General features: G+C 55.3%; 60 protein-coding genes (1 of these 60 only partly in view). 32 read left to right on the forward strand and 28 right to left on the reverse strand.

From position 1 onward, the window contains the following. Window positions 1-81: 81 nt before the first annotated feature. Window positions 82-858, reverse strand: a complete 777-nt coding sequence (locus C8N36_RS09685; protein WP_097803714.1) for a helix-turn-helix domain-containing protein — start codon at window positions 856-858, stop codon at window positions 82-84. Then, entirely contained in the window at window positions 855-1,235 is a 381-nt protein-coding gene (locus C8N36_RS24140) for a hypothetical protein (RefSeq protein WP_097803713.1), read from the reverse strand. Before C8N36_RS24140 ends, C8N36_RS09685 begins: the two co-directional genes overlap by 4 nt. Before the next feature lie 484 nt (window positions 1,236-1,719). Here C8N36_RS24140 and C8N36_RS09700 point away from each other — a divergent pair, with 484 nt between their 5' ends. Together C8N36_RS09700 and C8N36_RS09705 are read left to right on the forward strand one after the other, a co-directional pair. Further along, the gene (locus tag C8N36_RS09700) at window positions 1,720-2,568 is read left to right on the forward strand and encodes a YrbL family protein (RefSeq protein ID WP_097803711.1); all 849 of its coding nucleotides are present in this window, start codon (window positions 1,720-1,722) and stop codon (window positions 2,566-2,568) included. Window positions 2,569-2,754: 186 nt separating this feature from the next. Continuing rightward, window positions 2,755-3,279: an acyloxyacyl hydrolase gene (locus C8N36_RS09705; protein WP_097803710.1), complete on the forward strand. Its 525-nt coding sequence runs from the start codon at window positions 2,755-2,757 to the stop codon at window positions 3,277-3,279. Window positions 3,280-3,289: 10 nt separating this feature from the next. On the opposite strand, the gene rnc is transcribed toward C8N36_RS09705, so the two are convergent. The 9 genes from rnc to folK all read right to left on the reverse strand — a co-directional run bounded on the left by rnc (window position 3,290) and on the right by folK (window position 10,598). Beyond that, window positions 3,290-3,967: a ribonuclease III gene (gene rnc / locus C8N36_RS09710; RefSeq protein WP_097803709.1), complete on the reverse strand. Its 678-nt coding sequence runs from the start codon at window positions 3,965-3,967 to the stop codon at window positions 3,290-3,292. Next, window positions 3,964-4,800, reverse strand: coding sequence for a signal peptidase I (lepB, locus tag C8N36_RS09715; protein ID WP_097803829.1), 837 nt, complete (start codon window positions 4,798-4,800; stop codon window positions 3,964-3,966). The genes rnc and lepB overlap by 4 nt, the downstream gene beginning before the upstream one ends. 111 nt (window positions 4,801-4,911) lie before the next feature. Beyond that, window positions 4,912-5,328: a holo-ACP synthase gene (acpS, locus tag C8N36_RS09720; RefSeq protein WP_097803708.1), complete on the reverse strand. Its 417-nt coding sequence runs from the start codon at window positions 5,326-5,328 to the stop codon at window positions 4,912-4,914. 19 nt (window positions 5,329-5,347) lie between these two features. Beyond that, window positions 5,348-5,794 (reverse strand): hypothetical protein, encoded by a 447-nt coding sequence (locus tag C8N36_RS09725; protein ID WP_141467973.1) that lies wholly within the window; start codon window positions 5,792-5,794, stop codon window positions 5,348-5,350. 149 nt (window positions 5,795-5,943) lie between these two features. Further along, complete coding sequence (locus tag C8N36_RS09730) at window positions 5,944-6,696, reverse strand: pyridoxine 5'-phosphate synthase (RefSeq protein ID WP_097803706.1); 753 nt, start codon at window positions 6,694-6,696, stop codon at window positions 5,944-5,946. Window positions 6,697-6,770: 74 nt separating this feature from the next. After that, complete coding sequence (locus C8N36_RS09735; protein ID WP_097803705.1) at window positions 6,771-7,367, reverse strand: DUF2062 domain-containing protein; 597 nt, start codon at window positions 7,365-7,367, stop codon at window positions 6,771-6,773. A 57-nt stretch (window positions 7,368-7,424) separates the two neighbouring features. Continuing rightward, window positions 7,425-9,563, reverse strand: a complete 2,139-nt coding sequence (locus tag C8N36_RS09740; RefSeq protein ID WP_097803704.1) for a RelA/SpoT family protein — start codon at window positions 9,561-9,563, stop codon at window positions 7,425-7,427. A gap of 42 nt (window positions 9,564-9,605) precedes the next feature. Continuing rightward, on the reverse strand, window positions 9,606-9,959 hold the full coding sequence (rpoZ, locus tag C8N36_RS09745) for a DNA-directed RNA polymerase subunit omega (RefSeq protein WP_097803703.1): 354 nt from the start codon (window positions 9,957-9,959) through the stop codon (window positions 9,606-9,608). A 78-nt stretch (window positions 9,960-10,037) separates the two neighbouring features. Then, window positions 10,038-10,598 (reverse strand): 2-amino-4-hydroxy-6-hydroxymethyldihydropteridine diphosphokinase, encoded by a 561-nt coding sequence (gene folK, locus C8N36_RS09750; protein WP_097803702.1) that lies wholly within the window; start codon window positions 10,596-10,598, stop codon window positions 10,038-10,040. Window positions 10,599-10,736: 138 nt separating this feature from the next. Here folK and C8N36_RS09755 point away from each other — a divergent pair, with 138 nt between their 5' ends. The 6 genes from C8N36_RS09755 to C8N36_RS09780 all read left to right on the forward strand — a co-directional run bounded on the left by C8N36_RS09755 (window position 10,737) and on the right by C8N36_RS09780 (window position 14,987). Next, window positions 10,737-11,309 (forward strand): LabA-like NYN domain-containing protein, encoded by a 573-nt coding sequence (locus C8N36_RS09755; protein ID WP_097803701.1) that lies wholly within the window; start codon window positions 10,737-10,739, stop codon window positions 11,307-11,309. A 240-nt stretch (window positions 11,310-11,549) separates the two neighbouring features. Next, the gene (ispH, locus tag C8N36_RS09760; RefSeq protein ID WP_097803700.1) at window positions 11,550-12,521 is read left to right on the forward strand and encodes a 4-hydroxy-3-methylbut-2-enyl diphosphate reductase; all 972 of its coding nucleotides are present in this window, start codon (window positions 11,550-11,552) and stop codon (window positions 12,519-12,521) included. A gap of 163 nt (window positions 12,522-12,684) precedes the next feature. After that, on the forward strand, window positions 12,685-13,299 hold the full coding sequence (locus C8N36_RS09765) for a LysE family translocator (protein ID WP_097803699.1): 615 nt from the start codon (window positions 12,685-12,687) through the stop codon (window positions 13,297-13,299). Further along, window positions 13,296-13,886 carry a class I SAM-dependent methyltransferase gene (locus C8N36_RS09770; protein WP_097803698.1) on the forward strand — a complete coding sequence of 197 codons (591 nt, stop codon included), beginning with the start codon at window positions 13,296-13,298 and terminating at the stop codon, window positions 13,884-13,886. The genes C8N36_RS09765 and C8N36_RS09770 overlap by 4 nt, the downstream gene beginning before the upstream one ends. Next, on the forward strand, window positions 13,879-14,340 hold the full coding sequence (gene rnhA / locus C8N36_RS09775) for a ribonuclease HI (protein WP_097803697.1): 462 nt from the start codon (window positions 13,879-13,881) through the stop codon (window positions 14,338-14,340). Before C8N36_RS09770 ends, rnhA begins: the two co-directional genes overlap by 8 nt. Before the next feature lie 32 nt (window positions 14,341-14,372). Then, window positions 14,373-14,987, forward strand: coding sequence for a trimeric intracellular cation channel family protein (locus C8N36_RS09780; RefSeq protein WP_097803696.1), 615 nt, complete (start codon window positions 14,373-14,375; stop codon window positions 14,985-14,987). Window positions 14,988-15,030: 43 nt separating this feature from the next. Here the strand turns inward: C8N36_RS09780 and C8N36_RS09785 are convergent, their stop codons facing one another. Next, the gene (locus C8N36_RS09785) at window positions 15,031-16,206 is read right to left on the reverse strand and encodes a MalY/PatB family protein (RefSeq protein WP_097803695.1); all 1,176 of its coding nucleotides are present in this window, start codon (window positions 16,204-16,206) and stop codon (window positions 15,031-15,033) included. A gap of 166 nt (window positions 16,207-16,372) precedes the next feature. Between C8N36_RS09785 and def (C8N36_RS09790) the strand changes: the two genes are divergently transcribed. The 7 genes from def (C8N36_RS09790) to C8N36_RS09820 all read left to right on the forward strand — a co-directional run bounded on the left by def (C8N36_RS09790) (window position 16,373) and on the right by C8N36_RS09820 (window position 20,556). Then, on the forward strand, window positions 16,373-16,891 hold the full coding sequence (gene def, locus C8N36_RS09790; protein WP_097803694.1) for a peptide deformylase: 519 nt from the start codon (window positions 16,373-16,375) through the stop codon (window positions 16,889-16,891). Next, a complete protein-coding gene (gene def / locus C8N36_RS09795; RefSeq protein ID WP_097803693.1) occupies window positions 16,888-17,379 on the forward strand; it encodes a peptide deformylase in 492 nt (163 codons plus the stop codon). Before def (C8N36_RS09790) ends, def (C8N36_RS09795) begins: the two co-directional genes overlap by 4 nt. Then, a complete protein-coding gene (def, locus tag C8N36_RS09800) occupies window positions 17,376-17,873 on the forward strand; it encodes a peptide deformylase (RefSeq protein WP_097803692.1) in 498 nt (165 codons plus the stop codon). Before def (C8N36_RS09795) ends, def (C8N36_RS09800) begins: the two co-directional genes overlap by 4 nt. Before the next feature lie 69 nt (window positions 17,874-17,942). After that, window positions 17,943-18,854 carry a methionyl-tRNA formyltransferase gene (gene fmt / locus C8N36_RS09805; RefSeq protein ID WP_097803691.1) on the forward strand — a complete coding sequence of 304 codons (912 nt, stop codon included), beginning with the start codon at window positions 17,943-17,945 and terminating at the stop codon, window positions 18,852-18,854. A 93-nt stretch (window positions 18,855-18,947) separates the two neighbouring features. Next, window positions 18,948-19,187 carry a hypothetical protein gene (locus tag C8N36_RS09810; RefSeq protein ID WP_097803690.1) on the forward strand — a complete coding sequence of 80 codons (240 nt, stop codon included), beginning with the start codon at window positions 18,948-18,950 and terminating at the stop codon, window positions 19,185-19,187. Between the two features lie 3 nt (window positions 19,188-19,190). Beyond that, complete coding sequence (locus tag C8N36_RS09815; protein WP_097803689.1) at window positions 19,191-19,427, forward strand: GlsB/YeaQ/YmgE family stress response membrane protein; 237 nt, start codon at window positions 19,191-19,193, stop codon at window positions 19,425-19,427. A gap of 136 nt (window positions 19,428-19,563) precedes the next feature. After that, window positions 19,564-20,556 (forward strand): glutathione S-transferase family protein, encoded by a 993-nt coding sequence (locus tag C8N36_RS09820; RefSeq protein ID WP_097803688.1) that lies wholly within the window; start codon window positions 19,564-19,566, stop codon window positions 20,554-20,556. A 5-nt stretch (window positions 20,557-20,561) separates the two neighbouring features. On the opposite strand, the gene C8N36_RS09825 is transcribed toward C8N36_RS09820, so the two are convergent. Then, entirely contained in the window at window positions 20,562-20,924 is a 363-nt protein-coding gene (locus C8N36_RS09825; RefSeq protein WP_097803687.1) for a response regulator transcription factor, read from the reverse strand. A 182-nt stretch (window positions 20,925-21,106) separates the two neighbouring features. Here C8N36_RS09825 and C8N36_RS09830 point away from each other — a divergent pair, with 182 nt between their 5' ends. Next, entirely contained in the window at window positions 21,107-22,282 is a 1,176-nt protein-coding gene (locus C8N36_RS09830) for a lytic murein transglycosylase (RefSeq protein ID WP_097803828.1), read from the forward strand. Window positions 22,283-22,288: 6 nt separating this feature from the next. Here the strand turns inward: C8N36_RS09830 and ade are convergent, their stop codons facing one another. After that, complete coding sequence (ade, locus tag C8N36_RS09835; protein WP_097803686.1) at window positions 22,289-23,983, reverse strand: adenine deaminase; 1,695 nt, start codon at window positions 23,981-23,983, stop codon at window positions 22,289-22,291. Window positions 23,984-24,129: 146 nt separating this feature from the next. On the opposite strand from ade, the gene choX reads away from it, so the two are divergent. From choX to choV, 4 genes are all read left to right on the forward strand, one after another. Then, window positions 24,130-25,053, forward strand: a complete 924-nt coding sequence (choX, locus tag C8N36_RS09840) for a choline ABC transporter substrate-binding protein (protein ID WP_097803685.1) — start codon at window positions 24,130-24,132, stop codon at window positions 25,051-25,053. Window positions 25,054-25,123: 70 nt separating this feature from the next. Next, window positions 25,124-25,735, forward strand: a complete 612-nt coding sequence (locus tag C8N36_RS09845; RefSeq protein WP_211318235.1) for a LysE family translocator — start codon at window positions 25,124-25,126, stop codon at window positions 25,733-25,735. A 3-nt stretch (window positions 25,736-25,738) separates the two neighbouring features. Continuing rightward, window positions 25,739-26,575, forward strand: coding sequence for a choline ABC transporter permease subunit (gene choW, locus C8N36_RS09850; RefSeq protein WP_097803684.1), 837 nt, complete (start codon window positions 25,739-25,741; stop codon window positions 26,573-26,575). Next, complete coding sequence (choV, locus tag C8N36_RS09855; protein ID WP_097803683.1) at window positions 26,572-27,573, forward strand: choline ABC transporter ATP-binding protein; 1,002 nt, start codon at window positions 26,572-26,574, stop codon at window positions 27,571-27,573. Before choW ends, choV begins: the two co-directional genes overlap by 4 nt. Window positions 27,574-27,636: 63 nt before the next feature. Here choV and C8N36_RS09860 read toward each other — a convergent pair whose 3' ends face one another. Both C8N36_RS09860 and C8N36_RS09865 read right to left on the reverse strand, forming a co-directional pair. Continuing rightward, the gene (locus C8N36_RS09860) at window positions 27,637-28,242 is read right to left on the reverse strand and encodes an enoyl-CoA hydratase/isomerase family protein (protein WP_097803682.1); all 606 of its coding nucleotides are present in this window, start codon (window positions 28,240-28,242) and stop codon (window positions 27,637-27,639) included. Further along, a complete protein-coding gene (locus C8N36_RS09865; protein WP_097803681.1) occupies window positions 28,239-28,988 on the reverse strand; it encodes an SDR family oxidoreductase in 750 nt (249 codons plus the stop codon). Before C8N36_RS09865 ends, C8N36_RS09860 begins: the two co-directional genes overlap by 4 nt. 127 nt (window positions 28,989-29,115) lie before the next feature. Here C8N36_RS09865 and C8N36_RS09870 point away from each other — a divergent pair, with 127 nt between their 5' ends. Then, complete coding sequence (locus C8N36_RS09870) at window positions 29,116-30,633, forward strand: DUF2125 domain-containing protein (RefSeq protein WP_097803680.1); 1,518 nt, start codon at window positions 29,116-29,118, stop codon at window positions 30,631-30,633. Window positions 30,634-30,723: 90 nt separating this feature from the next. Here the strand turns inward: C8N36_RS09870 and C8N36_RS09875 are convergent, their stop codons facing one another. Continuing rightward, entirely contained in the window at window positions 30,724-31,476 is a 753-nt protein-coding gene (locus C8N36_RS09875) for an SDR family NAD(P)-dependent oxidoreductase (protein ID WP_097803679.1), read from the reverse strand. Between the two features lie 42 nt (window positions 31,477-31,518). Then, on the reverse strand, window positions 31,519-32,766 hold the full coding sequence (locus C8N36_RS09880; protein WP_097803678.1) for a UbiH/UbiF/VisC/COQ6 family ubiquinone biosynthesis hydroxylase: 1,248 nt from the start codon (window positions 32,764-32,766) through the stop codon (window positions 31,519-31,521). Window positions 32,767-32,812: 46 nt separating this feature from the next. Between C8N36_RS09880 and C8N36_RS09885 the strand changes: the two genes are divergently transcribed. From C8N36_RS09885 to C8N36_RS09900, 4 genes are all read left to right on the forward strand, one after another. Next, window positions 32,813-34,144: an amidase gene (locus tag C8N36_RS09885; RefSeq protein WP_097803826.1), complete on the forward strand. Its 1,332-nt coding sequence runs from the start codon at window positions 32,813-32,815 to the stop codon at window positions 34,142-34,144. Between the two features lie 158 nt (window positions 34,145-34,302). Next, on the forward strand, window positions 34,303-35,472 hold the full coding sequence (locus tag C8N36_RS09890) for an aminotransferase class I/II-fold pyridoxal phosphate-dependent enzyme (RefSeq protein ID WP_097803825.1): 1,170 nt from the start codon (window positions 34,303-34,305) through the stop codon (window positions 35,470-35,472). A 19-nt stretch (window positions 35,473-35,491) separates the two neighbouring features. Continuing rightward, a complete protein-coding gene (locus tag C8N36_RS09895; RefSeq protein ID WP_097803677.1) occupies window positions 35,492-38,524 on the forward strand; it encodes a DNA translocase FtsK in 3,033 nt (1,010 codons plus the stop codon). Window positions 38,525-38,715: 191 nt separating this feature from the next. After that, window positions 38,716-39,312, forward strand: a complete 597-nt coding sequence (locus C8N36_RS09900) for a LolA family protein (protein ID WP_097803824.1) — start codon at window positions 38,716-38,718, stop codon at window positions 39,310-39,312. A gap of 3 nt (window positions 39,313-39,315) precedes the next feature. Here C8N36_RS09900 and C8N36_RS09905 read toward each other — a convergent pair whose 3' ends face one another. Beyond that, on the reverse strand, window positions 39,316-39,906 hold the full coding sequence (locus C8N36_RS09905) for a transglycosylase SLT domain-containing protein (RefSeq protein ID WP_097803676.1): 591 nt from the start codon (window positions 39,904-39,906) through the stop codon (window positions 39,316-39,318). A gap of 217 nt (window positions 39,907-40,123) precedes the next feature. On the opposite strand from C8N36_RS09905, the gene hspQ reads away from it, so the two are divergent. Further along, window positions 40,124-40,450: a heat shock protein HspQ gene (gene hspQ / locus C8N36_RS09910; RefSeq protein WP_097803675.1), complete on the forward strand. Its 327-nt coding sequence runs from the start codon at window positions 40,124-40,126 to the stop codon at window positions 40,448-40,450. A gap of 20 nt (window positions 40,451-40,470) precedes the next feature. On the opposite strand, the gene C8N36_RS09915 is transcribed toward hspQ, so the two are convergent. From C8N36_RS09915 to C8N36_RS09940, 6 genes are all read right to left on the reverse strand, one after another. Beyond that, on the reverse strand, window positions 40,471-41,514 hold the full coding sequence (locus tag C8N36_RS09915; RefSeq protein ID WP_097803674.1) for a threonine aldolase family protein: 1,044 nt from the start codon (window positions 41,512-41,514) through the stop codon (window positions 40,471-40,473). Beyond that, window positions 41,514-41,984 (reverse strand): YcgN family cysteine cluster protein, encoded by a 471-nt coding sequence (locus C8N36_RS09920; protein WP_097803673.1) that lies wholly within the window; start codon window positions 41,982-41,984, stop codon window positions 41,514-41,516. Before C8N36_RS09920 ends, C8N36_RS09915 begins: the two co-directional genes overlap by 1 nt. Beyond that, complete coding sequence (locus tag C8N36_RS09925; protein WP_097803672.1) at window positions 41,981-42,913, reverse strand: bifunctional riboflavin kinase/FAD synthetase; 933 nt, start codon at window positions 42,911-42,913, stop codon at window positions 41,981-41,983. Before C8N36_RS09925 ends, C8N36_RS09920 begins: the two co-directional genes overlap by 4 nt. A gap of 9 nt (window positions 42,914-42,922) precedes the next feature. Then, complete coding sequence (gene pdxR, locus C8N36_RS09930) at window positions 42,923-44,401, reverse strand: MocR-like pyridoxine biosynthesis transcription factor PdxR (RefSeq protein WP_097803671.1); 1,479 nt, start codon at window positions 44,399-44,401, stop codon at window positions 42,923-42,925. 50 nt (window positions 44,402-44,451) lie between these two features. Continuing rightward, complete coding sequence (locus C8N36_RS09935) at window positions 44,452-45,111, reverse strand: YggS family pyridoxal phosphate-dependent enzyme (protein ID WP_097803670.1); 660 nt, start codon at window positions 45,109-45,111, stop codon at window positions 44,452-44,454. Between the two features lie 122 nt (window positions 45,112-45,233). Continuing rightward, on the reverse strand, window positions 45,234-46,316 hold the full coding sequence (locus C8N36_RS09940) for a porin (RefSeq protein WP_097803669.1): 1,083 nt from the start codon (window positions 46,314-46,316) through the stop codon (window positions 45,234-45,236). A gap of 317 nt (window positions 46,317-46,633) precedes the next feature. On the opposite strand from C8N36_RS09940, the gene C8N36_RS09945 reads away from it, so the two are divergent. Continuing rightward, a complete protein-coding gene (locus C8N36_RS09945; RefSeq protein WP_097803668.1) occupies window positions 46,634-47,137 on the forward strand; it encodes a DUF3576 domain-containing protein in 504 nt (167 codons plus the stop codon). 78 nt (window positions 47,138-47,215) lie between these two features. On the opposite strand, the gene C8N36_RS09950 is transcribed toward C8N36_RS09945, so the two are convergent. Next, the gene (locus tag C8N36_RS09950) at window positions 47,216-48,475 is read right to left on the reverse strand and encodes a glycosyltransferase family 4 protein (protein WP_097803667.1); all 1,260 of its coding nucleotides are present in this window, start codon (window positions 48,473-48,475) and stop codon (window positions 47,216-47,218) included. Between the two features lie 170 nt (window positions 48,476-48,645). On the opposite strand from C8N36_RS09950, the gene leuS reads away from it, so the two are divergent. The 4 genes from leuS to C8N36_RS09970 are packed head-to-tail and all read left to right on the forward strand — an operon-like array spanning window position 48,646 to window position 53,327. Beyond that, window positions 48,646-51,180 carry a leucine--tRNA ligase gene (gene leuS, locus C8N36_RS09955; RefSeq protein ID WP_097803666.1) on the forward strand — a complete coding sequence of 845 codons (2,535 nt, stop codon included), beginning with the start codon at window positions 48,646-48,648 and terminating at the stop codon, window positions 51,178-51,180. Further along, the gene (lptE, locus tag C8N36_RS09960; RefSeq protein WP_097803665.1) at window positions 51,167-51,676 is read left to right on the forward strand and encodes an LPS assembly lipoprotein LptE; all 510 of its coding nucleotides are present in this window, start codon (window positions 51,167-51,169) and stop codon (window positions 51,674-51,676) included. Before leuS ends, lptE begins: the two co-directional genes overlap by 14 nt. Continuing rightward, window positions 51,673-52,698 (forward strand): DNA polymerase III subunit delta, encoded by a 1,026-nt coding sequence (holA, locus tag C8N36_RS09965; RefSeq protein ID WP_097803664.1) that lies wholly within the window; start codon window positions 51,673-51,675, stop codon window positions 52,696-52,698. The genes lptE and holA overlap by 4 nt, the downstream gene beginning before the upstream one ends. Before the next feature lie 38 nt (window positions 52,699-52,736). After that, on the forward strand, window positions 52,737-53,327 hold the full coding sequence (locus tag C8N36_RS09970) for a glutathione S-transferase family protein (protein WP_097803663.1): 591 nt from the start codon (window positions 52,737-52,739) through the stop codon (window positions 53,325-53,327). 31 nt (window positions 53,328-53,358) lie between these two features. Here C8N36_RS09970 and C8N36_RS09975 read toward each other — a convergent pair whose 3' ends face one another. Both C8N36_RS09975 and C8N36_RS09980 read right to left on the reverse strand, forming a co-directional pair. Continuing rightward, window positions 53,359-53,673 carry a DUF1244 domain-containing protein gene (locus C8N36_RS09975; protein WP_097803662.1) on the reverse strand — a complete coding sequence of 105 codons (315 nt, stop codon included), beginning with the start codon at window positions 53,671-53,673 and terminating at the stop codon, window positions 53,359-53,361. A gap of 99 nt (window positions 53,674-53,772) precedes the next feature. Continuing rightward, window positions 53,773-54,510: an N-formylglutamate amidohydrolase gene (locus C8N36_RS09980; RefSeq protein WP_097803661.1), complete on the reverse strand. Its 738-nt coding sequence runs from the start codon at window positions 54,508-54,510 to the stop codon at window positions 53,773-53,775. A gap of 135 nt (window positions 54,511-54,645) precedes the next feature. Here C8N36_RS09980 and pyk point away from each other — a divergent pair, with 135 nt between their 5' ends. After that, a protein-coding gene (gene pyk / locus C8N36_RS09985; RefSeq protein ID WP_097803660.1) for a pyruvate kinase crosses the window boundary here: on the forward strand, window positions 54,646-55,187 show its 5' portion. Its footprint extends 904 nt past the window's final position; only the first 542 of its 1,446 coding nucleotides appear in the window; it begins with the start codon at window positions 54,646-54,648; its stop codon lies off the right edge, out of view.

The raw sequence follows: 55,187 nt of genomic DNA on the forward strand, positions 1-55,187 counted from the left end.
TTGCGATGGTCAGGGCATAGCCGGTGAATGCGGTAGACCAGATCTGCTATCTGTTGACTTGGTTTCTCAGGCTTCAACAACTCATTGCGCCGCATGGCTGGCCCCCTCGAAGTCAATCAGTTGCTCGAAGTACCACCGAGCTTCTGCACAGGCGTCTGGCGTGGTGGGGGGGGTCTTGCTTGGAAGGTGGAAGAATTTCTTGTTCCCCTTCTCCTGCAATTGCTGGATTGAGAAAAAACACAACTTTGGAAATTGGTTTTCATCCAGCCAATCACCCCAAGCGTTTAGAGCGCTGTGTTCTGTGGTTGGTACGACAACCAGCCCCGCGAATGTCCGGCCTGCAAAGTGGTGGTTTCTGAATTGCGACAAGCATTCCGGGCGCTTTGTGGAAACATCTGCCCTCTTATGTTCTTTATACTGTTCTTCCTTATAATGCGGAGGGATGATTTGCCCCCCCTTTTGCTGCAAATCATCCCCCCTTTCTTTACCTTGCGTGGGTGGATTTGCCCCCCCTTTATCGGTCTTGACAGGTGCATTTTGCCCCCCCTTTACAGGGCGGAACGGGATGATTTTTGAGGGTGAAAGAAGGCGTAGCATTGGCGATTTTCCGCGCCCGCCGTCGCCAATCGACAGTATCCACCCGGCGTTTCTGAGTTCCCGCAAGACGCGCTTTACGGTGTCTTTATGGACCTTCAAATAGTTCGCCAAGGTTTCTTGTGAGGGGTTCAGTCGGCCTGTTTCGTCGTTGTAGAATTGCAGTGCCAAGGCGGTGCAAACGTTCTTGGCGGTGGCGGAAAGCCCTTCTACCTGCATCACGGCTTTTAGCCACTCATAGCGGCTAATTGTGGCGCTGGTCATGCTGCACCCCCAAGGCTTGCGTAGGGGGAGTGGGCCATGTTATCAGGAAGTGAAAGCTTAGCCGCTTCGTGAACGTCTTTAGCCTCGGTTGCGCCCGCCAGCGCACCGGGGCTTTCGTTTGCCAGAACTCCTTTTGAAAGTTGGAACTCTGTGGCGTAACCCTTTGAACGGTTTAAGGCGTCAATGTTGGAAGTTTTGCCTGTAACCGATTGTTCTGGTTTGAAATTGTGCGACCCTCCTCGGTCCGCCATTACTTCAAAAAACGCGCGCAAACTCAATGAGTTGCGCGCGTTTTTGCGTGAATGGGTTGAAGGTTTTGATAATTCGTCGGACTCGGCATTGGGATTTGTGTGGGCAGCGATCTTTTTTGCTTCCAAAATAGTGGCCTACTGTGCAGGTGCTCCAACGGTTTTGGCGTGCACCTTGCTCAAGCCTTGGAAATTTCCGTGTTTCCTAGGCATATGCGATAAGCGCTTTTCAATGATCGGCACCACGGACATAGTGCTCAATTTCCTTTCGGCTTTCATGTCCGCTACTAGCCAGAATTTCGTTGTTTCTGGCACGTTTTCAGCGCGTAAAAGCATTCTGCATATTCTATCCTTCAAGATAAGCAGGCAGGCGCGTCGTAATCTGTCTGCCCAAGCGACAGAGGTGAACTGGCTGCTCTTTTCTATGTTCACTATGTCTGGCTGGCCGAACTTGTGAATGGCCTCATTTGGTGCGTGAATGCAGAATGCGCCTTCGAACGTGCTTGCGATCCGCCGCCATAATATTGCGCATGTGTCAGCTCGTCGTCCTCCAGCGCTGCCCACGCCAACTTGGCCTTGAACCCCGGGTGATGTCGCTTCCGATTCGACAATCATGATGAAGATCAGAAGACTACAAATTGCAACTTACATCAGTGTCTGTAAATCGGGGGGAACCCGCCTGTCATTCAGTGCGGGTGGCTTCTCATTTTGCGTTCGTGAAGTTGATTTTCAACTTGTAGCGGGCTATCTGAGGCTGACGACAGCATCGCGATGTTTCTTACGAAATTGCGGAAACCAGCAGGGCAGAGCATTTGACCCAGTTTGCACAACTAAAAACCAAACGGGGTTAACAATCTCACACGTTTTGAAAATTTCCGACCAAAAATGGCTTGGTAAAGGTAAACAACGGTTGGTGTTCGCGCATCCAAACGACCGTAGCAAGGTGTTGAAGGTTAAATATGAGAGGGATGGCAAAGCTTCATCTTATCGTCATTGGCTTCGGGAAAAACACGCTTTCCGGCAGATAAAAAAGCGACTTGAAGACGATTCCAATCCGCCTTTCTCCAAGTTTTACGGCTCGGTTGCCACCGATATGGGACCGGCTGACGTCTTTGAGGCCTTCTATGGACCGAAAGGTGTACGCCTTGCCCCGACGCTTAGACATTTTTTTCGCGTGGGGGAGTTTAACAAAGTGAAGCTCGGACATCTGAACGGGCTGATTCAGAAGATCGACAAATGGGATGTACCGGTGTCGGACATGCATGCCGGGAATGTGGTGTTCAGCGAAAGGCAGGGGCAGCTACAGTTCGTTTTGGTTGACGGTCTTGGAGATTACAGATGGATACCAACTGCGCGGTGGTCATCGCGTGTCAGGCGAGAGCGGCTTGCGGAGGAATGCAAGCGCCTGACAATTGATCGAGACCTGCACTGGGATGACGATGCGCGCCAATTTCGGTTTTGATCGGCCTCTTACCAGTTTGGAGGCATGGGCGAAAACCGATAAATGTTAGGCTGTAGAATCGTGCAGCTAGGGTCTTTTTCGCAACCCTGTCCATTCATATGGCAAAAAGACTGATCAGTTGATTTTGCATTGCTGGACAGGCCCTTAAAACTGCGTCATTCAAGGGCCAAGAAAAAGGGGTAAACTATGGCAGATGGTACATTCGCAGTTTTGATGTTGGTTCTTGGACTAACAGACATGGGTATGAATCATTGTGGAAGCGGCTCGGGTTGCCTTGGCAAAGATGAACAAACCCCGAGATTGGCCTTTTCGGCTGGCCAAGTGTTGGAGCGCCGCGCAGAGGCACAAGGCGAGATATATTTTCGCTATGATATGGCAACTAAATTTGGGCCTTTCGGAAATGCAGTCGGCGTTTCCTATACGGAGCAAGGGGCCTTGTGGCTTGGCCTTGGCCAGACTTACACGCTGACAAATGCCAACACCCCGTTCTACGCAGAGCTGCACGCTATGCCGGGCCTCTATGTGGAAAACGGTGGCTTTGACCTTGGCGGGCCAATCGAGTTTCGATCCGGGATAGAGATCGGATATGAAAACCGATCGGGTGTCAGGTTTGCAGCCAGCTATGACCACAGATCAAATGCCGGAATTTATGATGACAATCCGGGTATTGAAACCGTTCAGTTCAGGGTGTCTGTGCCCGTTGGTTTTTAGGGCAAAAACCTTATCCCAGTTTGTCGAGCAAGGCCTTTGCAGCCGCTTGTTCCGCTTGTCGTTTTGATCCCGCCGTGGCGGTTGATGTTTCGCCCGAAGCAAGGACCGCCTGAATCGTAAACACAGGGGCATGATCGGGGCCGGACCGTTCAGCCAATATGTATCTGGGCGGTTCTTGCGCGCGGGCCTGTGCCCATTCTTGCAAGCTGGTCTTGGCGTCTTTGGCGTCGTCTTCAACGGCCTCGATGCGGGTGCCCCACAGCCGTAGGATGAGCGTGCGGGCAGTTTCAAATCCGCCATCCATATAGACGGCAGCAATCACCGCCTCCATGGCATCGCCGAGCAATGCCAATTTCCGCCGTCCGCCAGACATTTGTTCAGAACGCCCGAGTTTGAGTGCCGCACCGAGATCAATCTGCCGTGCAACATCGGCGCAGGTCTCCTTGCGCACCAAAGCGTTAAAGCGGGGGGCCAACACCCCCTCAGTTGCCTGCTGATCATGCAGTAAAAGCGCTTCGGACATTACAAGGCCCAGCACCCGGTCCCCCAGAAATTCCAACCGTTGGTTATCATTTCTGCCCGGGCTCGACATTGAACTGTGCGTCACAGATTGGCGCAGCAGTTCCGGCTTGGTAAACGTGTATCCAAGCCGGTCTTGTAGGGCGATAAGCTCGGCTGATTGTTTCATTGGACAGCTTTGAAGAAACGGTCGCTGCGCCATGTCCAGAAGTACAGCATGGAAGTGCCGGCAGACGAGAACATGATGCGGTCCGCACGGCCAATCAGATTTTCAAAGGGAACAAAGCCAACGCCGCCAACGATGCTGCGCACCCGGCTATCCGAGGAATTGTCACGGTTGTCACCCATAAAGAAGAAATGCCCAAGCGGCACGGTATAGACGTCGGTGTTGTCAGACGACTGGTTGCCGATGTTCAAAATGCTATGTGACACGCCATTGGGCAGTGTTTCGATGTATTTGGATTTGAGGCAGTCACCGCCACGGCCAACGGCTGCGTTTTCACATCTTGGTGTCAGGCGCTGCGGGCCCTGCGCATCATAGGTTTCAACAAATTGGCCGTCAGGTTCTACGGAAACCGGCGTGCCATTGATGATTACAACGCCGTCGCGCACCTGAACTTTGTCTCCGGGCAAGCCAATCACGCGTTTGATGAAATCCGTACCGGTGCCGGGGTGGCGAAAGACCACAACATCGCCGCGCTCTGGCTCAGACCCGAACAGGCGTGTATTATCGCCATCTGCCCAGCCGCAAATATTCGCGGCATCGATATTGATGCCAAAACGGGGCATGATGACAGACGGGCAGGAAGCATAGGAATAGCCATAGGCCATCTTGTTCACAAAAAGGAAGTCGCCGATTAAAAGCGTGTCTTTCATCGACCCCGAGGGGATCCAAAAGGGCTGAAAGAACAAAGACCTAAAGACGCCCGCGATCACCAGCGCATAGACCACAGTCTTGATCGTTTCAACGATCCCGCCGCTCTTTTGTTCGGTGGCTGCCATGCGATGTAATCCTTGCTTAAAATCCTTGCGCTTCATGCGGGGGACGACGCTTGGAGTCAAGTCAGACCGAGCCAGATTGCCGCTAGACAGGCGGGTCCAATGTCAAAGGTTTCAGGCTTTGGAAGGCGGCGCTATCGGGCGGGCTTCGATCATGACGATGGCTTGGGCCCATGGGTGGTCGTCGGTCAGGGTGACATGGATCACGGCCTCATGTCCGGGCGGTGTCATATCGTCTAAACGCTCCCTTGCCCAGCCTGTCAGATGCATCATGGGTTGTCCGGTTCTTAAATTGGACACCGCCATGTCCTTCCAGGATATGCCCATCCGCAGCCCGGTTCCAAGCGCCTTTGAGCAGGCTTCCTTGGCGGCCCAGCGTTTTGCATAGGTTCCGGCGACATCGCGGCGTCGTTCGGATTTGTGTTGTTCTATCTCGGTGAATACCCGATTGCGAAACCGATCCCCGAACCGGTCAAGCGTGCGCTGGATTCTTTCTATATTGGCCAGATCGGTTCCAATGCCCAATATCATGTCTGCCGCCTGTTCCGGTTCACCGCAAATCCGTTCGAATCTGGCCGGTGGCCTGATTCAGCTGGAACCACAGCTGCCTTGGGACTCCGACGCCACGATTAAAGTCATATACATCGACCGGCACCGTAAAGCTAAGACCGGCAGCTGGGTCATAGGCGCTGCGCAATTGCCTAAAATCCATTCCGGCAAAGCCCGATCCGTTCATTCCGATTACTCTGCACTGTCGGTCCCCGAGTTCGGAATAAGGCGGCGATAAAACAAGCACATAAGCCCACCCGGCGGCCGGTTCGATGGTGTCCAAGGCGGCCACACGGGTCTTACCGTTCGAAAAGCTGCGTGAATTTTCTTCCCATGGCTCAACGATATTGCGGGCTGAAGATTGCCAATCACAGTCCATAATTTGCACACCGTTGGCAAGTGCGGGCGAGGCAATCAAACTGAGCACGGTAATCAACAATCGAAACATCGGCATCTCCTGAAACTGGATTCTCAGGCAGGTTAGCATGACGAAGTTAATTCGCCATGCCGAGAGTGGTCTGAAATTCAGGTCAGCTGTTGGCCATGAACGCGCCGATGGCCGCTACACATTGCCGACAACGAGGCAGTTTTCAGCTCTTAAAGGCGCGCTTGGTCCATCAGGCTGCGCATTTCGTCCATCGCAGGCGTGAGCCCCCGGAAGATGCTTTCGCCAATCAAGAAGTGACCGATATTCAGCTCCATCACTTCCGGGAATGCGGCGACGGGCTGTACTGTGTCGTAGGTCAATCCGTGACCTGCGTGCACCTCTAGTCCAAGCGAATGCGCAAAGGCACACATGTCGCGCAATCTGGCCAATTCAGCGTCCCGCTCTGCGAATTTGCCTTCTGCGTGAAAGTCGCAGTAGGCACCCGTGTGCAGTTCAATCACCTGAGCACCGATACGATTGGCGGCTTCGATTTGGTTCTGGTCGGCGGCAATGAAAATCGACACTCGGCAGCCCGCGTCCCGCAAAGGCGCAATGAAATGCGCCAGCTTGTTCTCCTCGCGGGCGACTTCCAAGCCACCTTCCGTGGTGCGTTCTTCCCGCTTTTCCGGAACGATACAGACCGCGTGCGGCTTGTGGCGCAAAGCAATAGCTTGCATTTCGTCCGTTGCGGCCATTTCAAAGTTCAGCGGAATGGTCAGTGCTTCCATCAATCCGTCAATGTCCGGATCGGTGATATGTCTGCGATCTTCGCGCAGGTGGGCAGTTATGCCATCTGCACCGGCATCTTCGGCCAGTTTGGCGGCACGGATCGGGCAGGGATAGGCCCCGCCACGCGCATTACGCACTGTCGCCACATGGTCAATGTTCACACCCAGACGCAGTTTGCCAATAAATTGGGTCATGATATCTTCCCTACACGATGATTCCGAATTTGATCATATGTCCGAAGATCGAACCATCCAAGGCGTGAGATCGCTTAATCGGCGCTCTTGTCGGCCTTTTTCTTACGCAGTGTCGCCAGCCGCGCCTTCAACGCGCCCTTGCGGCGGTTTTGATAGGCTGTGACCAAAGGCAAGGAAATATAGTAAGCGACCGTGGCGGTTATCAATCCGGGCATGATGCCACCGATCAGATATGGGTAGAACACTTCGTCATAAAAGATGACAAGGTTGGTCCAATCGACATCCGAGCCATTAAACAGCGCTAATAGATTGGTCCATAGGTCCTCGCCAGCGCTGACGAATTTATGGCCCAGGCCGCCGTGTTCGGGATTTCCTTCGATCCCGAGCAGCCAATAGCCGGTTTTCATCGCTGAAACGCCAATCGGAACGTAGGTCAGAGGATTGCCAAAGAAGGTCGACAAAATCGCGGCAATAAGGTTCCCGCGCATGGCCAAGGCGATCAATATCGCAGTGACAAAATGGAACCCGTAGAAGGGGGTGAAAGTGGTGAGAACCCCGGCGAAAATTCCGCGGGCAATACGGTGCGGCGGATCAGGCAGACGGTGTAAACGGTGTTGGACATAACGCGCAGCGCGCCCCCAACCGCCACGCGGCCAGAAGAATTCGAGCATGATTTTCCAAATTGGCCGCCTATCGCGTCGTTTGAAGACCACTGCCTGCCTTTCCAATCACTCCGTTGCCGCAGGTGCGGCGGCCAAAGCAGGGTTGCGGCGCCGGTCAACCGAGGCAACATCACTTTCTGCTTCGAGCGCTGACATCACCGTATGCAGATGTTCTGCGTCTCTCAAATCTACATCCACCAGAAGCCTGTAAAAATCAGGTTTCCGATCCATAAATGTGAGGTCCGAGATATTGGCCTTCCGCTCGCCAATCAATGTGCAAATCCGTCCCAGGACGCCTGCGTCATTGCCGATGGTCAGTTCCAGCGTGACAGTATAAACCGGAGGGTGAGTTCCTTCAGCCCAATGCAAGTCCATCCAGCGCTCAGGTTGGTCTTCAAACGCGGCTAAGGCCCCGCAATCTATGGCATGAACGGAAACGCCGCGTCCACGTTGTGCCAAGCCGATGATGCGTTCATGTGGTAGAGGCTGACAACATGCCGCACGGGCGAAACCTTGCCCATGGTTCAGACCGACCACCGCGCGGGTGGCTTCGATTTCCCCGTCATCGCGAATCGCCAGATCGGGGTAAACAGATTCGACTACCTCGCGGGCTGTGATTTCGGCGCTGCCAAGACGCGCTAGCAGCGTGTCGATGTCTTCATAGCGCAGCGTTTTGGCGGCTTTTTCAAGCACCTTGTCGGTGGATTTCTTGCCGCTGTTTTCGAAAGCGGCGCGCGCCAATTCGGCACCCAGTTTTACATAGCGCTCTTTGTTCGCCTCCCGCAAAGAACGGCGGATCGCGGTTTTGGCTTTGCCGGTGGTGGCGATATCCAGCCAAGTTGCTTGCGGTGTTTGCCCTTCGGCAATGATGATCTCGACCGATTGGCCGTTTTTCAAACGCGTCCAAAGGGGCACACGAATGCCGTCGACCTTGGCCCCGACGCATTTCGACCCGATCCGGGTGTGGATCTGGTAGGCGTAATCCAGCGGTGTCGCCCCCTTGGGAAGCTTGACCACATCCCCTTTGGGGGTAAAGCAGAACACTTTGTCCGAATACATCTCAAGCTTTACGGCTTCGAGGAATTCGTCGTGATCGTCTTCGCCGTCAAACTGTTCTGTCAGCGAAGCAATCCATTTCACCGGATCAACTGCAAAGGGGTTCTCGGCGCGCTGGCCGTCTTTGTAGGACCAATGCGCAGCAACACCTGTTTCGGCCACTTCGTGCATTTGGCGGGTTCTGATCTGGACCTCGACCCGTTTGCCATCGCGGCCAGACACGGTGGTATGGATCGACCGATAGCCGTTGGATTTCGGCTGGCTGATATAGTCTTTGAACCGTCCGGGCACGGCGCGCCACCGTTGGTGAATCGCACCCAAGGCCGCATAGCACTCGGCCTCGTTCATCGTGATAATGCGAAAGCCGTAAATGTCGGACAGTCGTGAAAAGCCGATTTGCTTTTCTTGCATTTTACGCCAGATCGAAAACGGTTTTTTTGCGCGGCCAAAGACTTCTGCTTCTATGTTGATGTCACCCAATTCGTGGCGCATATCGCCGGTGATACGGTGAATCACATCTCCGGTTTCTTTTTGCAGGGTGATAAAGCGGCGAATGATACTGCTGCGGCCTTCGGGATTCAGCACGCGAAAGGCCAGATCCTCCAGCTCTTCGCGCATCCATTGCATACCCATGCGACCGGCGAGCGGAGCATAGATATCCATGGTTTCGCGGGCTTTTTTGATCTGCTTTTCGGATTTCATTGCGCGGATCGTGCGCATGTTGTGCAACCGGTCCGCCAACTTGACCAAAATTACCCGCATGTCTTTGGACATTGCCATGAACAGCTTGCGAAAGTTTTCCGCCTGTTGGGTTTCGGTACTGGAAAGCTGTAGATTGGTCAGCTTGGTCACACCATCGACAAGATCGGCAACCTCGCGGCCAAATTTTTCGGCCACATCGGAATACGTAGAACGGGTGTCTTCGATCGTGTCGTGCAGCAGGGCGGTGATGATGGTGGCATCGTCAAGCTGTTGCTCGGTCAGAATGGCCGCAACGGCGACAGGATGCGTGAAATAGGGTTCCCCGCTTTTGCGAAACTGCCCTTCATGCATCTCGCGGCCATAATCATAGGCCGCGAGGATCAATTTTTCATTGGTCTTGGGGTTGTAGTTACGCACCAGCGCAACAAGGTCTTCCGCCGCGATCATTAGGCGTCTTTATCCCCTCAAAGTCCCCAAGCCGGTCAGAAGTTACCCTTGACCTTGCGCTTCCATCAGGGCGCGCAGCAATTTCTCTTCGGACATGTCGTCGTCTTGCGGCTTGTCCTGTTCGGCACCCATCAGAAGCGCCATGGCGTCTTCTTCTGGTTCGTCGACTTCGATCTGTGTCTGGTTTGATTCGATCAAACGCTCACGCAGGTCATCAATCGACTGGGTCTCTTCAGCGATTTCGCGCAGGGCAACCACAGGGTTTTTATCGTTGTCACGATCTACAGTAATCGCTGCTCCTGCAGACACTTCGCGGGCCCGATGGGCAGCAAGCATCACCAGTTCAAACCGGTTAGGAACTTTGTCGACGCAGTCTTCTACGGTTACGCGGGCCATGGGGCGCTTTACCTCTTTTGGGGGTATTCGAAGTTGCGCTTCTAACGCAGCGGCCGGGGCTTGACAAGTCAATAAAGGTCAAAGCGGTACGACCTGGGCGCACAAATCCGCCGGTAGGGCTTTGGTCATTTCACGTACGGATTTGCCAAGAACGGGATGCACCCATTCCGCAGCGATATCGCACAGGGGAACCAAGACAAAAGCGCGCTCGTGAAGCCGTGGATGCGGCAGGATCAATTCTTGAGGCGCGCGGATCTTTTGATCTTCAAGCGGCAAGCTGTGCCAATGGGAAAATGTTTGATCGGACGGCAACACGGATTGCCCGCAGGCCAGTAGATCCAAATCCAATGTCCGGCTGCCCCAACGTTGCTGCCGTTCGCGGCCAAAGTCTGCCTCGATCCGATGCAAGAGAGACAGCATTTGCGCGGGCGGCCCATCATATGTTACCCTGACGCAGGCATTAATATAGTCGGGGCCTGCACCTGCCGGGAAACAAGGCGTCGAAAATAAACGGCTGACGCGACGTAGAGAGCAAGAGCGATGGGCCAGTTCTTGTGTGGCTAAAGTGATTGTTTCTAATGGGTTATCGCGGCCATTCCCGAGGTTTGACCCTAAGGCGAGCATGTATTCTTGTACCATAGTGCAGTTCCGCCTATCCTTTTGCACAGGTTCGCACGCTTGATCGCCTGTCTATTTACTTTACTGTTACTTATCTGATCCGTCACACACTCACTCACACAATTCTTGGCGGATTGCATTATTAAGAAAGGACTTTTGATGTTCTATAAGGACGAACGTCTGGCGTTGTTCATCGATGGATCAAATCTTTATGCTGCTGCGAAGGCGCTGGGGTTTGACATTGATTACAAGCTTCTTCGTCAGGAATTCGCGCGCCGTGGTAAGATGGTGCGCGCGTTTTATTACACCGCTTTGCTTGAGAATGACGAATACTCTCCGATCCGCCCGCTGGTGGACTGGCTGCATTACAATGGCTTTACCATGGTAACGAAGCCAGCCAAAGAATACACCGACAGCCAGGGGCGCCGCAAAGTCAAAGGCAATATGGATATTGAGCTGGCGGTTGACGCGATGGAGCTTGCTCCGCGTGTTGATCACATTGTGCTGTTCTCTGGCGATGGTGATTTCCGTCCGCTGATCGAATCGCTGCAACGCCAGGGTGTCCGGGTTTCCGTGGTTTCGACCATCCGCAGCCAGCCGCCCATGATTGCTGACGAGTTGCGCCGCCAGTGCGACAACTTTATCGAGCTGGACGAGCTTCGTGATGTGATTGGGCGCCCGCCACGGGAAAACCCGGTCGAGCGTGAATTTGAAGTGGCCACTGGCCTCTGACCCAATTGCGCAGGTCTAAAAGAAAAGCCGTCCCGGTTTGAGGCGGCTTTTTGTTTTAAGGTCCGGATACTGATCCGCGGGCTTTTGGTCCGGTGGAACAGGCCGGTATATCCGTGGTTGGCAGGGGCTGCCCATGCGTGTCATTTTTGGAAAATAGCCGTATTCCAAGCGGCATTTCGGTGCCAATCACTCTGGACGCCAAAGGTCCGAACCCCTACGTCTTCGCGTAAGGAGACCGCAATGACCCAGACAGTGACTGACAGCCCCGCCAAAGCCCTGACCCTTTATCTGGCTGCGCCGCGCGGATTTTGTGCCGGGGTGGACCGCGCGATCAAGATTGTCGAAATGGCGATCGAGAAGTGGGGCGCGCCGGTTTTCGTGCGCCATGAGATCGTGCACAATAAATTTGTCGTGGATGACTTGCGGGCCAAAGGTGCGGTGTTTGTTGAAGAGCTCGAAGAGTGCCCTGATGATCGGCCGGTGATCTTTTCTGCGCATGGTGTTCCAAAATCGGTTCCGGCTGAGGCGTCGCGCCGTGAAATGGTTTTCGTTGATGCGACCTGCCCTTTGGTGTCCAAGGTGCATATCGAGGCACAGCGGCATGCCGAGGCGGGTCTCCAGATGATTATGATTGGGCACGAAGGACATCCCGAAACCGTGGGCACCATGGGGCAATTGCCGGACGGAGAGGTGCTGCTGGTCGAAACCGAAGCTGACGTAGCACAGGTGGTGGTACGGGACCCCGAACGGTTGGCCTTTGTCACCCAAACCACGCTGTCGGTTGATGATACTAAGGGGATCGTGGCGGCGCTGAACAAAAGGTTTCCCGCCATTGTTGGCCCGCATAAAGAAGACATTTGTTACGCCACCACCAATCGGCAAGAAGCGGTGAAGGCGATTGCGCCGGACTGTGATGCTTTGCTGGTGGTAGGCGCGCCCAATTCGTCAAACTCGAAACGGTTGGTTGAGGTCGCGCGTAAGAACGGTTGCAGCTATGCGCAGCTGGTGCAACGCGCCACCGATATTGATTGGCGCGCATTGGGCGAGATTGGATCCGTCGGGATCACTGCCGGGGCCTCGGCCCCAGAGGTGTTGATTGAAGAGGTGATCGCTGCCTTTCGTGCACGGTTTGAGGTGACGGTTGAATTGGTGGAAACCGCGCAAGAAAATGTGGAATTCAAAGTGCCGCGGGTTTTGCGTCAACCTGCATAAGACACTGGCGATGATGGGGTCAGCCCCCGCGCCTTGCCCGAAGCACAGCCCACCCGCCCACCCCTGCGCTTCGATCAACACGCGGGGGCTGGCGTTTCGCCGATAAAGGCTTGGCAATTTCTTTCAGCCCCTTACTTTGGGCCGGAGGATTGAGGAGCGTTTTGTGATTACACTACAGTTTTTGTTGACCGCCTTTGTGGTGGTGTTAGCCCCCGGAACAGGGGTCTTGTATACATTGGCTATCGGGCTGGGACAGGGGCGGGGGCCTGCCGTTGCCGCCGCTTTTGGCTGTACGTTGGGAATTGTCCCGCATTTGATCGCTGCAAGTTTCGGATTGGCCGCTGTTTTGCATGCCTCGGCCCTTGCCTTCAATATCGTCAAGTTTGCCGGCGTGGCCTATTTGCTGTGGCTTGCTTGGCAGTCGTTGAGATCTGGCGGCGCGCTTAGCCTCGGCGAAACGCGAAGCACCGAGCCGATGTGGCGCATTGCCCGCCGAGCCGCGCTGATCAACATCTTAAATCCGAAACTGTCGATCTTTTTTCTGGCGCTATTGCCACCTTTTTTGTCCGGAGATGGCGCAAGCGCGACGCTTGAAATGGCTCAGCTCGGCGGTGTGTTAATGGCGATGACCTTTGGGGTTTTTGTGCTCTATGGGGTTTTCGCAGCCTTTGCCCGCAACTGGGTTTTGGGCAGTGCGCGGGTTATGAAGTGGTTGAACGGGTCGTTTGCGGCCGTTTTCGCGGCACTGGCAGGGCGTTTGGCACTGGAGCAGGCATGAGCGACACAGAAACCATTCGGGTCTATGACGCCCGCGCAAGTGAATACGCGGATGTAACCGCTTCAAGTGGGCCGGATGAAACCCTTCAGACCTTTATGTCGGCTTTACCTGAACAGGCGCGCGTGCTGGATTTGGGCTGCGGACCGGGGACTTCTGCAGGCTATATGGCCGCTGCCGGGTTTGAAGTTGATGCTTGGGATGCATCTGGTGAGATGGTGGCACTTGCTGCAAGAATTCCGGGGGTCACTGCAAAGCAGGCGCTTTTCTCCGATTTGACTTCGGTAGCGCGGTATGACGGAGTTTGGGCCAACTTTAGCCTGCTTCACGCTCCGCATGCCGAGATGCCAGAGCACCTGCGAGCCATCCGCACAGCTTTGCGGCCCGGTGGGCTGTTCCATATCGCTCTCAAAGAGGGGACGGGGGACAAGCGCGATCAGCTTGGACGAAAATACAGCTATTACACGGTTGAAACGCTGACCGCTGTACTGCAAGACGCGGGTCTTAACCCCGGTCCATTCCGCTCAGGCGTTGATATGGGCCTTGATGGAACACTTGCCTCCTGGATATCGACAACAGCCCATGCCTGATCTCTTTGCATATACTGACGGAGCTTGCTCCGGGAATCCCGGCCCCGGCGGTTGGGGTGTCTTGCTGTTCGCCAAAGACGGCGCAACAGTGCTGAAGGAACGCACGCTTTGCGGCGGCGAAGCGGACACCACCAACAACCGTATGGAATTGATGGCGTCGATAATGGCGTTGGAAACCTTGGAAAAGCCGTCATCTCTGACCGTCGTCACCGACAGCGCTTATGTGAAAAACGGTGTGACGGGGTGGATTCACGGCTGGAAGCGCAATGGTTGGAAAACCTCGGCCAAAAAGCCGGTGAAAAATGTCGATCTATGGCAACGACTGGACGAAGCGCAGCTTCGCCATGATGTCACGTGGAAGTGGATCAAGGGCCATGCTGGCCACGCCGAAAACGAACGTGCTGATGAATTGGCGCGCGAAGGCATGGCCCCCTACAAACCCGGTAAATCCTGAGGCAGTGAATTTTTGGAGCGCGGTTGGGTAATATGACGATCATAGCAATGCTCGATTACGCCTCGGTTCTGGTCTTTGCGCTGACGGGGGCGTTGGTGGCCAGTCGGGCCCAGTTGGATCTTGTGGGTTTCGCGTTCTTCGCCTGCTTGACGGGATTGGGGGGCGGAACCTTGCGTGATCTTTTGTTGGACCGCACTCCGATCTGGATCGACAATCCGGCTTTTTTGATGGTTGGGTGCGGGGCGGCAGCATTGGTGTTCTTCACCGCGCATTTGTTTGAAAGCCGCTACCGCGCCATTCTTTGGCTCGACGCGGGCGCGTTGGGCGTTGCTGTTGCGGCGGGGGCTGGACTTGCTGAAAACCTCAGCCAGCCGCCGATCATCGTTCTGGTGATGGGGATCGCCACGGGTTGCGCGGGCGGATTGATGCGTGATGTGGTCGCCAACGAAGTCCCAATGGTACTTAAACAAGGCGAGTTATACGTGACCTGCGCATTGATCGGCTCTGCCGCTTTGCTTTTGTCCCCTCAGATCGGGGTGCCAATGGCCAGTTTGGCCTGCGCGGGTATTACGTTTGCCCTGCGCGCAGGCTCTCTTGTCTTTGGTTGGGCTTTGCCGACCTACAAACCGCGACCGCCGCGCAAATGACCGCCGTGTCGCTTGGGGGCAGCGCCCCCAAAGCAAGGCCGAATTACTGCAAATCCCCAAACGCCTTTTGCAACCGCTCGCCAGCTTCGATCACCCGGCGACGCGGTGTTGCATAGTTGAACCGCAAAAAGCTTTCTCCGCCCGCCCCAAAGGTTGGCCCGAGGTTGGCCGCGATACGGGCGTCTTTTTGGACCCTGCCGGTAAATTCTTCGCGGGTCATGCCGGTGCCTTCGAAATCCACCCATGCCAGATAGGTCGATTGCATATCCATCGATGCCAGACCGGGAATGGAATTTACCGCCGCGTCAAATATTTTGCGGTTGCCATCCAGATAGCCGACCAGTTCATCCACCCATTCCGCACCCGCAGGTGAATAGGCTGCTGTGGCCATGAACAATCCAAACGAGTTGGCGGACATGCCCATAGCGGCCATCTTGGCGGCAAAAGGCGCGCGCAGGCTTTCGTTTGGAATGATGACATTTCCAATATGGCTGCCGGCGATGTTGAACGTCTTTGAGGTGGCGGTCATCATCACCAATCTCTCAAGAACGTTGTCGTCGACCAGCGCCATTGGAATATGTTCATGGCCGGGCATAACCAGATCATGGTGGATTTCGTCAGACACCAAGATCAAATCATGACGGCGGGCGAATTCAGCCACCCCCTTCAATTCCGCACGGGTCCAAACGCGGCCTCCGGGATTGTGCGGTGAACACAAGATGACCATGCGCTCATTACCGGTCATCTGGGCGTCATAGGCGTCAAAATCCATCTCATAGCGGCCGCCATTTTGAACCAAGGGGCATTCCACAACTTCGCGGCCAGCTGCGTGAATCACGCGGGCAAAGGCGTGATAAACTGGGGTAAACAGCACAACGCCTTCGCCGGGGGCTGTGTAGGTATCGACGCAGAGCGCTGTGCCGTTGACCAATCCGTGCGTGGAAAAGATGGATTTGGGATCTACTGTCCAACCGTGCCGGTTCTCCATCCACCAGCAAATTGCGTCCAAATACGCGCTGTTGTCGCCGTAATAGCCATACACACCATGGTCGAGCATACCTTGCAGGGCATCTTGAACGCAGGCGGGGGGACGGAAATCCATATCGGCAACCCACATGGACAAACCGTCTTTGGCCGGAACGCCATAGATTTTCTCCATCATGTCCCACTTTACGGAATGGGTGCCAAAGCGGTCGATTTCTTCGTCAAAGCGGCTCATGTCGCGTCCTTATTGAGCGCAGCCGTGCGTCGGCTCCAAATTCCGGTTTGGAACGCCGGCGGCGGTTGCGGTAGGGTCAATTGTTGCGACGGACGCTAGCGGTATTTACGCGGTGTGCAAGGGGGCTGGCTTGCGTATTGGACTCGTTTTGCCTAAGTGACACGGCATGAAGCGCTCTATTCTTATTCACCCCGACCCACGCTTGAAAAAGCATTGCGAGCCTGTCGCCGATCTTTCTGATGATCTGCGCGTATTGGCCGATGACATGCTTGAAACCATGTATGACGCGCCGGGCATTGGCCTTGCCGCGCCGCAGATTGGTATTCTTCAACGCTTGATTGTTCTTGATTGCGTCAAAGAAGAAGATGGCGCGCCGAAACCCTTGGTTATGTTCAATCCCGAAGTCATTGCTTCCTCAGACGACATCAATGTCTACGAAGAGGGTTGCCTGTCGATTCCGGACCAATACGCCGAAGTCACCCGCCCAAAAATGGTACAGGTGAAGTGGGTGGACCGCGATGGCAATGAGCAACAACAAGAATTTGACGGGTTGTGGGCAACATGCGTCCAGCATGAAATTGACCATCTCGAAGGTAAATTGTTCATCGATTACCTGAAACCTCTCAAGCGTCAGATGATCACCCGGAAGATGCAAAAACTAAAGCGCGAACGGGCGCGGGTGTGAGTGTTCGGCCGGTATTGATCTGGCCGGATGCACGGTTATCGCAAGTCTGCGACAAGGTGCAGACGATCGATGAGCAGTTGATCACTGACATGTTTGAAACGATGTATGATGCCCCGGGACGCGGCCTTGCTGCGCCACAAATCGGGGTGATGCTGCGGGTGTTTGTCATGGATGTGGGGTGGAAAGAGGGGGAGATGCAGCCAATGGTGTGCATCAATCCTGAAATCTTGTCGCGCTCTGCAGATATGCATCAGGGACCCGAGGGATGCTTGTCGATGCCCGAAGTGGCGGTTGATGTGGTGCGCCCTGCGGAAATCGAGCTCGCTTTCACCGATATGACGGGTGAACAGCAGCGACAGCATTTGACCGGTTTCGCGGCAATTTGTGCGCAGCACGAGCTGGATCATCTTGACGGCAAAATGCACTTTGATCGGGTGGATCTAGCTGATCGCGCTCGCATCCTAAAATCCTATGAGGCTATGACATGACCCTGCGCCCCTTTTTGCAATGGCCTGACAAACGCTTGCGCACCGCAGCCGAGCGGGTTGAGGCAATCACTGATGAGGTCCGTCAAATCTGGACTGATATGATCGAGAGCATGGACGCCATGCCCGGCGTTGGCCTTGGCGCTCCGCAAATTGGTGTGATGTTGCGGCTGGCTGTTGTCGATTGTTCGGATGAACGCGGGCAAGCTGTGCGTATGGCCAACCCTGAGGTGCTGCACGCTTCGGTTCAGTTGCGCATGCACGAAGAGGCAAGCCCGAACCTGCCGGGCGTTTCGGCCCCGATTGACCGGCCTCGAGCTGTGACCGTGCGGTTCATGGATGAAACCGGCGAGACGGTTGAACGCGATTTTGTTGGACTTTGGGCAACCTCTGTTCAGCACCAGATCGACCACTTGAACGGCAAAATGTATTTTGACCATCTGTCCAAAGTGAAACGGGACCGGTTGATCAAGCGTGCGCAGAAACTGGCGCGCTAAGATGTGATGTGGGGGGCAAGAGGGAAGCCCCTCTGGAACCCCGGTTCTATCCGAAAGAAAGGCTGACAGATGCGTGTGATCTTTATGGGAAGTCCGGATTTCTCCGTACCCGTGCTTGAGGCCTTGGTGGAGGCCGGACATGAGATTGCAGCGGTTTATTGTCAGCCGCCACGTCCCGCCGGACGCGGCAAGAAAGACAGACCGACAGCCGTTCATGCGCGCGCAGTTAAGATGGGGCTAGAAGTGCGCCATCCCGTTTCACTCAAGGGGGATGCGGAACGGGAAGATTTTGCAGCGCTTGGGGCGGATGTTGCAGTTGTTGTTGCCTATGGGTTGATCTTGCCACAGGCGATTTTGGATGCGCCTGAATTGGGGTGCTTGAATATCCATGCGTCGCTTTTGCCGCGTTGGCGCGGCGCGGCCCCCATTCACCGTGCCATCCTCGAGGGGGACGCAGAAACCGGAGTTTGCATTATGCAAATGGAGGCAGGGTTGGACACCGGACCGGTTTTACTGACGGAATCCCTGCGTATCGGCGACGAAGAAACTACAGGGGCCCTGCACGACCGTTTGTCGGAGATGGGGGCACGAATGATCTGTAAGGCGCTGGGCCAGCTGGGCAATCTGAGCCCGCAGGTCCAACCAGAGGATGGCGTCACCTATGCCGCCAAGATCGACAAATCCGAAGCCGCAGTGGACTGGAGCAAGCCCGCCGAAGTGATTTCCCGGCAAATTCGCGGCTTGTCGCCCTTTCCCGGCGTTTGGACCTTGCAAGACGGTCAGCGAATCAAGCTGCTGGGCGCTCGTTTGACTACGGGACAGGGCAATCCTGGCGAAGCGTTGGATGATGCAATGACAATTGCTTGCGGACAGGGCGCGGTTCAGATCACTCGGGCCCAGCGTGCGGGAAAGGGTGCACAAGACACTGACGTTTTCTTGCGCGGCAATCCGGTCGCCAAAGGCACCGTGCTAGGCAGTTAAACGAATATTGGCATGTGACGGGCTAGGGATTGTGCAAGCCTACCCTTATATAAGTACCACCGGCGAAAAGCCCATCAGCACAAAGGCGTTCCTATGTTCCCAACTCTCATCGGTACGATCGTGATCGCAGGTATTGTGGGCTACGCATCTGAGCGGTCTCAATTTACCCACAATGGATATTTGCAAAGCATCATCATTTGCATCGGCGGGGCCTTTTTGGCCTATTTCGTGCAGCTGATGTTTGGCCTGGGGTTCAGATCGCCGGGGATCAACGCGGTGGCGGCATCAATTGGAGCGCTGATCATTGTGCCAACCCATTGGCGACGGAGGTAACATATGCCTATTGTTTTCTTGATTATTATCGGGGCTGCGGCCGGTTTTTTGGCAACGCGGCTGATGAAAATTGAAACCGGAGTGATTGAAACCATCGGTATCGGCATCGCCGGGGCACTGATTGGTGGGCTGGTTTTGCGGTTTTTGTTGTATATCACCGGTGCGCTGGCCGGAATGGTTGGGGCCGTTTTGGGGGCGATGCTACTGCTTTACATCTGGAAATCCTTCAAAGGTCGCTAGAGGCCTCATTCACTCCTGCCAAGGTAATGGCGTCTTAACCTGTGCGCCTGCGCGCCAAACCTGCGCGCCCTTCGGTGTTTTCGCACGGGCACAGGACCGCTACCTGTTATGCAACGCAACTTAGCAGGAGACGGCAATGGGCCTTTTGATTGACGGTGAATGGCATGATCAGTGGTACGATACCGGCAAAAGCAAAGGCCGGTTTGTGCGGCAGGACGCAGGCTATCGCAATTGGATCACCGCCGATGGTCGTGTAGGCCCGTCCGGTGATGGCGGGTTCAAGGCCGATCCGGGGCGCTATCATCTTTATGTCAGCCTTGCGTGCCCTTGGGCGCACCGCACATTGATCTTTCGCGCCATCAAGGGCCTTGAGGGGCTGATTTCCGTCAGTTCCGTGCATCCCGATATGCTGGACGACGGTTGGAGCTTTCAAAGCGATGACCTGGGCGGCAGTGGGGACACCCTTTATGATCTGCCGTTTGCCCGTGATATTTATATCAAAGCCAACCCAAAGGCATCGGGCCGCGTAACGGTGCCGATTTTGTGGGACAAACAGCAAGAAACAATTGTTTCAAATGAATCGTCCGAAATCATCCGCATGTTCAATTCTGCCTTTGATGGTGTGACCGGCAACACAGATGACTATTGGCCCGATGCGATCCATACAGAAATCGAAGCCGTCAACGCGCGCATTTATGACACGTTGAATAACGGTGTTTACAAAGCCGGATTTGCCACCACACAATCGGCTTATGACGAAGCCGTCGGTCCGCTGTTCGACACGCTTGACTGGCTAGAAGAACGCTTGTCCGCCCACCGCTATTTGATGTGCAACTGCGTGACCGAAGCGGATTGGCGGCTTTTCACAACGCTTGTGCGCTTTGATTTGGTCTATCATGGACATTTCAAATGCAATCGTGCGCGGATCGTCGATTACCCAAACCTCTGGGGTTATGTGCGGGAATTGTTCCAATGGCCGGGCGTGGCGCAGACTGTGGATTTCGGCCAGATCAGCCGCCACTATCACTTTAGCCACCCATCAATAAATCCCCATCGGATTATTCCAATTGGTCCAAAAGTGGACTTTTGGGAACCCCATGGTAGAGATGTAAAATTCTCAGTCGGCTAACAGTGTCAATTTTCCTGCGCGTAATGCTCAACCATGGCTGCCAGATCTCCGGGCGGTGTGGTGCTGGGCAAAAATGCGCAGGCATTTGCACTGTGGCGAAAAATTGACCCATCCGAGAAAAAACTTGTATTGGTAACAAAGACAACGCGGGCGTTGGGCAGGCGATAATTCGCAAAGTCCGACACTGCCAATGCGCTTCCGCTTTGCAATACAAGATCCAGTACAATCACATCAAAGTCGTTGTCGGTGATGAGCTTGCTTGCGTCGTCTTGGTTGGTTGCAATGCTGACATGCGCCCCAAGACGTTCGAGGTGACGACACCACAAATGGGCCAGAGCGGTCTGGCCTTCCACTATCAGAATATTCAAGTGGACCTCCTGGCAAACGCGTCAAAACATTGAGGTTACATTTCTTCCAGATTTCCTAACAAAGAGTTAACCTGAACGTAAAGTTTTCGAACAAATGTGAACAAACTCGTGTCTCGGCAAGAATCTGCCTTGCCGCGTCACGACCTGCTGATACGTTGGTCAAAATAAAAAATGAGGGTGTGATGCTCAAACGGTTAGCAATAGCAGCGATGGTCTTGTCAGGGTCAGTTCAGGCACAAGAGGTGCCATGCGGTGGTAGCTTTGCCCAGTTCAAGGCAGACATGGCAGCCGAAGCCCTGAGCTTGGGGCATGATCCTGACATGACCCGCAGGTTCTTTGATGGCATTTCCCAGACTGATAGTGTGCTAAAGGCGGACCGCCGTCAGGGCATTTTTCAAGACCCGTTTATCACGTTTTCCCGCAAGCTGATCAGCCAGAGCCGGTTGGACAAAGGTCGGCAGATGGGGCAGCAGTATGCCGCTGTCTTTGACCGCATCCAAAGCGAATACGGAATTTCCCCCGGCGTTTTGTTGGCATTCTGGGCCTTCGAAACCGATTATGGGTCCTTTCAGGGGGATTTTAACACCGCCAATGCGCTGGTGACTCTAGCGCATGACTGCCGCCGTCCGGAAATTTTCCGTCCGCAGGTTTTTTCGGCCATCGCGCTTTATGAACAGGGTGATTTTGATCCAGATAGGACCACCGGTGCTTGGGCTGGCGAAATCGGAATGGTTCAAATGCTGCCCCGCGATATCTTGGAAAACGGAGTGGATGGCGATGGCGATGGCCATGTTACTCTGAAAACGTCGCCTGCAGATGCGCTGCTTTCAGGGGCCAAGATGCTGTCGCACTTGGGTTGGCGTCCGGGGGAACCTTGGTTGCAAGAGGTGGTCTTGCCCGATGGATTTGACTGGTCGAAAGCTGGACTGCAAACCACTCATACAGTGGCTGAGTGGGAACAAATGGGGGTTGCTGCCCGGCAAGGGGTTTTGGATGATGGCCGGCTTGCTTCGTCGATCTTGTTGCCACAAGGGCGCGGTGGTCCGGTGTTCATGGCTTACCCGAATTTCAACGTCTATTTTGAGTGGAACCAGAGCTTTACCTATGTCTTGACAGCGGCCTATTTCGGCACGCGCCTTGAAGGGGCAGATGTCTATGATCCGGGGAACCCGGTGAATGGGTTGTCAGGTGATCAGATGAAGGCCCTGCAAACCAAACTGCAAGGCATGGGTTATGATGTCGGCAAAATCGACGGGATCTTGGGCGCGGGTACCCGCTCGGCTGTCCGTGATGTGCAGGGCAAGCTGGGGATGGATGCGGACGCTTGGCCAACCCTGCAATTGCTGAATAAACTATAGCCCAGCTTAGCCGATAATTTCGAAGCGGTGCACATCGACCATACCGCGATCGGTGATCTTGAGTGCAGGGATCACCGGTAGCGCCAAAAACGCCAGCTGCAAAAATGGCTCTTCTAGGGTGACCCCAAGGGTGCGGGCAGCGCTGCGCAAGGAGACAAGAGCGTCACGTACCTCTTCAAAGCTGAGCAGGCTCATCAACCCAGCGACGGGAAGCGCCAGTTCCGCCAAAACCTTGCCGCCGCTGACCACAACAAAGCCACCCTCGATTTCCCCGAGCCGGTTCGCGGCAACTGCCATGTCCGCGTAGTCAACGCCGACGCAAGCAATGTTGTGATGATCGTGGCAGACTGTTGACGCGATAGCGCCCGCCTTTAGACCAAACCCTTTGACAAAGCCGGTGGCAATGTTGCCGTTTTTGCCGTGCCGTTCCACGACAGATATGCGGACCAGATCGCGTGCCACATCAGGGCGCTTGTCGCCGTCTTCGATTGCTATGTCTTCGTGCAGGTGATCGGTCAGGATCTGGCCTTCGCGGATGCCGATTACATCTGTGGTCACGCGGTTGGCGCGGGCCCGGAAATTCGCAGCCGTCACTGTGGGGGCTTTGACGGACCCACGGCCAACCGGCTCAACATGGCCGCGCGCGGCAAAGCTGGTGTCATCAACGACGACTCCGCCTGCCATGACCATCTGCGCGTGGCACCCTTCCAGCGTATCGACCGCCACGATGTCCGCCCGTTTGCCGGGCGCGATCATACCGCGATCCTTGAGGCCAAAGGCTTCGGCCGCGGATAGGCTGGCGGCGCGGTAAGCTGCCAATGGCGGTGTGCCAAGGGCAATCAATGTGCGGATCATATAATCAAGATGGCCATGCTCTCCGATGTCCAGCGGATTGCGATCATCGGTGCATAGGCACATATATGGCGATGTACGTTCGTCCAGCAGGGGCTGCAATGCGTGCAAATCCTTGGAAACGGAGCCTTCGCGGATCAGAACCCGCATACCTTTGCGCAGCTTTTCCAGGGCTTCGTCTGCGGAAGTCGCCTCATGCTCTGTCCGGATTCCGGCTGCAATATAGGCGTTCAGATCGCGGCCTGACAAAAGCGGGCAATGTCCGTCAATATGGCCGTCCTCAAACAGCTCTAGCTTCTCAACGCATCCGGGATCACGGTGGATCACGCCCGGATAATTCATGAATTCGGCCAAGCCCAGACCCGACGGATGCCCCCGCAAAGGAGCCAGATCGCTCGCCGTCAAGGATGCTCCGGCGGTTTCCATATGCGTTGACGGCACGCAGGACGAGAGTTGCACTTTGATGTCCATCAACGTGTGCAAACTGGCCTCTTGAAAATAGCGAATGCCAGCCGCGCCGATCACATTTGCAATCTCATGCGGGTCACAAATGGCGGTGGTTACTCCGCGCGGCGCTACACAGCGATCGAATTCGAACGGTGTGACCAAGGACGATTCGATATGCAAATGGGTGTCGATGAAGCCCGGCACCAAGATGGTTCCGCTAACATCAATGACCTCGCGCCCTTCATATTCATCGAAGACGCCGACGATGCGATCCCCGCAAATCGCCACGTCTCCATCAAGCTGCGCGCCAGTGATCAGATCGAGAATTTTCCCACCCCGCAAGACTTTGTCAGCAATTTCATCGCCGCGGCCCTGCGCAATCCTGTTCACCAAGGTGTTCATGGTCTAAGTGTCCTTTTGTGACGCCATCATCCCCTAGACTGCCGCTTTTGCACGGCAGGTCAAACTTGATGTTGCTTTTTTAGAAGAAACTGCGTTGATTGACTGACCAGTCAAAATAAGACGCTCAGGGAGATATAACAATGACCATGACGAAAATCACCACATCGGCGCTTGCACTGATCGTCGCCGCCGGTTCCGCTTCGGCCAGCTGTGATAGCGTGACCTTCTCGGATGTGGGTTGGACTGACATTACAGCAACCACTGCCGCGACCACGGTTGTGCTGCAGGCGCTGGGCTATGAAACCGACATCAAGGTTCTGTCGGTTCCTGTGACTTACACCTCGATGGCCAAAGGCGATATCGACGTTTTCCTCGGCAACTGGATGCCAACAATGGAAGCCGACATTGCACCATACCGCGAAGCGGGCACCGTCGACACCGTGCGCACCAACCTTGAGGGCGCAAAGTATACACTGGCAACCAATGCCGCCGGTGCCGCTATGGGCATCAAGGATTTCGCAGACATCGCCGCTGCCGGAGATGCCTTGGACCAAACCATTTATGGTATCGAAGCGGGCAACGACGGCAACCGCCTGATCATGGATATGATCGCGGCCGACGCCTTTGGCCTTACCGAATTTGACGTCAAAGAAAGCTCTGAGCAAGGTATGCTGGCCCAGGTTGGCCGTGCCGATAACAAAGGCGAAGCGGTTGTCTTTTTGGCATGGGAACCCCACCCGATGAACGCCAACTATGATCTGACCTACCTGACAGGTGGCGACGACTATTTCGGACCGAACCTTGGCGGCGCAACTGTGGCCACCAACACACGCGCCGGTTACGTCGCTGAATGCCCCAATGTTGGTGCGTTGTTGACCAACCTCGAATTCACGCTCGCGATGGAAAATGAAATCATGGGTGCAATTCTGGACGATGGTCAGGATCCTGACGAAGCGGCAACAGCATGGATCAAGGCCAATCCCGGCGCGCTTGACGGATGGTTGGCAGGTGTCACGACCAAAGATGGCGGTGACGGCATGGCAGCTGTCAAAGGCGCATTGGGCCTGTAAGCCTACGCGAAATACGACCCGCTGCCTTTTTACAGGGTGGCGGGTTTTGTGCACTTAGCCGAAAGCCGCCATGTCTCTGACCTTGCTCGCCATCTTTATCCCGGCCTGTTTTGCCCTCAACCTTTCGCCGGGGCCAAATAACTTGCTGGCGTTTTCCAATGCCTCGCGGCTTGGGTTTTGGCCTGCGCTTGCGGGAGGTTTGGGCCGTCTGCCGGTGTTTGCCGCGATGATTGCACTGGTGGCCGTTGGGCTTAGCACCCTGCTGACCAGCTTTGAGGCTGCTTTGATTGCGGTCAAATACGCAGGGGCAGCCTATTTGATCTATGTCGGCTACAAAATGTGGACTGCGCCTGCCCCGAGCGAAGCGATGTCGGCCCAGACCAATGTTTTGGCCCTGATGCGCCGCGACATGAGTTTTGCCGCCGCCAACCCAAAAGCGATTGCGGTTTTCACGGCGTTTTTCCCGCAGTTCATCGACAATTCCGGCAACCTGCTTGAGCAATTCGCCGTGTTGGGGGCCTTGTTTTTAGCGCTGGAGGTGGCCGCGATTGCCATCTACGCCGCGCTCGGCCGTGCAATGAGCCATGTGCTTACCCCGCTCCGTCTTCACCGCTTGAACAAAGGCGTTGGCGGCTTTTTAATTTTCTCTGGCCTGACGATGGCCCTCAAACCCGAGAGCTGAACAATGGACTGGATGACAGAATACAAGATCCCCGTAGGTGACGCAGCCGAAGCTGTGTTCAACTGGCTGCAAAAACATGGAGCCGTGATTTTCGACGGAATGGCCGAGGCGATGGAATGGCTGATCGATGCCATTTTGTGGGTCCTGCAATCGCCGCATCCGCTGATCGTGGTCGCAGTGATGGCCGCGGCATCATGGTTTGTGCACCGCACTTGGAAGGTGCCAGCGCTTATCGTGGTCGGGTTCTTGTTCATTATGAACCAAGGCTATTGGGAAGAAACCACAGAAAGCCTGACATTGGTGCTGTCTGCTTGTGTGGTCTGTATGGGAGTCGGGGTGCCAATCGGCATCGCTATGGCGCACCGCCCGCGACTATACGCGTGGATGCGTCCGGTTCTTGATCTTATGCAAACCTTGCCAACTTTTGTCTATCTGATCCCCGCGATTGTGTTTTTCGGCATCGGGATGGTGCCAGGTCTGATTGCTACAGTTATCTTTGTGGTTCCCGCACCAATCCGGCTGACTTACCTTGGTATTTCGTCCACTCCGACAGCCCTGATAGAGGCTGCAGACGCCTTTGGCGCGACCCCGCAACAAAAGCTGTGGAAGGTGGAACTGCCTAGCGCGCTGCCGCAGATTATGGCGGGCATGAACCAAACCATCATGTTGTCGCTGTCGATGGTTGTGATCGCAGCCTTGGTTGGTGCTGATGGCCTTGGCGTTCCGGTTGTGCGGGCCTTGAACCGCGTCGACACGGGGCTTGGGTTCGAAGCCGGTTTGATCATTGTTGTGGTCGCCATCATGCTAGATCGCGCCCTGCGCGTGGGAGAAGATAAATGACCGCTGTCAGCTTTGAAAATGTCTCGATTATGTTCGGAGACAACCCGAAATCCGCTTTGCCGCATGCCGACAAAGGCTTGGAGAGGTCGGAAATACAAGAACAAACCGGTCAGGTTCTAGGCGTGCATGATTGCTCGCTCGAGGTCCAGGAGGGCGAGATCGTTGTTCTGATGGGCCTGTCCGGTTCGGGGAAGTCGACTTTGTTGCGCGCGGTGAATGGTTTGAACCCGGTGGTTCGCGGGGCCGTGCATGTGAACAATGGCGGCGACATGGTCGACGTTGTCAGTTGCTCCAAAGCGCGGTTGCGCGACATCCGTCAGCACCGCGTTGCAATGGTGTTTCAACAGTTCGGACTGCTGCCTTGGCGCACGGTTTCCGAAAACGTCGGGTTTGGTTTGGAACTGGCGGGCATGGAAACTGCCAAGCGTGCTGAGACTGTCAAACATCAACTTGAACTTGTCGGTCTCAATGACTGGGCGGACCGCAAAGTCGGTGAGCTTTCTGGCGGAATGCAGCAGCGGGTCGGGCTTGCGCGCGCCTTTGCCACAGATGCTCCGATCTTGCTTATGGACGAACCCTTTTCAGCGCTAGATCCGCTGATCCGCACCCGTTTGCAGGACGAACTGCTTGAGCTGCAGCACGACCTGAAACGTACAATTATTTTTGTCAGCCATGATCTCGACGAAGCGTTCAAGCTCGGGAATCGCATCGCCATTCTCAAAGGCGGGCGGATCGTCCAGTCTGGCACCCCGCGTGAGATTTTCTCGAATCCCGTGGATGACTATGTTCAGGACTTCGTCGCCAATATGAACCCGCTTGGGGTTCTGACTGCCCGCGACGCGATGGAAGCAGGCACTGGCGATACTGCCGTGGATGCAGAAACCCCGATCCGTGAAATCATGCCAAATCTTGCCCAAGGTCCGGTTACAGTCATGGAAAACGGCACGGCCATCGGCCGCGTTTCAGCTCAAAGCGTCGTGGCACGCCTTTCGGAATAAGAGTTCTGATTTCTTCTGTCCAAAAATATCCCGGGGGTGTGGGGGCAGCGCCCCCACGCGGTCCTATCCAATCAGCCGCTTGATCGCTGTGGCGTGCTCCTTGCTGGCTCCGGCTGTGTCCTCGGCCAACAAACGCGCGGCGTCCAAAACATTCCCGTCGACCACGCGATTGACCAACCCCCACTCTAGGGCTTCTTCCACCAAAATCTTCTGCCCGGACATCAAGATCATTTTCGCACGCGATGTGCCGACCAAGGCAGCCAGTCGTTTGGGGTCCGAAGGCTGCGGCAAAAATCCCAGCTTCATCACCGGATAAAACACCTTTGCCCCCGGCACTGCGATCCGCAGATCGCAGGCTAAAAACATTCCCATGGCACCGCCGGCAACTGTGCCATTAGCTGCGCAGATTGTAAGGGCATCCAAACGCGCAATTGCTCCTGACAAACGCTCCCACAAAGGTGACGTTGCCAGCCCTGCCTTTGCTGCCTCTAGATCTGCACCAGCGGAAAACACTTTACCCTTACCTGTCAAAATCAACACCCGTGCATCGCGGGCGTCTTCGGCAATAACGCAAAGCTGTTCCAACATTTCGGCGGTCAGCGAATTGGCTTTGTCTGGCCGGTCGATGGTGGCGACCCATAGATCCCCGTCTTTCGTCAGAGTTATCAAATCAAACCCGCCTGTTTGCGAATACTTTCATCCCGCAAGGAAACTTCATCTCCGAGGTATCGGTCGGCCTCAGAGCTGCACATCCAAAGCAGAGTCTTTGCGACCCATTCCGGCGGGATATGGTCGGACCAATCCAGCTGGCTGATCGGGTTGATGCCAGAGGCTTTGATTTCGCGTTGCATCTGCGTCGCAACCGTACCGGGTGACAGCGAAATCGCGCGCACACCCTTGTCGCCATATTCCTTGTCAGCCATTTTTGTCAGCATCAGCGCGCCCGCTTTGGACGAACAGTAGTGTGACCACGCTTCAACCGGACCATGCGCCGCGCCGGACCCGATGGTCAGAATCGTGCCGCCGCCGTGTTCCAACATCACAGGCAAAGCCGCGCGCATTCCGTGGAACACCCCTTTGAGGTTGATGTCGATGACCTGCCCCCATGCGTCCGGATCTGCGTCAGCCAAATGTGCCACTGGCTCGATGATACCTGCGTTGTTGATCAAGATGTCCAAGCTGCCAAAGGTCTTGACGCAGGCTTGAACCGCTTGGTTCATTTCCCAATAGCGGGCGATGTCACAAGGGATCGCAATCGCCTTGTCACCAATTTCGCCCGCCAGTTCGGCAATCGCCTCGGACGAGCGGGCCACCAAGGCCACATTCGCACCTGCTGCGGCGAAAATCCGCGCAGAATCAGCCCCGATTCCGCGGCTAGCTCCTGTTATCAAAACAGTTTTTCCTGAAAGATCCATGCAATCGTCTCCTCGCATCTCGTAATCTAGTTAGAGCGTACATAGTATGGAATCCAGTCCCTTGACCGTCCCTCGTTGGGGCACGACACTAGGGTGGTAATTTGATCAATCGACAAAGAGGTGGATTATGAAACGGTTTTATGGGGCGTCAGCGCTGGCCCTTTGCGCATTTGGAGCCCCGGCCTATGCGGATGTTACACCGCAACAGGTTTGGGATGATCTCGAAGCTTACATGCAAGGTTTTGGCTATTCCGTCACCGCCACCGAAGCAATGGACGGAAGCAATCTGAACCTGACCGATGTCGTTATGTCGATGCAGGTGGCAGAAGAAGACATCATTGCAGCCTTCAGCATGGACAGCATGACGCTGACAGATCAGGGCGACGGAACTGTTGCTATTGATTTCCCGTCGGTAATGCCCGTGACAATCAAAGGCACCGATGGCGGCGATGATGTTGATGTCACAATCAACCTTGGCCAAGAAGCGATGAAATTGGTCGTTTCGGGCGATCCGGACAATCTGACCTACGACTATTCGGCAGATAAAATGACCATTGCTTTGGGCAAGATGATGGCGGACGGCGAAGAAATCACTCGCGATATGTTGCGTGTTGACGTCGAAGCTGGGCCAATTTCCGGTCAATCGACCGTCTTGCGCGCAGCCGGGTTGCAAAGCATTTCCCAGACGATGGACTATGGCGACATCACCTATGACATCGCCTTTAACGATCCGGATTCTGAAGATTCAGGTCTGTTGAACGGTCTTTTGAATGGCGTGACAGCATCGGGCGAAACCGTCATGCCGATGGATATCGACTATTCCGATCCTGCGGCGATGTTTGCGGCCGGTTTTGGTGTCGATGTCACCATGGGCCACACCGGCGGACGCATGGATTTCTCTGTGACTGAACGGTCGGGGGCCACCAGCGGCAAAACCAGTTCGGGAGGGGGCTCCCTGACTTTTGCCATGTCCAGCGACAACATGGCCTACAAGCTGAGCGGGTCGGATGTGTCGGTTGATGTCACCAGCCCGGAAATCCCAATGCCGATCAGCGCCCAATTGGCCGAAACCGGCTTTTCGCTGAATGTGCCTTTGAAGGCCGCGGATGCGCCACAAGATGCCAATATCGAGGTTGTCCTGGGTGGGTTCGAGATGGCTGAAATGCTGTGGAATATCTTTGATCCAGCGGCGAATTTGCCACGTGATCCGGCCACGATCCGCGTCGCACTGGATGCCGAAGTGACGCCATTTGCCGATCTGTTCGATCCCGAAGCAATGGAAAAAATCGAAATGGAGGATGGTGTACCGGGTGAATTGAATTCGGTTAGTCTGCGTGAGCTGGTGATTGACGCCGTCGGGGCCAAAATCATGGGTTCGGGTGCCTTCACTTTTGACAACACAGATATGGAAAGCTTCGACGGCTTGCCACGCCCCGAAGGAAAACTGGACGTCTCCATTTCCGGTGCCAACGGGTTGCTTGATCAGCTGATTGCGATGGGTCTTTTGGCCGACGAAGATGCAATGGGCGCGCGTATGATGATGGGCATGTTCTCTGTTCCCGGCTCAGAGCCAGACACAGCAACATCCGAGATTGTCATCAACGCCGAAGGTCATATTTTGGCCAATGGCCAGCGCTTGAAATAAGCGGGCTTGCGCAACGACAAAGGGCGGGGAAATTTCCCCGCCCTTTTTTTATTTGTCTCCAGCTTATGCACTGAACAGACTTTTCAGAAATTACTTTCGCAAGGAGGGCAAGCCAACGCCAGTTGCTTCAAACCCGCCATCTGCTGCCAGCACCTGACCGGTAATGAACGAGGCTTTGTCAGAGGCGAGGAAGCAGATTGCTTCGGCTATTTCGCGCTCGCTGCCGTAACGGTTCAGCGGCAAGGCGTCATGATAGGCGTCGATGATGTCTTGGCTATGCACAGCCATCGCCAGTTTGGTGCGCACCGGGCCGGGGGCAACGCAATTCACGCGGATGCCATCTTCGCCCAGTTCGGCTGCATATTGTTTGGACAGTTGGATCACCGCTGCCTTCGAGGTGCCATAGGCCACCCGTAGGGTGGAGGCGCGCAAGCCGCTGATCGAGGCAATATTAACAACGGCACCGCGAGTCGCTTTCAAGGCGTCGGCGCAGGCCTGCGTGCACAAGAATACGCCATCCAAATTGGTGTCCATCACTTTGCGCCATGTGGCAAAATCGGTATCGGCGATGGGGCCGAAATCGGCAACTCCGGCGTTGTTGATCAAGGCATCGATTTGCCCGCCCCACTCTAATACCTGTGCCAGCATGTCATCGACGGCTTCGGGGATCGAAATATCGCGTTCAACTGCCAAAACACCCGTGCGGGTTGCTGCTGCCAAGGCCAGTTCGGGGCCGTCGCGATCGACCATTGCAACGCGCCACCCCATTTCCAAAAACAAATCCGTTGTCGCCAGCCCGATCCCGCGGGCCGCGCCGGTCACAATTGCTATTTTCCCAGCCATGAAATCCTCCCAGATCCAAGTGTCCCCGAAAACATCAGGGTGTTATTTGCGCATTAAATCCGGCAAGTCTCCGGTTAGTCCTGCCGCTTCGCGGATAAAACCGCGCCGCAGGCCCGGCATAGACCCGATGACCGCCATTCCCAAATCACGGCCAAGGCGCAGCAGCGAGCTATCATTCGAAAACAGCCGGTTGAACAAATCTGTTGCTGCTGCAAGCGATGCCGTGTCCCATCGCCGCCAGCTTTGATACCGCTCTAGAACCAAAGGCGAGGCAAAGTCTTCGCCGCGCCGAACGGCATGGGCAATCACATGCGCCAGCGCAGCCACATCGCGCAAACCGGCGTTTAGCCCTTGTCCGGCAATCGGATGCATCCCATGAGCTGCATCGCCGATCAAAGCCATGCGCGGGGCAACAAAACTATTCGCCAGCGTTAGGTTCAAGGGATAGGCGTAGCGTTGGCCAGCCAAGGAAATATCGCCTAGGAAATCGCCAAATCGAGGCCGCAAAACTTGGAGGTATTCTTCTTCTGGTAGCGCATTTACGGCCCGTGCCTGCGCGTCTTTCTCGCTCCAGACAATCGAGCTGCGATTGCCGGTCAAGGGCAAGATCGCCAGAGGTCCGGGGGGGAGGAACAGTTGATGCGCGACGCCGCCGTGAGGTTTCTCATGCGCGATCGCACAGACCAGTGCAGTTTGCCCATAGCTCCAGCCTGTTCGCCGGATTCCGGCGCGGGCGCATGTCCCACTGGATCGGCCATCGGCACCAATCAACAGGCGGGCGCTCAGGGTCTCGCCACTGGCCAAAGAAACTGTCGCTAGGTGGATGTCGCAGTCTTGTGCCACAACGGTTTCGCCTGCGCGGTGGGTCACCCGCGGCTCGGCCTCCATTGCGGCCAATAGTGCGCGGCGCAAATAGCGGTCTTCGAGCATATAGCCCATCGGACCTTCTTCGATCTCGGCACTGTCGAAATGCAACCCCAAGAAAACCGAGGCATCGCCGACGCGCCCGTCCGAAACCTTGATTTCCGTCATTTCCTGCGCGTTTTGGGCCAAATCACCCCAAAGACCGAGCGCTGCCAGCATTCGCTTGGAAGACTGGGCCAAGGCATAAGATCGCCCGTCAAAATCCAAGTCTTCGCGCGTGTCTACAGGCAGGGAATCGATGACGGTGCTGCTCAGCCCGACCTGCGCGGCTGCCAATGCAAGGGCCGGACCGTTAAGCCCGCCGCCCACTATTATCAAATCGCTGTTCATGAAGGGCAATATGCGCCTGAAATCCGGATTGTCCATGCGCTTCGCTGCCGCTACCGTGACTGAAAACAAGATGGGGCGTGTCATGACCAAATGGGCCAAACAATCAGCAGCGGACCTTGGACGCGGAATAGGGGCAGGACAGATTGATCCCGTCGCCCTGACACAACACTTCCTGGATGCAATTCAATCCCACCCGATGGCGGATCGGATCTATGCCCGCGTTACCCCTGACCGCGCATTGGCTGAGGCAAACGCTGCGTCAGAGCGCGCCATTTTAGGCCGCCGGTTGTCGCCTTTGGACGGGGTGCCGGTAAGTTGGAAGGACCTGTTTGATACGGCAGGGGTCGAAACCGAAGCGGGTTCGGCATTGCTTAAGGGGCGGATGCCGGTTTCAGACGCAGCGGTTCTAAAAACGGCATCGGCGATGGGGCTGGTCTGTTTGGGCAAAACCCATATGTCGGAATTGGCGTTTTCCGGTTTGGGATTGAACCCGGTCACCGCCACATCGCCTTGTGTCAACGATCTTGAAGCGGTTGCCGGCGGGTCGTCGTCAGGTGCGGCAACTTCGGTGGCGTTTGGGTTGGCAGCGGCGGCTGTCGGGTCGGACACCGGTGGGTCTGTGCGCATTCCGTCGGCTTGGAATGATTTGGTCGGGTTAAAAACCACCTCAGGGCGATTGTCCTTGCAAGGCGTTGTGCCTTTGGCCGCGAAATTCGACACCGTGGGGCCGCTATGCCGTACGGTTGAAGATGCGGCAATGATGCTTGCCGCCCTTGAGGGGCGTGCCGGGCCGGATTTGCGCGGTGCCTATGGGCTCAAGGGGCGTCGTTTTGGGGCCTTGCAGACCATTGTGATGGAAGACCTAAGCCCCGAAGTCGCTGCGGCCTATGACGAGAGTCTGGCCCGCTTGCGCGCAGCAGGTGCCGAGATCGTGCCGATCGAGGTGCCCGAACTGGCGCGGTCCATAGCGGATGCCGGGGTTTTATACACATCGGAAGCTTGGGCGACTTGGGGCGTAGAAATTGCGGCGCAGCCGGATTTGATGTTCGCCCCGATCCGAGAACGGTTTGAGGCGGGGCAGGCCACAAAGGCCTCAGATTACGTGCGCGCCTGGCAAGACCTTGAAAAACTACGCGCAATTTGGGCTACGGCCACCGCTTCGTTGGATGCGGTACTGTGCCCGACAGCGCCGAACCTTCCGCCCAAAACCGACAAGCTGATGGAGCAAGGGCAGTATTATGTCACGGCCAACCTGCTCACTTTGCGCAACACTCGAGTCGGGAACTTGACGGGCGGATGCGGCATTACTTTGCCGACAGGTGTGCCAAGCTGCGGGCTTTTGCTCACTGCGGGGCCCATGCAAGAAGACCGTTTGTTGCGCCTTGCAAAAGCGGTTGAAACTGCGCTGGCCTAAGGGTTTTGCGGCAGACCCGATTGGGTGTGCCGCAAATTTGCGACATTCGCGCCACATACTTGAGGGAAGACCCGCGAATTCTGGACAGTAGGCCCCTCGATTTTGTACCGTAGGCCAAACGGGACGCCAATGATCCCGATACCTGAGGCAGTATGAATATGTTCCCCGAGCGGTTTTCGAACCTACCGGCCTATGCGTTTCCGCGTTTGCGCGCCCTGTTGGACGTGCATGAACCTGGCGGAACCGTACGGCATATGTCGATTGGCGAACCCAAACATGCTTTCCCTGCATGGGTGACAGAAGTCATCGCTGAACATGCTGCCGAATTCGGGCGCTATCCGCCCAACGAAGGAACACCTGAACTTCGCACCGCAATCAGCGATTGGGTGCAGCGTCGGTATGACGTCGAAGTTGACCCTGATACGCAGGTTCTCGCGCTTAACGGCACCCGTGAGGGATTGTACAACGCTGGCATGGCGCTGTGCCCTGCTGGCGCAACTGTGCTCATGCCCAATCCGTTTTACCAAGTTTACATGATCTCGGCGATTTCCGCCGCAGCCGAGCCGGTTTTTGTCCCCGCGACCAAAGCCACCGGTCATTTGCCGGATTTTGGTGCTTTGGATACCGAAACTCTGGATCGCGCTGCGCTGTGCTACATCTGTTCGCCTGCAAACCCGCAAGGGGTAATGGCCAGCGAGGCCTATTGGCAAGATTTGATTAGCCTCGGCGAGAAACACGATTTCCAGATTCTTGCCGATGAATGCTATTGCGAGATTTACCGCGACACACCGCCTGTTGGCGCATTGCAGGTTGCCCGCGCAATGGGGGCCAGTGCTGAACGGGTGCTGACCTTTCATTCGCTGTCAAAACGCTCGAACCTGCCGGGATTGCGGTCTGGCTTTGTGGCGGGCGGCCCCGAAAGCATTGCACGGATGAAGCAATTGCGCGCCTATTCCGGTGCTCCTGTTCCGCTGCCGCTGCAACGCGCGTCTGAACGTCTTTGGATGGACGAAGCGCATGTTGATGAGAACCGCGCGCTTTATGGCGCAAAATATGATTTGGCTGATCGCATATTTGGTAATGTGCCGGGCTATATGTCACCGCAAGCGGGCATGTTCCTTTGGCTTCCTGTCGAGGATGGCGAAGCCGCGACGTTAAAGCTGTGGCAGCAAACCGGTGTTCGGGTGCTGCCGGGGGCCTATTTGTCGCGCGATACCGCAGCGGGCAATCCCGGGCATGGATATATTCGGGTGGCTCTGGTCGCCCCATACGAAGACACCAAAACAGGCCTGACCCTCATTCGGGACTGTCTGTTTGGACAAGAATAATAAAAACACGAGGCACGGCATGGCATCTTTTCAGGCACAGGGACGCGACCCACTGTTCGACACCGACACGGCGGCAACGCTGGAACGACGGGGCCGCGAGCTGATCGGTATTGCATTGATTGTGCTGGGCTTGATGGCCGCAGCCGCGATAGGGACCTATTCGCCGGATGATCCGTCTTGGTTCAGCGCCACCGATGCGCCGATCCAGAACTGGATGGGCCGGTTCGGGGCCCTGTTTGCCGCGCCGCTCTATACCATTTGCGGCCTTGGCGCATGGGCGATTGTCGCGACCTTGCTGATCTGGGGCGCGCGCTTTGTTTCGCATATCGGCGAGGGGCGTTTCTTTTGCGCTGTGTTCTCTCCGATTTGGATCGCCACTTGTTCTGTCTATGCCGCCGGATTGCCAGAAGCCGCCGAATGGGGGCACAACTTTGGCATGGGCGGTCTGTTTGGCGATATGATTATGGGCTCAATGCTCAATATCTTGCCCTTTTCTGCGGCCGTAGGCCTGAAAATCATGCAACTGGTGCTGGGCGGAGTGATCTTGCTGATGGGGGCCTTTGTGCTGGGCTCAACCCGTGAAGAGCTAAGCCGCATTGGCCGGTTCCTTATTGTAGGTGTGGTCATGACCTATGCCACACTGATGCGCTTTGCCGGACGCGGGGCCGTTGGTGCTGTCGGGGCTGCGCAGCGTATGCAAGCCGCCAATGCCGACCGCCGCGACGCTCGCAAAGCCGAAGCCGCCGAAGCTGCGACTTGGGTCGCGACACAAAGCTCTATGCCATCTGCGCCGCGCGTCCAGCGTGCCGATCTGGCCGCTGTTGAAGCGACCGCTGACCCCGAAGATTTCCTTGTAGATGACGAGGATGATCTGACCGAAGAAGCCCCTGCCAAGGGTGGATTGCTGTCACGGATGCCATCCTTGATCCGCCGAGGTGTAGAGCCGATGCCAGAGCCAGAATTGGTCTCGAACGTCGTGGATCACGATGTAGAAGCGCCCGGAGCGGACCGTATCAAATCCAAAATTGCTGATGCTGTCAAAACCCGCCGCCGTGAAAGCCCGGTTGCCGCACGCGCCCAGCATGACCCTAGCAAGCCTTTGACCAAGGGGCGTGGGCATGGGCCGCAGCCCTTGATTGTGAACAATGCTTCACGGGTTGAGGGGCTTCCGCCCGAACCTCCCTTGACGGCTGCTGGTGCGGTAGGGTTGGTGAACGAGGCACCAATGATCGAAGCGGTTGACGAAGACTTTGATGTCGAAAGCACCCCGCCGCCAGTGCCCGAGATGGCACCTGCCGCCCCTCAGGTCGATCACTATACCGAAATGGGCGATTTTGACGACTATGGGAGCGATGACCCTGTCGCGGCCATTGCCGAAGAACCGGCACCGCAACCGCGCATGGCCAAGCCGCATGTGCCGATCCCCGTCGCCGAGCCGAAAAAAGTGGTTCAACCGCAGATCCGCAAAGCGATTTTACCCTCGAAACGCGCCCAAGCCGAAGCGCAGCCCAGCCTGAAGTTTGATGAAAACAAGCCGGACTACGAACTGCCGCCACTGGGCTTGTTGATGTCCCCCGAAGGCATAGAGCGTCATCACTTGTCGGATGAAGCGCTTGAAGAAAACGCGCGTATGCTTGAGGCAGTTTTGGACGATTATGGCGTCAAAGGTGAAATCGTCAGCGTCCGCCCCGGTCCTGTGGTCACCATGTACGAACTTGAACCCGCGCCGGGTTTGAAAGCTTCGCGCGTTATCGGGTTGGCGGATGATATTGCCCGTTCGATGTCTGCTTTGTCGGCGCGTGTATCCACGGTGCCCGGTCGGAGCGTGATCGGTATCGAACTGCCCAATGATTTCCGCGAAATGGTCTGTTTCCGCGAGATTCTGGCGGGCCGTGAATTTGGGGACGGCAACCACAAACTGCCATTGGCGCTGGGCAAAGACATTGGCGGTGACCCCGTTGTCGCCAATCTTGCCAAGATGCCTCACCTGTTGATTGCGGGGACCACTGGCTCCGGTAAATCGGTTGCGATCAACACGATGATCTTGTCACTGCTGTACAAGCTGACACCGGATGACTGCCGCCTGATTATGATCGACCCCAAAATGCTGGAATTGTCCGTCTATGACGGTATTCCGCACCTGCTGTCACCAGTTGTGACCGATCCAAAAAAGGCTGTGGTGGCCTTGAAGTGGGTCGTTGGTGAAATGGAAGATCGGTATCGCAAGATGTCCAAAATGGGCGTGCGGAATATTGACGGCTACAACGGCCGTGTTGCCGATGCCTTGGCCAAAGGCGAGATGTTCTCGCGCACGGTTCAAACCGGTTTTGATGATGAGACAGGTGAGCCAGTCTTTGAAACTGATGAGTTCGAGCCAAAGAAAATGCCTTATATCGTCGTGATTGTTGACGAAATGGCTGACCTGATGATGGTCGCGGGCAAAGAAATCGAGGCGTGTATCCAGCGTTTGGCGCAGATGGCCCGTGCCTCTGGCATCCACCTGATTATGGCGACGCAGCGTCCGTCGGTTGATGTTATCACCGGTACGATCAAGGCAAACTTCCCGACACGGATCTCGTTCCAAGTCACGTCGAAGATCGACAGCCGGACGATTTTAGGGGAAATGGGTGCCGAACAACTGCTTGGCATGGGCGACATGCTGTACATGGCGGGCGGCGCAAAAATCACCCGCTGCCACGGTCCGTTTGTGTCCGATGAAGAAGTCGAAGAAATCGTCAACCACCTCAAAGCCTTTGGTCCGCCAGAGTATGTGGGCGGTGTTGTCGCTGGTCCGGACGACGAAAAAGCCAGCAACATTGACGCGGTGCTGGGGCTGAATACGGGCGGCAACACCAATGGTGAAGACGCGCTTTATGATCAGGCGGTCGGGATTGTGATCAAAGACCGCAAATGCTCGACCTCTTATATCCAGCGCAAACTGGCGATTGGCTACAATAAAGCTGCGCGCTTGGTTGAACAGATGGAAGACGAAGGCGTGGTGTCTTCGGCCAACCATGTCGGCAAACGCGAAATCTTGGTGCCCGAACAATAACCTTTGGGCCGAGCGCGCCGAGAGATTTCCGGAATTTATGGATGAAGTTTAAGGCGTTCCTTGGAAAAGGAGCACCTTTTTCCCCTTGATCGGCATGCTTTCGCCCCCGATATCGAGTGGGAAGCCGGTGCTATCGCATATCCAAACGGATCATGCGACAAAGCTGGCAATACGAGCAGAAGGACCAAATGATGATCCGTATTCTTGTCGCCTCTTTGACCTTGTTGGTTGCGGCCATGCCTGCACAGGCGCAAAAACTCTCTCTGAACGAAATCTCGAACTATCTCAATACGATCACATCTGCCGAAAGCGGGTTCACCCAGATCAATGCGGACGGCACGATTTCCACGGGGACAATTTATATCAAACGCCCCGGTAAGGTGCGTTTTGACTATAACCCACCAGAAAAAGCCTTGGTCCTAGCCTCGGCTGGGGCGGTCTATATCCTTGACCGCAAGCTGGGTGGGCAGCCTGAAACCTATCCGCTAAGCCGAACGCCTCTATCGATTATTTTGGCGAGAAACGTCAATTTGGCTAAGACGGGAATGGTTACAGGTCACGGTTATGACGGGACTGCTACAGTTGTGACTGCCCGTGACCCGGAGCATCCTGAATACGGCTCGATCCAGCTGAAATTCACCGGTCAGCCCGTGCAGCTACGCCAGTGGGTTATCGATGACGGAAACGGTAGCCAGACGACTGTGGTAATTGGTGGGCTGGCTAAGAAAAGCCTGCCCAACAAGTTGTTTGCTATTGAGCCCGAAGTCAAAAAGCTCAATCGGAACTGAGCCCTATCGGGCGGCGCGGCAATTCGCCAGTTGGCCTTTGTAGGTCACGGCGCGTTGCCCGACTTCGGATGAGACACGCAGCAACCACGATTTTGAATTGTAGGTGCCGCGGCGATAGCCCCCGCGCCCTTCGTGATAGGCAAGGTATTGCTTACGCGCGTCCCACAGCGGAATGCCAAGCTGTTCCTTGGTGTCATTCATGTACCACCCCATGAAGTCTGTCGCGTCTTTGATGTTGTCACGCTTGGCGCTACGGCGGCCTTCATCAGCCAGATATTCTTTCCAAGTGGCATCAAGTGCCTGACTGTACCCAAAGGCTGAACTTTGGCGACCTACGGGAATCACACCCAGCTCATAGCGCAGCGGTGTGCGCGCATCCGAGATGAATTTGCTTTCCTGATAGATGGTTGCCATCTGCACATGCACTGGCACGCCCCATTTACGCTCTGCCGAGCGGAAGGCCCTGTAATAGTTTGGACGCTGCTTTAGAATTTCGCAGGCGTTGTCTAGATTGCGCGGTGCTTTGCCCGAACCGCCCCCCCCACAGGAGGCGACGAGTGTTAAAATCACCATTGCGCGAAGCCACTTGCTCATATGCCTCTAGCTCTTTTTCTTTTGTTATTTTGAGGTCAGTCTACCGTATTCACGCCCCTATGAAAATCACATTTCCACTAGGGTATGGAATCCCGCAGATAGCGGGTGTATCACCGCAACTCGGAGGCACTGCACAGTGTGTTTCCCAGAAATAATCCCCAATCGTTGGACAAGTAACGTTGTTTTTCGGTAACCTAGGGGGGCAAAGAGGCGGATCATGTTACATCAACGCGCGAAATATCACCTTGGCCAGGTTGTTCGGCACCGTAAGCATCCGTTTCGGGGCGTGGTGTTTGACGTCGATCCCGAATTTGCCAACACGGACGAATGGTACGAAGCGATTCCAGAAGAGGCGCGTCCTATCAAAAAGCAACCTTTCTACCACTTGTTGGCTGAAAACGATCAAAGCTTTTACGTGGCTTACGTGTCAGAACAAAACCTTGTGGCTGACTATTCTGGCGAACCTGTCGATCACCCAGATATTCCCGATCTGTTCGGGGCTTTCGAAGATGGTAGCTATGAGCTGCATTTCCAACTGAACTAACGTTTGGGGGCGGTGGGATGCTACAGTGCATCCTCCACCAGCTTCAAAAACGCATCAACATTTTCGTGGGTTTGCGCCCAATCGCAAACCAGTCGTGCTGTGACCAGGTCATCGTCAGCTCCGGTTTCCGGATCCATCAGAATATAAACAGCCCCTTGTGCCAACAACGTGTGATGCACATGGCGGGGCAGGCGGAAAAACAGCAGGTTGGCGGGCACTTCGGTGACAATGTCTATCCCCAGACGCTGCAACCCATCAAATAGACGGCTGCATGTGGCGTTTGAGCGGTTGGCAAGGTCACGCCAAAGATCGTCTTGCAAAAAGGCCTGCATCTGCGCTGCCAGATACCTGTGTTTGGAAAACAGATGCGCGCCGCGCTTGCGTCTGAGTTCAAATTCACGGGCGCGTTTGGGATCAAAGATCACCACGGCCTCGACCCCCATCAAACCGTTTTTGGTCCCACCAAAGACCGCGACATCGACCCCCAACTTCCATGACATTTCTGCGGGTGTGCATTGCAATGCGGCACAGGCTTGGGAAAACCGCGCGCCATCCAAATGAACGGGCAGGTTGTATTCTTTTGCGACGGAGCAGAGGCCCTGCATTTCAGCCAGCGAATAAACATTTCCCAGTTCGGCGACATTGGTAATCGACACCGCGCCGCGTTGTGGGCCATGCACACCGCGATTTTCTTCACCCTCAATAGCCTTGCGTAAAGCCACAGGGGACATACGGTCGCCGCCGGGCACCAAAGTTAGCTTGGCGCCGCCGGTGTAGAATTCCGGGGCGTTGCATTCGTCTTCGTGGATGTGGGCGCGGTCAGAACAGAACACAGTTTCGAAGGGTTGGCACAGCACAGACAGTGCCAGAACATTGGCGGCAGTGCCTGTCGCGACCAAATAGACTGCAGCGTCAGGGGCTTCGAACAAGTCACGAATTTGCGCTGTTACAGAAACCGTCAGATCATCTGCGCCATATGATTTTGCATAGCCGTCGTTGGCCCGCGTCAGAGCGTCCAACACAGTAGGGTGCACAGGGCCGGAATTATCAGAGGCAAAAAACACTAGATAGGCTCCTCGATGATGTGGTCTTCCCAATCCTCATCGGCAATTTCGTATTCGGACACAGTTTGCCCGCGCATACTGATCCCTGCCTGATGAACGCTGTCCGGTGTGCCCGATATTAGCGGATGCCAGTCCGGCAGGGATTTACCATTCCACACCAGTTTGTAAGCACATGTTTCCGGCATCCAATACAGGTTCTTTTTGATGTTGGATGGACGCAGAACGATACATTCTGGGACAAATTGATGACGGATATTATATTGGGAACAAAGACAGGTTGCATCGTCCAACAACCGGCAGGCAACGCGGGTCAGGGCAACTTCGCCCGTGTCTTCGTCCTCGAGCTTGTTCAAGCAGCATTTGCCGCATCCATCGCACAGCGCTTCCCATTCCGGACCGCTGAGTTGGTCCATTGGTTTGCGTTCCCAAAACCGCTTTGCCAATCCGGCCCGATTAATGGGGTCGCTCATACTGCTGCCAATATTGTGCGGGCTTGAACGCAATCCGCATCCATCTGCGTGATCAAGGCATCCAATCCGTCGAATTTGAGTTCAGGTCGTAAATAATCGACCAAGGCGACGGAGAGGGTCGCGCCATATAGGTCGCCGGTGAAATCGAATACGAAAGTCTCGATGTTGGGCATGTTTTCCCCGAACATCGGACGCACGCCAACTGATGCGGCCCCGCGGTAATTGCCCTTGTGAGGGCCGTCCATTACCTCCACCAAAACAGCATAAACGCCAAACTTGGGTGGGTGCAGTCCATCAATCGACATATTGGCGGTTGGATATCCCAACTCGCGGCCCCGCTGTTCACCGCCGATCACCTTGCCTTCAATGCGGTGCCAATGGCCCAACTGTTCAGCAGCATCGCGCGGGCGGCCGTCGCTTAGCGCAGTGCGAATGGCGGTTGAAGACACTTGAATTCCTCCGGTTTCTAACAATTTAGCGATGGTTACACCAAAGCCCATCTCCGCGCCAAATTCCTTGAGGTTCGCCACGGTTCCTGATCGCTTTTGCCCAAAGCAAAAGTCGGCACCGACAACAACATGACGAAGCCCAAGTCCGTCTTGAATAACGTTTTGCGCAAATTCACGCGGTGTTAGCGATGCCAGTGCAGTGTTGAAGTTTAACTGAAACAAGTGGTCAACGCCCAGTTTGGCGAGGCGAGAGGCGCGGGCCTCGGCGCTCATCAGGCGAAACGGCGGGGCGTCGGGGGCAAAGTATTCGCGCGGATGGGGCTCAAAAGTCATGACACCAAGTGGCGCACCCGGCGCGGCTTGCCGTGCTAGTTCGATGACGGCCTGATGGCCGCGGTGCACACCATCAAAATTACCAATGGCGGCGCTGGCCCCGCGATCTTTGGAAGTGGTGAATTGGTAGTCTCGAATAATCCGCATAACGGTGGCTTATCCTTGCTTTTTCTTTTGTGCAAGCGCATCGCCAATGCGCTTGATACCGTCTTCGATGCGCTCAGTCGGGATGGAGCTGTAGCCCAGCCGGTAAAAGTTTTGCGGTCGGTTTGGCCCAGCAAAAAATGCGCCTCCCGGCTCAATCAAAACGCCCTGTTCACGCAAGTTGGCTGCAAACTTGCGTGTGTCGCACTCTGGCGGGGCCTGCATCCAAAGGGAGGACCCGCCATGCGCACCTTTGCCCGCGATCTCTAGTCCATGTTCGGCAATCGCGGCCTCCATCACTTTTCGGCGCTCGGTGAGTGCCAAGCCTATGCGCCGTACAAGGGCATCATAGTGGCCAAGGCTCAGAAAATAGGCTGCAGTCCGTTGAATGTGCCCGGGTGGGTGACGCAAAACGCTGGCTCGCAAGGCCCGTGCTTCGCGGATAAATTCAGCAGACCCGACCAGATACCCGAGGCGCAATCCCGGAAAAAGCGATTTGGAAAAGCTGCCAACATAGACCACACGCCCGTCTTCATCGAGACTTTTGAGAGCAGGGCTGGGAGGGGCCAAAAAGGACATCTCGAATTCATAATCGTCTTCTACGACAATCGCATCCAGTTCCGCCGCGCGTTTCAACAAAGCATCTCTGCGGTCGCGGGGGAGGGTGGATGACGTTGGGCATTGGTGGCTTGGCGTGGTGAAGATGACCTTGGTACCATCAGGAATATTTTCAGGTGGCAGACCTTTTTCGTCAACAGCCACCGGAGTGACCTGAGCCCCTGATTGGGTCAAAAGGCTGCGCAATTCCGGGTAACACGGATCTTCGATTGCCACCTTTCGGCCATCGCTGGCCAATAGCTGTGAGGACAGCCAGAGGGCGTTTTGTGCGCCAAGGGTAATCAGGATCTCATCAGGGCCGGCAATAATACCGCGCCGCGGCAGGCTGTGCCGGGCAATAAATGTGACCAGCTCGGGATCGTCTAAATCGAATTGGTCTTGGGTCAAAGAAGCAAAATCCTTTGCCCCTAAAGCCTGCATTGCGCAAAGCCGCCAGTTCGCGTGATCAAACAGTTTGGAATCGGTCTGCCCGTAAATGAACGGGTATCGGTAGCGGGACCAGTCGGCTGGCCTTGCCATCCCGATAGGGCGATCGATTGTATACCTACGGGACAGGGCCGAGTCCCAATCAACTTTGTCTTCGGTTGTTGAAAGCGGTCCAAAATCCGGCGGTTCAGGGGCGTTTTCACTGACGAAGTAACCGGACCGCCCCTTTGAGCTGAGGTAATCGTTGGCCTGTAGTTCAGTGTAGGCCAAGGTGACGGTAATCCGGCTAACGCCCAGATTTTTCGCCAATTGACGGGTTGAGGGGAGCTTTTCCCCACGCCTGAAACGGCCCGATAAAATGCCCTCCGCAACCATTTGCTGGATGCGCGATTGCAGCGTACCTTGACTGTTTTGATTTAAAAAGAAGGTCTCAACGGGTATAGCCATGGGGTTAGACTAAACTGGCTTTAAGTCAGCTTCAATCTGGATATATCGATTTATCCTGCCGGTTTGACCCGTTCGCCAAATATCGCGGATCCAACGCGAATATGTGTGGCCCCAAATGCGATTGCTTGCTCAAAATCGGCACTCATACCCATAGACAAGCCTTGCAGCCCATTGCGTTCCGCAAGTTTGCGCAGCAATGAAAAATGCAGGCTGGGTGTTTCTTCGGCTGGCGGGATACACATCAAACCCTTGATGGGCAGATCCAAAGCGCGGGCCTGAGCGACAAAGGTGTCTGTTTCCGCCGGCAAAATACCGGCTTTTTGTGGTTCTTCGCCTGTGTTGACCTGAATAAACAGTTCGGGGCAATGGCCGATCTCTTGGGCCAAGCGGGCAATTGCATTGGCCAGTTTGATCCGGTCAAGGGAGTGGATGGTATCGAACAAATCCATTGCCTGTCGCGCTTTGTTGCTTTGAAGCGGACCGAGCAGATGAAGGGAAATCCCGTCATATCGGGATTTGAAGTCTGGCCATTTTCCAGCGGCTTCTTGAACGCGGTTTTCGCCAAAAACCTTGTGGCCTTCTTTCAAGACCGCTTCGACACGGTCCAAAGGCTGTACTTTGCTAACAGCGATCAATTCAACATCAGATGGGGTACGGCCCGCTTTTTTGCAGGCGGCTTGAATGCGGATTTGGATGTCAGTCAGCGGCATGGTTGCTCTTTGATGTGTCGAAAGGTGAGGGGGTTTTTTGTATTCTTAGCTAACGGGCCAGTGCACAAAAGAAAAGAGCGGGCCGAAGCCCGCTCTCTCTTTAGCCAAGGTGGCTGGCGTCCTTAGAAGGACATTGCCAGACCCAAGGACCATGTGTCGTTGGTACGGTTGTCGCCGTTGTCTACTTCAAGACGCGAAGAGCCGTAACCGAACTGAGCTTCAAGACCGCCGCCCATGTCGTAGTCAGCTACAAAACCCCAACCGGAACCTGTCAGGTCTTCCAGACCCAGGAAGTTCTGGTATTCACCGTAGTTGGCGCCGATTGTCAGAGCGTTCATGCTGTAACCCAGAGCGATACCCCAATGAGTTTCATCGTTACCGGTGAAACCGTCGGTGTCGGCAGGGGACTCAGCGTATGTCGCCGCGGAGTAGTTCAAGATCGCTACGAGACCGTTGTTGAAAGTTGTTCCAACGCTGATACCCCAGATGTCTTCACGAGCGTTCGCACCGATCAGGCCAACGATGTCAGACAGCGAGTCATTGTTGGTGATTGTGATGTCTGCACCTGCATAAGCATCTTCTGCTGCATCGCTGTCACCAGCCTGGTAACCCAGACCAAGGTTCAGAGCCAGACCAGCAAGATCGGCAGTGTACTTAACACCAACACCCCAGATTGGGTCATAAACAGCGCCATCATCACCGGTCAGGCGATCGCCGTCGTGGATTTCAGCCGACAGGTAACCGGTGAAACCGCTGAAGGCGTAAGATGCTGTTGCGATCTGGCCGTCATATGCGCCGTCGAGGCCGCCGTTGCCGTTGTAACCCAGGTGCTCGTGATCGTCGTTGATCGAAGAGCCGATGATGGCTTCTTGCATGGCCGAGTCGAACGCGCCGTCAACGTCACCCATGGACAAACGACCTGCGCCGTATGCGATGAAGATGGATTCACCACCTTGGGTACGGTTGTTGAATGCGTTTGCATTCTGCGACTCGTCCAGATCGACAGATGCGCCGAATGTCAGGCCGTTGTCTGCTTCACCGGACATGGAGAAGGTTACGTCAACGTCTGTGTGGAATTCTGCATTGTCGTATGGATCACCACCGATGATACCCATTTCGGCGTAACCGGATACTTCTACGCCAGCAGCGAAAGCTGTCGAGGCGGTTGCGACCAATGCGGTGGTTGCAAGCAGGATGTTTTTCATTTGGTTTCCCTCGTGTGTTCTAAAGGCACTACCAGGCCGAACGTCCGGCCCTGATGTGTGTTCTATGCGCTTTCGGGACCCCAGTTTGCAAGCGATGTGAAAATGAGTGTGGGCAACAAGCGGATCAGTGATGCGCAATTGTCACAAGCATTTGGCCCCGGCGGGTTTTAGGCCGGGATTTGCGCAATATCCTGCCGATCTGGGCAGAATCTAATGGGTACATTGAATTGGGATATTGCCAAAACAATGACTGCTTGCCGCTTTGGGCCGCCTTGAGTATGCAAAGACAAACGAGTCCTAGGTGGGAGAATACAGAAATGGGCATGTCACGAATCTTGATGGGTGTCGGCCTGGCTATTGTATTGCTTGTTCAATCGGGATGTGGATTTGGCTCCAATCCTGGCACGACGTCAGTCGATACGCCGCCTGCCAGCGAAATTCTGGATGAAATCCAGTATCCAAATGGTGACGCACCAACCAGCACCGTTTGGGATCTGTTTGGCGCACGCGGCGATCAAGGTCAGATCGGTGCCGTGAACAAATACATCTGGAATGCATCGCTGGACACGTTGGATTTTTTACCCGTCCAAACGGTTGATCCCTTTACGGGTGTTATTACAACTGGCTTCGGAACGCCTCCGGGTGGTGGACGGTCCTACCGCGCCACTATTCATGTGAGCGATCCAGCGTTGGATGCACGGTCTTTGAACGTTGCTCTGATGACGAAATCCGGCCCGGCCAGTGCCGCAAGCGTGCGTGCGGTAGAGGATGCCATCCTGACCCGAGCCCGCCAATTGCGCGCGCAAGACAGCAGGCTTTAAGCCAGACTAAATAGTTTGAAAGACAGCAAAGGCGGGGAATGTCCCGCCTTTTTCTATGTGTGCCGGCTATTAGGCGTGCTAGTCTAGGACTGGGCGCGTATCCAATTGCGCCAATTTCTCTACCCATTCAAGGTGTTGCGGGAGGCAAATGCTTTGGAGGTCATATTTCGTCCGGACAAACTCCCGCGCATTTTCTCCCATACGTTGGCGGGTGTCTGCGTCTTCCAACAACTCACAAAGCCGGTCCGTCAGGGCGTCTTTGTCGAAGAAATCGACCATCCAGCCAGTTTCGTTTTCTGTCATGACTTCACGCACTGGCGCTGTGTCGCTCGCTAAAATGGCACAGCCCGCACTCATTGATTCGAGAAGGGACCACGACAGAACGAAAGGATAGGTCAAATACACGTGGGCACGACTGACCTGCACCATCGACAGGTAGGTCTCATAAGGGACACGGCCCATGAAGTGCACCCGGTTCCAATTGGGCGTCGAAATCCGGCCGCGCACCTCATCAATATAGATCTGTTTCCAAGTTTGGCCTTTAGGGGCTTTGGCACCATAAGAAACTTCGTCACCGCCCAACAAAACCACATGCGCATTGGGGCGTTTTTTCAAGATCTCGGGCAGGGCACGCATAAAGATGTGATAGCCACGATAGGGTTCGAGATTGCGGTTGATAAAGGTGATGACCTCATCGTCGCGGGACAATGTCAGGTCGTCAGAAATCTTGAGCGTCGCCGTCGGGTTAGGGCAAACCAGATCGGTATCAATTCCGTCATGGGCCACCGTAATCCGTGATTTCCACCGGTCGGGGAAAGTGTCGGCCTGAAACTGGGTCGGACTAAGACCGGCATCCATGACTTCTTCGTGCAGCCGGTTGTTCATATTCTTCATGCGGATTCGCAGCCGGTCCGCTTCGGGGTTTTTGCTGGGGAATTCCGGATCAAAGTTCAAATAGTCTTTGCCAGTCAGGTGATACAGCTCGCAATACAGGCCTAAACGGGCATTCGGCCATATGTCCTTTAGGAACATCGACTCGCCCCAACCGTGGTGGGCGCAGATCACATCGGGTTCGAACCCCATCTTTTTGAGCGCAGCTGCCCCCCGGTAACAAGATGTCGCGCGCAGCAGTTTGGTTTCGAAGTCAGACAGCCACGGATGTATCTTGGGGGTCGAGGCCCCTTTGATTTCATAGGGGATGACCTTGACACCCTGCCATGTGGTGGCCTGTTTGACTTTGCAGGTCAGGGCAACAACTTCGTGGCCTTGGGCCACAAGAGCAGGGGCCAGGTGCTTGTATTGGCCGGGAAAATTCTGGTGGATCAATAGGATTTTCATCCGCGCTGCCTCAACTGCTCTTTTTCTGGTATTTTGACACGATGGGGGCGGCTGGCCAATGCTTTGCGCCAGATTGTCTGCATTGGGTTGCCAAAAAGGCGCCTAAGGCTGGACGATTGCCCGCCATAAGCCTATCACAGCGGCCAAATCCGCCCGTCTGAGGAATAGATATGTCGCTGTACGACCCCGCCAAAACCGAACCAAAATGGCAAGCCGCCTGGGATGAGGCTGGCACATTCAAAGCCACAATGACGGGCGACAAGCCCAAATATTATGTGCTGGAAATGTTCCCGTATCCATCAGGGCGCATCCATATTGGCCATGTGCGCAACTACACGATGGGCGACGTGATCGCGCGCTACAAGCTGGCGACGGGTCATAATGTATTGCACCCCATGGGGTTTGACGCCTTTGGTATGCCTGCGGAAAACGCTGCGATGGCCATCGGCGGGCATCCCAAGACCTGGACCTATGAGAACATCGACACGATGGTCGGCCAGATGAAGCCTCTGGGCTTTGGCCTTGATTGGTCGCGTATGTTCGCAACCTGCGATCCTGAATATTATGGTCAGCAACAGGCGCTGTTCATCGATTTTCTGGCCAAAGACTTGGTTTATCGCAAAAATGCGGTTGTGAACTGGGATCCGGTGGACATGACCGTGTTGGCCAACGAGCAGGTCATTGACGGCAAGGGCTGGCGGTCTGGTGCCGAAGTCGAGCGGCGCGAGCTGACGCAGTGGTTCTTCAAGATCTCGGATTATTCCGAAGAGCTTCTGGATGCCTTGGACACGCTGGAAAACTGGCCGGCCAAGGTCCGTTTGATGCAGGAAAACTGGATCGGTAAATCGCGCGGTCTGGAGTTCGGTTTCGAGCGTGTGGACGGCGAAGAGCCGATCACCGTTTATACAACGCGCCCGGATACGCTGATGGGCGCGTCCTTTGTTGGTATTTCGCCAGATCATCCGATTGCCAAGAAACTGGAAGCGGAAAACCCTGAAATCGCAGCAGAAATTGCTGAGATGCGCAAAGGCGGCACCACGGCCGAGGCTTTGGAAAAGGCTGAAAAGCGCGGCGTTGATACCGGTATCCGTACCAAGCATCCGCTGGATTCCAATTGGGAACTGCCGGTCTGGATCGCCAACTTTATCTTGATGGACTATGGCACGGGCGCGATCTTTGGCTGCCCTGCGCATGACCAGCGCGACTATGAATTCGCATCAAAGTATGAACTGCCGATCGTTCCGGTGTTTGGCGAGGAAGAAATTACCGAAGCCTTCGTTCCCGCGAAAACCGAAAAGGTCACCTTCTTGCGCGGCTTTGCCGGCGCGACCGAACAGACCGGTGACGAAGCCGTGGATGCGGCCATTGCTGCCGCCGAAAGAGACGGGTGGGGCAGCGGTGTAACCAAATTCCGCCTGCGCGATTGGGGCCTGTCCCGCCAGCGTTATTGGGGCTGCCCGATTCCGGTTGTGCATTGCGACGATTGCGGTGTGGTGCCTGAAAAGAAAGAAAACCTGCCGATTGAATTGCCCGATGATGTGACATTGGACATTCCGGGTAATCCGCTGGACCGCCATCCGACGTGGCGCGATTGTGCCTGCCCGTCTTGCGGCAAGCCCGCGCAGCGCGAAACCGATACAATGGATACCTTTGTTGACAGCTCTTGGTATTTCGCCCGTTTCACTGCGCCGGACGCCAAGACGCCAACCGATATGGAAGCCGCGTCCTATTGGATGAACGTCGATCAGTATATCGGTGGGATCGAGCACGCGATTTTACACCTGCTGTATTCGCGGTTCTTTGCGCGCGCGATGAACATCACCGGCCATTTGCCCGATTCCGCGCGTGAACCGTTTCACGCACTGTTCACCCAAGGCATGGTGACCCACGCCATTTACATGACGACAGGCGAAGATGGCCGTCCGGTTTATCATTATCCAGAGGATGTTGAGCTGCGCGATGGCGGCGGTTTCCTCAAGGATGGCACTCAGGTCAAAATCATCCCGTCTGCCAAGATGTCGAAATCCAAAAACAACGTTGTTGATCCGGTCGAGATCATCAAAGCCTTTGGCGCTGACACTGCGCGTTGGTTTGTCCTTAGCGATTCTCCCCCAGAGCGTGATGTCGAATGGACTGCGTCAGGCGCGGAAGCGGCCAGCAAACACCTGAATCGCGTTTGGATGCTGTGCGACAAGATCGGCAAAATGCCTGCCGATTATGCAGGCCGCGACAACGAAGAGCTGATGCGCGAAATGCACAAGGCCATTCACGATGTGACCATGGCCATCGACAGCTTTGGCTTTAATGCGGCCATTGCAAAACTGTACGGCTTTGCATCGACGATTGCGAAATCCGACGCCGGAACCAACGAGAAGAAGCTCGCGATCAAGACATTGGCGCAGTTGATGTCTCCGATGACGCCGCATTTGGCTGAAGATATCTGGGCGCATCAGGGCGGCGAAGGCTTGATCGCAAATGCGCCGTGGCCGGTTGCTGACGAAAAACTGATGGTCGAAGACAGTGTGACCCTGCCTATCCAGATCAACGGCAAGCGCCGCGGCGAAATGAAGGTGCCGCGCGATATGCCCAAAGACGAGGTTGAAAAAGCGGCGCTTGCACATGAAGCTGTGGTAAAGGCCCTTGATGGGGGCCAGCCGAAAAAGCTGATCGTAGTGCCGGGGCGGATTGTGAATGTGGTTGTCTAATCGACGCAAATTTTTGGGAGGGCTGGCACTGGCTGGCCTTTCCCTGACAGCCTGCGGGTTTACACCGGTTTATGGTCCGCAAGGCGCAGGAAACCGGCTTTTGGGGCATGTGTCGCTCAAAGAGCCGGATTCGCGCGACAGTTACCAATTCAGCCGCCACTTCGAAGAACGGATGGGCCGTCCGACCAATGCCCGCTATGTTTTGAAGGTGGAACTAACCACGGATGAAATGGACATGGGCGGCACGTCTTCGGGCAATACAACCCGTTATCGGGTTAGCGGCGAAGCTGAATACAGCTTGGTTGAAGGCAAGGTTCAGCGGATTTCGGGCAAAACCGATGCATTTACGGGTTATTCAAATACGGGCTCGACAGTGGCAACAATTGCGGCGCGCAGGGATGCTTATGCGCGTTTGATGGTCATTTTGTCGGACCAAGTGATTGATGAACTGGTCTTGTCGGCCCCGGATTTGCCAGATCCCGATTCGTCTGAATGAAACTTTCCGCGCGCGATGCCAATGCCTATTTCAGCAAACCCAAGGCAGATGCCGCAGGGCTGCTGATCAGTGGGGAAGACACCATGCGTGTCGCGATGAAGCGACAAGAGGTGATAGCCGCACTGGTTGGCCCTGAAGGTGAAGCCGAGATGCGTTTGACCCGTATTCCGGGTGCAGATTTGCGCAAAGACGCGGCCTTGCTTTTGGATGCCGTCAAAGCGCAAGGTTTTTTCCCCGGTCCGCGTGTGGTTTTGGTCGAAGAAGCGACGGACGGCCTTTCCAAAGTGTTCGCCTCCGCGCTTCAAGACTGGAATGCGGGTGATGCCCAGATCATCGTAACAGCGGGCCAGTTGACGACCAAATCAGCCCTGCGAAAACTGTTCGAAAGCGGCACACGTACTTATGCGGCGGCGCTATACAATGATCCGATGGGCCGTGCCGAGATCGAAGCCGAGCTTGCCCGCGCCGGTCTCAAAGATGTCGGGCGCGAAGCAATGGGCGCGCTTGAGCTTTTGGCACGCGGCTTGACGCCGGGGGATTTTCGGCAGGTTTTGGAAAAGACGGCTTTGTATAAGCTGGGGGATGACACCCCGCTGACAGCCGAAGAGGTGGGTTTGAACGCACCTGCGTCGATCGAGGCTGAAATGGATCAGATTTTCCACGTTTTGGCCGAGGGCCGGACGGCGGAAATTGATCCCGTGATGCGCCGTTTGAATGCACAAGGCGTGACGCCGGTTTCCTTGCTTATCATGGGGATGCGCCATTTTCGGACGCTCTATACTCTCGCCTCGTCTCCGGGTGGGCCGGGACAGGGGGTCAACCGGTTGCGACCGCCGTTGTTCGGTGCCCGCCGTGACCGGATGTTGCGCCAAGCACAAGGTTGGTCCGTTGAACGGCTCGAAGATGCGCTAACCGTCTTGATGGAAACAGATCTGACCTTGCGATCTGCAGGTCAAAAAGCCCCCGCCGAGGCGCTTGTCGAACGCGCATTTGTGAGGTTGGCGTATCTTGCGCGTCGATAAGCTTGCTGGCAGTGTCGCCTCAAATTGAGGAGACACGAATGAGCTACAAGTTATTTGGTGCGGCGCAAAGTCGGACGTTCCGCGTGATGTGGATGCTAGAAGAGCTGGGCCAAAGCTATGAGCAACTGCCGGTTAAGCCACATGACCCTGCGCTGTTGTCAGTTAGCTCGCTTGGGAAAATCCCGGTTTTGCAAGACGGCGAAGATGTCATTCCGGACAGCACAGCGATCTTGACCTATTTGGCAGACAAACACGAAGCGTTGACTTCCCCTGCGGGAACAGCGGCGCGCGGCCAGCAAGATGCGATGACGTTTCGGATCTTGGATGACATCGAGACCCAGCTTTGGACCGCAGCGCGGCATAGTTTTGTCTTGCCCGAAGAAGACCGGGTTCCAGCCGTGAAAGAGACCTGCAAAAAGGAGTATTTGCGCTCTGTCACCAAGTTGATGGAAGACATGGATGGCCCCTATGTGATGGGGGAGAAGTTTTCAGTACCTGACATCATCCTGACCCACATCGCAGGCTGGGCTCTTTCAGCAAAATTTCCTGAGCCGCCTGAAGCGTTTGCAGCCTACTTAAAACGTACCCGAGGTCGGGATGCGTTCAAGGCGGCGCGCAATCGAGGGTGACAAAAAAGGCGGGGTCTTCCCCGCCTTTCGTTTAGTCTTTGTCAGTGACGTTTTCTTTGAACGCGACTTCAAAGGTGGCTTGTTGCTCGGGGCTTGCTGCGGACTGATGACCGTTTTTCCAGTCTTCATATGGCATGCCGTAATAGGCTTCGCGGCCCTGCGCTTTGTCCATGTCGATGCCACGTTCATTGGCGGCCTCTTGATACCAGCGCGACAAGCAGTTGCGGCAAAAACCGGTCAAATTCATCATGTCGATGTTTTGAACGTCTTTGCGGTCTTCCATCAAATGCTTGCGCAAGCGGCGAAAGGCTGCGGCTTCGATCTCTAGTCTTGTCTGGTCGTCCATTTGTGTTTCTCCCTTGGGTCTGGGCGTCAAAATTCCGTTCACGGAATTTGTAAAAGTTTTCCGGAAAACTTTTGATGCGCTGTGCCGGAATGCGGCGATTTATTCTGGAACTTGGCGCAAGGCTTGCTCAAGCAAAGGGGCAAGGCGCTGCCCCCAGTGTTCTTGGCTTTGCGGTGTATCGATCAAATCATTTCGCAACTCGATAAGCGTGTTGTTGCGGCCATGTTTCAGCCCGTGTCTGTCAATCGCGTCTCCGGGCAGGTGACCTGGATAGGGCTCGTTCCTCCCAACTGTTAAATCCGGTTCGGCCTCAAGTGCCGAAATCAACGGATTGCTTAGCCGCGCGTCCCAAGCGTGCAAAACTCCGACATGCCAGGGTCGCGTTGGCCGGCCCCGCAACTGCCGTGTAAAGGAGTGCACTGCGACAATGGCAATGTCGTCATGGGCGGCGGCAAGTTTTTCATAGGCAGCGTGATAAGGACGGTAATAGGCTTCCAAGCGGCGTTCACGCTCGGCCGCATTTGCGTGCCGGTTGCCGGGAATCACCGAGCCGTCGTACAATTTCATCAGCAGTGTCGGATCATCTTCGCCGCGATTGGGATCAATCACTAAACGTGAAAAGTTTGACAGTAATACCGGCGCGCCCAATGCGGCCCCCAAAGCCAATGAAACGCCCATTGCCCCTGGATCAAACGCGATATGGCGTTCCATATCCGCTTCTGAAAGCCCCAAGGAACCGCCCAAATCCGGCGGAACAGTGTTGCGGGCGTGATCACAGGTTATCAACCAGCGGCTTTTGCGGCTGGTGCCTTCTATATGGTATGGGTGATATGTCATGGTACCGTCATCTGTGTTGGACAAGACATAGGGCAGTTGCGTGCTGAATGGAAATACGCAATAAGCAACTCGCGCCGTTAACGCTAACGGCTTACGCAGGCACACAAGGTGCCAGACCATGAATTGGGGAAGACTATGAAGCGCAATCGCAAGATCAAAATTGTGGCCACTTTGGGCCCAGCATCCTCCACGTATGAGATGATCCGCGCGTTGCATGAAGCCGGTGCCGATGTGTTCCGCCTGAATATGAGTCACGGCAGTCACGACGAAATCCAGGAAAAGCACAAGATTATCCGTCAGGTCGAAAAGGACTTGGATAGCCCGATCGCGATTCTAGCCGACCTTCAAGGGCCAAAATTGCGTGTTGGTACCTTTGCTGATGGTCCTCAAAACCTGGAGTGGGGCGAAAACTTTCGCTTGGATCTGGATAAAACACCGGGTGATCACAGCCGTGTTTGCCTGCCGCACCCTGAAATTTTTGCGGCCTTGGAACCCGGTTCGCATTTGCTGGTCAATGACGGAAAAATCCGTTTGCGTGTCGAGGATTGCGGTAAAGACCATGCCAATTGCACAGTCGTGACTGGCGGCGTGATTTCTGACCGTAAAGGCGTGAATGTGCCTGACGTGGAGCTTCCCTTGGCAGCCCTGTCAGAAAAAGATCGTCGTGATCTGGAATT

The sequence above is a fragment of the Pelagimonas varians genome (assembly GCF_003208435.1).
GTDB classification, from domain to species: domain Bacteria; phylum Pseudomonadota; class Alphaproteobacteria; order Rhodobacterales; family Rhodobacteraceae; genus Pelagimonas; species Pelagimonas varians.

Bases quoted from the DNA above. Each gene is read 5' to 3' on its own strand.
- C8N36_RS09685 (WP_097803714.1), bottom strand. From the start codon at position 858: ATGACCAGCGCCACAATTAGCCGCTATGAGTGGCTAAAAGCCGTGATG.
- C8N36_RS09700 (WP_097803711.1), top strand. From the start codon at position 1,720: ATGATGAAGATCAGAAGACTACAAATTGCAACTTACATCAGTGTCTGT.
- C8N36_RS09705 (WP_097803710.1), top strand. From the start codon at position 2,755: ATGGCAGATGGTACATTCGCAGTTTTGATGTTGGTTCTTGGACTAACA.
- rnc (WP_097803709.1), bottom strand. From the start codon at position 3,967: ATGAAACAATCAGCCGAGCTTATCGCCCTACAAGACCGGCTTGGATAC.
- lepB (WP_097803829.1), bottom strand. From the start codon at position 4,800: ATGGCAGCCACCGAACAAAAGAGCGGCGGGATCGTTGAAACGATCAAG.
- acpS (WP_097803708.1), bottom strand. From the start codon at position 5,328: ATGATATTGGGCATTGGAACCGATCTGGCCAATATAGAAAGAATCCAG.
- C8N36_RS09725 (WP_141467973.1), bottom strand. From the start codon at position 5,794: ATGTTTCGATTGTTGATTACCGTGCTCAGTTTGATTGCCTCGCCCGCA.
- C8N36_RS09730 (WP_097803706.1), bottom strand. From the start codon at position 6,696: ATGACCCAATTTATTGGCAAACTGCGTCTGGGTGTGAACATTGACCAT.
- C8N36_RS09735 (WP_097803705.1), bottom strand. From the start codon at position 7,367: ATGCTCGAATTCTTCTGGCCGCGTGGCGGTTGGGGGCGCGCTGCGCGT.
- C8N36_RS09740 (WP_097803704.1), bottom strand. From the start codon at position 9,563: ATGATCGCGGCGGAAGACCTTGTTGCGCTGGTGCGTAACTACAACCCC.
- rpoZ (WP_097803703.1), bottom strand. From the start codon at position 9,959: ATGGCCCGCGTAACCGTAGAAGACTGCGTCGACAAAGTTCCTAACCGG.
- folK (WP_097803702.1), bottom strand. From the start codon at position 10,598: ATGGTACAAGAATACATGCTCGCCTTAGGGTCAAACCTCGGGAATGGC.
- C8N36_RS09755 (WP_097803701.1), top strand. From the start codon at position 10,737: ATGTTCTATAAGGACGAACGTCTGGCGTTGTTCATCGATGGATCAAAT.
- ispH (WP_097803700.1), top strand. From the start codon at position 11,550: ATGACCCAGACAGTGACTGACAGCCCCGCCAAAGCCCTGACCCTTTAT.
- C8N36_RS09770 (WP_097803698.1), top strand. From the start codon at position 13,296: ATGAGCGACACAGAAACCATTCGGGTCTATGACGCCCGCGCAAGTGAA.
- rnhA (WP_097803697.1), top strand. From the start codon at position 13,879: ATGCCTGATCTCTTTGCATATACTGACGGAGCTTGCTCCGGGAATCCC.
- C8N36_RS09780 (WP_097803696.1), top strand. From the start codon at position 14,373: ATGACGATCATAGCAATGCTCGATTACGCCTCGGTTCTGGTCTTTGCG.
- C8N36_RS09785 (WP_097803695.1), bottom strand. From the start codon at position 16,206: ATGAGCCGCTTTGACGAAGAAATCGACCGCTTTGGCACCCATTCCGTA.
- def (WP_097803694.1), top strand. From the start codon at position 16,373: ATGAAGCGCTCTATTCTTATTCACCCCGACCCACGCTTGAAAAAGCAT.
- def (WP_097803692.1), top strand. From the start codon at position 17,376: ATGACCCTGCGCCCCTTTTTGCAATGGCCTGACAAACGCTTGCGCACC.
- fmt (WP_097803691.1), top strand. From the start codon at position 17,943: ATGCGTGTGATCTTTATGGGAAGTCCGGATTTCTCCGTACCCGTGCTT.
- C8N36_RS09810 (WP_097803690.1), top strand. From the start codon at position 18,948: ATGTTCCCAACTCTCATCGGTACGATCGTGATCGCAGGTATTGTGGGC.
- C8N36_RS09815 (WP_097803689.1), top strand. From the start codon at position 19,191: ATGCCTATTGTTTTCTTGATTATTATCGGGGCTGCGGCCGGTTTTTTG.
- C8N36_RS09820 (WP_097803688.1), top strand. From the start codon at position 19,564: ATGGGCCTTTTGATTGACGGTGAATGGCATGATCAGTGGTACGATACC.
- C8N36_RS09830 (WP_097803828.1), top strand. From the start codon at position 21,107: ATGCTCAAACGGTTAGCAATAGCAGCGATGGTCTTGTCAGGGTCAGTT.
- ade (WP_097803686.1), bottom strand. From the start codon at position 23,983: ATGAACACCTTGGTGAACAGGATTGCGCAGGGCCGCGGCGATGAAATT.
- choX (WP_097803685.1), top strand. From the start codon at position 24,130: ATGACGAAAATCACCACATCGGCGCTTGCACTGATCGTCGCCGCCGGT.
- C8N36_RS09845 (WP_211318235.1), top strand. From the start codon at position 25,124: ATGTCTCTGACCTTGCTCGCCATCTTTATCCCGGCCTGTTTTGCCCTC.
- choW (WP_097803684.1), top strand. From the start codon at position 25,739: ATGGACTGGATGACAGAATACAAGATCCCCGTAGGTGACGCAGCCGAA.
- choV (WP_097803683.1), top strand. From the start codon at position 26,572: ATGACCGCTGTCAGCTTTGAAAATGTCTCGATTATGTTCGGAGACAAC.
- C8N36_RS09865 (WP_097803681.1), bottom strand. From the start codon at position 28,988: ATGGATCTTTCAGGAAAAACTGTTTTGATAACAGGAGCTAGCCGCGGA.
- C8N36_RS09870 (WP_097803680.1), top strand. From the start codon at position 29,116: ATGAAACGGTTTTATGGGGCGTCAGCGCTGGCCCTTTGCGCATTTGGA.
- C8N36_RS09875 (WP_097803679.1), bottom strand. From the start codon at position 31,476: ATGGCTGGGAAAATAGCAATTGTGACCGGCGCGGCCCGCGGGATCGGG.
- C8N36_RS09880 (WP_097803678.1), bottom strand. From the start codon at position 32,766: ATGGACAATCCGGATTTCAGGCGCATATTGCCCTTCATGAACAGCGAT.
- C8N36_RS09885 (WP_097803826.1), top strand. From the start codon at position 32,813: ATGACCAAATGGGCCAAACAATCAGCAGCGGACCTTGGACGCGGAATA.
- C8N36_RS09890 (WP_097803825.1), top strand. From the start codon at position 34,303: ATGTTCCCCGAGCGGTTTTCGAACCTACCGGCCTATGCGTTTCCGCGT.
- C8N36_RS09895 (WP_097803677.1), top strand. From the start codon at position 35,492: ATGGCATCTTTTCAGGCACAGGGACGCGACCCACTGTTCGACACCGAC.
- C8N36_RS09900 (WP_097803824.1), top strand. From the start codon at position 38,716: ATGATCCGTATTCTTGTCGCCTCTTTGACCTTGTTGGTTGCGGCCATG.
- C8N36_RS09905 (WP_097803676.1), bottom strand. From the start codon at position 39,906: ATGAGCAAGTGGCTTCGCGCAATGGTGATTTTAACACTCGTCGCCTCC.
- hspQ (WP_097803675.1), top strand. From the start codon at position 40,124: ATGTTACATCAACGCGCGAAATATCACCTTGGCCAGGTTGTTCGGCAC.
- C8N36_RS09920 (WP_097803673.1), bottom strand. From the start codon at position 41,984: ATGAGCGACCCCATTAATCGGGCCGGATTGGCAAAGCGGTTTTGGGAA.
- C8N36_RS09925 (WP_097803672.1), bottom strand. From the start codon at position 42,913: ATGCGGATTATTCGAGACTACCAATTCACCACTTCCAAAGATCGCGGG.
- pdxR (WP_097803671.1), bottom strand. From the start codon at position 44,401: ATGGCTATACCCGTTGAGACCTTCTTTTTAAATCAAAACAGTCAAGGT.
- C8N36_RS09935 (WP_097803670.1), bottom strand. From the start codon at position 45,111: ATGCCGCTGACTGACATCCAAATCCGCATTCAAGCCGCCTGCAAAAAA.
- C8N36_RS09940 (WP_097803669.1), bottom strand. From the start codon at position 46,316: ATGAAAAACATCCTGCTTGCAACCACCGCATTGGTCGCAACCGCCTCG.
- C8N36_RS09945 (WP_097803668.1), top strand. From the start codon at position 46,634: ATGGGCATGTCACGAATCTTGATGGGTGTCGGCCTGGCTATTGTATTG.
- C8N36_RS09950 (WP_097803667.1), bottom strand. From the start codon at position 48,475: ATGAAAATCCTATTGATCCACCAGAATTTTCCCGGCCAATACAAGCAC.
- leuS (WP_097803666.1), top strand. From the start codon at position 48,646: ATGTCGCTGTACGACCCCGCCAAAACCGAACCAAAATGGCAAGCCGCC.
- lptE (WP_097803665.1), top strand. From the start codon at position 51,167: ATGTGGTTGTCTAATCGACGCAAATTTTTGGGAGGGCTGGCACTGGCT.
- holA (WP_097803664.1), top strand. From the start codon at position 51,673: ATGAAACTTTCCGCGCGCGATGCCAATGCCTATTTCAGCAAACCCAAG.
- C8N36_RS09970 (WP_097803663.1), top strand. From the start codon at position 52,737: ATGAGCTACAAGTTATTTGGTGCGGCGCAAAGTCGGACGTTCCGCGTG.
- C8N36_RS09975 (WP_097803662.1), bottom strand. From the start codon at position 53,673: ATGGACGACCAGACAAGACTAGAGATCGAAGCCGCAGCCTTTCGCCGC.
- C8N36_RS09980 (WP_097803661.1), bottom strand. From the start codon at position 54,510: ATGACATATCACCCATACCATATAGAAGGCACCAGCCGCAAAAGCCGC.